Below are 40,598 nucleotides of genomic sequence, written 5' to 3'. Positions count from 1 at the left end.
GTCATACGGACACTTCCTCCTTGAAACCCATTGTAAGGACTTAACTAAGTTGTGTCCATATGACTATACTAACTCTAGGTCTTGGTGATATGTTAGGTATTGATGTTATAAAAACAACAGAGGAACTAATTATTAAATGGCAATTAGCAAAAGTTAGTATTCCATTAAATGAAATTATTGAAGTTACTGAAGATGATACTTATGCTGGTATTGAAAAAGCTGATGCGATTCGAATAGGAACAGCATATGGCACAACTGATCGCATTTTAATTAAAACTAAAAAACAGAATTATATATTATTTACCACTAATAAGGTTTCAATTTTAAATAAAATAAACGCTTAATTACTTAATGATTTAACATGATTTTTTAGAAAAAAAGGCGACTAATGTAAAGTCGTCTTTTTTTCTTCTTATAATAAATATGAAAGTAAACCTCTTATTATTAGTTTACTTTCAAGATACTTGTTAACTAAATAATTATCTTCAGCAAAATAGGTTGATTTTTTCTACCCCTCGTGAATTTCTTTAATACTTTTCCCTTCTAAAAACGCATGTCCCGTTTTAATTTTTTCTACTGTTTCAAATCCATACTTTTCATACACTTTTTCTACTGTTTCGTTAATTGGGATCACCCAAAGATTATCTAGTCCTCTATTCATTACTTCACTTTGAATAAAGTGAATGAGTTCACATAACCCCACTTATCAGTAGCAAAAAAGAATCCAAAGATCGGATTCTTTTTTATTTTACTTATATATGGCGGGACCCCCATGATGCCCATCAACTTAAGAATTTTATAACACCCCAAAACAAAAAAATGCACATTTTCTCCTGGAGATGTCAATTTTTTCGTTTTGGGGTATTCGCTATATCCCTGCTGGGCATCGGTGATTGCAAGCTTTGAATAGACCTCCAAGGACTTGCGGCCATGCCCCTGCCCGCTTCCACTCCGTCCAACCAACTCCGCGTCACGTCCTGATTCTGCCCCAATAAGGTCGATGAAATTCACCAGCTTTTTTTTAAACGAACGACGAACCGCGGGCTCGGTGTCAGTCTTCGATTGCCTGGTAGACCATGGTCCAGAAGTCGTGGATAAGCCGTGCCGAATTCGGGACTGACAGCCCGACCTGAGTAAGCAGGATTCCGGTGAGCTGGTTGTCCGGATCGGCGTAGGTCGTGGTGCCGCTTCCGCCGTCCCAGCCGAACTGGCCGATGGGCGCGTAGTCGCCACGATAGGTGCGCACCGCCATCCCGAAGCCCCAGCCGCCGTGCTGCCCTTGGCCGAATGACACATGGACGTTGTCTGTGGCCATGGCGTTTCGAGCGGCTTGCTGCTCGGGCGTGAGGCGGTTGGTGGTCATCAGCTGGACGGCGGGCCGGGACAGGATCCGTTCGCTTTCGTGCATCCCGTGATTCAGCAGCATCCGTAAATACGCGTTGTAGTCGTCGACGGTGGAGACCAGCCCACCTCCGCCGCCCTGGAACGCCGGAGGCTGGCTCCAGCGTCCCCCCTTGGCCTCGTCCCACACGATGAACTCTCCGGTCTGCGGGTTCGGGGCGTAGAGGGTCGGCAACCGGTCGATCTTGTTGGCGGGCACGTGGAAACCGGTGTCCTTCATGCCTAGGGGGGCGAAGATGCGTTCGCGCAGGAACGTATCAAACGACTGGCCCGTGACCCTGGCGACGAGCACGCCGAGTAAATCGTTGCTGATGTGGTATTGCCAGCGCTCTCCGGGCTGGTGCATCAGCGGAAGCTCGCCAAGGCGGCGCATCCACTCATCCGGCTCGGGCATCGGCACCGGTAGATCGGGCGTGAGCCCCTTCTCGAAGATCGCGTTCATGATCGGAGTGCCCAGCGACGTAATATCCATGCCGAGCCCGAACGTGGAAGTCAGCAGGTCCCGTACGGTGATCGGCCGCCGCAATCGCAAGCGGCTTGGACGTCGAGGCCATCCGAAAGATCGTGTCCCGGCGCATCGGCGCACCACCATCATGGCGCATCGTGCCGAGCACTTCGACGTACGTCTCACCGTTCCGGCTGACTAAGGCGACGACCCCAGGAATCTTCCCGGAATCGACATGTCGTGCCAGCACGTTGCGCATTTTGTGCAGCCCTGTTTCGGAGAAGCCTTTGTCACTTTGTCCCATCATGAATCTCTCCTTTTTTCCCATTTTCTGATGAACGAAAATCTTCTGTTGTAATCTTTTTCATTTGGTTTCCCTCTTTTTACTTTTTTATCAGCCCTATTGTTTTAAAACTACAAATTCTCTTTTGTTATTCATGCTTGAAAGCCCTTTGTCAAAAAGGTGGATTCGATGCATCAAAGAAAATGAATATTGGCAATCAAAATCTGACTCACTTCCTTTTCTGGGTTATCAGAATCGAGATATGTCCTGCACTTAACATAGAGCCATGTGTTCATCAGACGTTTATTCTACAACCGTTGTCTTGTCCGCCCCATTGGAGCCGAGCAGGGCGAAAATACTGCCCTTATCCACCTCGAAATCTACGCCCTTTAGGACTTGTAACTATATATCTTTATCTATCTACGTATCTAATTCAATACTTCCCTTTTTTGGAAGTAACTTTAACTTTCTAGATGCCTTATCTAAATCCCTTTCTTTTTCCAGAATATAGCTCGATTGCGGAACAAAAATAAAAGAGCTCTCTTCAGCTTTTCTGTGTGCTTAATAAATTCGCTCCATAAATGAAGGGTATAAGTTTTCACGAGAAGATCATGTTATGCTGAGTCCATACCTTACAAGGCACATTAAACGTTTTGGTGATTATGTCATCGATTTACAAAGCATCCCTCAACCAGTAGAGGAAAATATACCGGTATAAACATAAAACGGGTCATCGACTGGAAATAAAAGTAAGCCCATGACCCGTTTTTACACGTATCTCGGCTGAACCCTATATTTGCACCAGAACCGTTTAAAATGTTGCCCCAATATGAAATTTTGAATAGTTTATTCAAGATTTCATATTCCGTCGGGGACTGATTTTCTGTTTTAAAGATATACAAAAAAAGAAAAAGCTAGATCCAGACTAGCTTTTTTACATAATCAGCGTTATTGGTATTCAATTAAAACAAATACTACTACTCAACCATCTACAATTCCCATATAATTGAAATATCCTATGTATAGAGGTGAAATTATGGATTCTTCTTCGTTTTACTCTATTGTGATCATAGTTGCTGCGTTGGTCTTATGGCGTAGAATCAGGGCAATGCATCGTCCTATTAAAGGAAACGGAACCCGTCTTCTCTTACCCATACTATTTTTGTTATTACCCTGCATTCCCATCATCTTAAATCCAAAAGCACATGCCGCTAGCTGGGAATGGATTTGTGCAGTTATCTTTGGGTGCCTTTTGTCAATTCCACTTATTTGGACCACTAACTATGAACTCCGATTCGATCAGCATATTTATGCTGTAAGAAACAAGAGCTTTATCATTACCTTTCTCATCATACTTATTATCCGATTTTTACTTCGTGATTATTTAAAATGGCTAGGTCCAGAAACAGAAGCAGCACTATTTATGACTGTAGCGCTGGGGTATATCTTACCTTGGAGAATTATCTCTTTCATCAAATTTCGTCAACTATACAAAAGTCGAATCCAAACTAACGACAACATTGACTTCCGATAACCCCACTTATCAGCAGTCAATGTATCTCGAAACCTATAAAAAAAGTCCCTACAGAATATCTGAAGGGGCTTTTTACTCACATAATCATCATTATCAATAACAAAGCAAGGCTCACTTTTTATCTATGACTCCTAAACAGAAGTAATCCTTACCGTACCCGATAAACGAAATTATAGGTAGTTAGTTACACCATTCTTATTCATTTCATACAATATACATTGGTTAAATGACTACTCTTTTATAAAAGGAGGTGCAACAAATGATGCCTTATTCTGGTATGCCGTCTCAAATGTATTCGGGACGGATGGTGTCTACAGATAGTCAAATACCTCAAATGGTACCCAGTCCCTGTTGTTGCAAGGCAAACAGCTCGTAATCAAATTGAAATAACTTATGACCAGCCTACTGATTTAGAACCTGCAATAAATGTAAGAAATTACCGGATTAGAAATAATCTAGATAGACCAGCAGTTGGAGAGCTTGTGGAGATAAAAAAGTAAGTTCAGCTGATACCTCATGCAAAAAAACACCGTCTTTTCTGTTCGTTCCTTATAAAGATTCTACTCTTACAAACACAATTAACACAGTTCAAATAAATTGAACTGCGCTACTAAAGTTGTTTAATATTGTTTAACCTAATCCCATTTTGAACAATCGAATTACAGCATTTTATATATCTCAATTAAGTTATCGTCAGGGTCACGAAAATGTGCAACACGCGCTCGCCATTCCTCACGATCATGCGGTTCATTAACAAATTCAATTCCTTTTTCTTTGAAACGGTTATAAGTCTGATCGACGTCTTCAACTTCAAATTGAAGCAAGAATTTTGATTGGGACTCAGCTTCTAAAGGCTTATTTCCTTCTCCGACCAATTCGGCCATCACGTTTCGAGATACAAGCTCAATTTTCGTTTCTCCATTATTGAAAAGCGCATATTCCATGTCTTCCTCGTACCAACTCACTGGAAATTCCAATAGATCTCTGTAAAACACGGCACTTTTCTTAAAATCTTTGACCAAAAGTCTTATTTGCAATAACTTCAAATCAATCATCTCCTAAAAAATACTATCGAAGAGCCAACACCATCGTCATTCATTGAACATTTCGTTACTGATTCCAATATTCCTTCATGTTTCATGTAACTATCCTGCTGTGTTATCTGTATAACAAATGAAACAACATTATTATCATTCAACACTTTCTATCGTGATACAGAAAGAATATTCTCTATATGGTTAAGTTTTGAGATTAAAGCTTTAGAAAATAGAATAAGGAAGCACTCTTCATCAATTAAAGTTGCTTCCTACCTTCCAATGTGCCATCAAATGCAGTTGTCTAGAACTACAATATATATTCGTTAAGATTAGACTTCTTAAGTGTAGCCCCAATAGTCGCTACTATCGTGAAAATTGAATCACTATATATTCTATGTTTAGCTAGTTTTATTGATATGTAATATTAAATATTTATTTTGGTTTTGCAACGCCCTCTACGTGAATACATGTACTTTTTCATACGGATATTACTCACCTTTATAGGCTCATCATATCCGTATGTCTAAGCAAATGTATTAAAGTTTTTGTACCAAAAGATACAGTTTAACGTTTGATGGCTTTTAAAATGTCCTGGTATTTCCATGATTTTGAGCTACCTGACTGGATTTTATTTGCTAATTCATTCGTGTAATTTGTTGTTGCTGCCGCAAACTTATTACGATCCCACTGGTGATCTTGAGCGATTTGTGCATCAGACAGATTATAGTATGAATAAGTTACTCGTCCTTGCACATCTGGAATTGGATCATCAAAAGTTGTATCAAGATGGTACCATTTTCCTTCAATTTTCACTTGATTCCAAGCATGTGGTTGTCCATTTCCAGTTCCTGTTACAATATGATTTTCTATTCCAGCCTCTTTTAACAATTGATATGTTAATAATGCATATCCTTGACAAACAGCAGAACGGTTTGCTAAAGCTTCATACGCTGTATAAGCTTGGAAAGAAGTATCATAAGAGACATGTTTTACAACATAATCATGAATTGCTTTTACTTTCTCGTGTTCATCCATACCAGCTTGAACAATGGAATTGATAATTGATTTCGCTTGTGTCTTTACATAGTTCGTTTGTTCTTTGGATTCACGGTATGTAATCTTTAATGTAAACGTGTAATTTCCTGGAATACCACGAATAGAGTATTGCGTATTTGCGATATTATAATTTAAGTATTCGTTAGATTCGACTGCCTTGTCGTATTCTTTAACAAGTGTATCCATAACTTCATTAATATTAGAGTTTTTGGATTTGTATGTCATTGTTATATTTTCTTCTTGATTATTAATATGCTTTTTTATTTCATTTTGAAATGCGTCTAATAGTTGCCCGTCAGGTCGTGAAACGTTATTTGCATTTGCAGCGTTTGGATTCCAAACACCATTACTTTCAAAGTAATACTTTTTACCATTATCTTGGATCCAGCCTGTTTGCATTGCTCCGCTTCCACTAAAGTAGTACCATGCTCCATTAATTGACTGCCAACCTGTTTGCATTGCTCCGCTTCCGTTGAAGTAGTACCATGCTCCATTAATTGACTGCCAACCTGTTTGCTTCGCGCCGTTTACATTGTAGTAATTCCATACCGATCCAGTTTGTTTCCACCCTGTATCAGCACTTGCATAAGTAGCTACTGTTGACCCCATAACTGTTAGACCAACTGCCATAGCTAACATTTTGATGTTTTGTTTCATAAATTCATATTTCCCTTCTGTTGACCTATTTATCTATCAAGCATTAACAGTGAGGGCGTTGCAAAACTAAAATAAATATTCAATATTATAAGTTTTTCGTTTTCATAGACAATACTAGCGACTAAACAACAAGATTTGAAGTGTACAATTATAATATTATAACAAAAATTCCAATCATTTTTCATGCGATATTGCATAAAAAATGATTGGAAAGAAAATAGAGGTTGCCATTCACTTGTTTGTCTATCAATTAACTGTCCAAGCTAAATTAATAAATAGCCAAATTTCTGATGTTAGAGAATCGACAGATTTATTGTTAAAACGTGCAATCAATCATCTCCTGAAAAATATTATCGAAGAGCCAACACTATCGTCATTCATTGAATGCTTCATTACTGATTCCAATATCCCTTCATGTTTCATGTAACTGTCCTGCTGTTTTATTCGCATAACAAATGAAACAACATTATTATCATTCAACACTTTCTATCGTAATACAGAAAGAATAGTATTTTTTCGTTTTTTGGGTAATGATTTGCCTTAACTTGATGAATCCCTTTTTTACATATAAGTCGCTGCTATGAAAAACAATATGGACTTGCACTCGTTTTCTCTCTCTGGTTTCACTTGGTATGGAGAAAAAAAGAGCTGACCGCTTCTATCCATGATCGAATCCTCTCTCCTACCCAAAAAGAATGGTTTTCTATCAGTTTTTCATTTTATATAATTTTGATTTCCAACATACAAATTACGGTTATGAAAACAAAAGCAGATCTCCACTCATTTTCTCCTTTTGTTTTCACTTGGCATGGGGCTAAAAAAGGATCTGACCGCTTCTACGCATGGCCAGATCCTCTATTCCCCCTCTAAAAAGAAAAGGTTTGTCTTTTTTCTATTTAGGTTTCTACTTATTCTTATACCAATCTAACATACACTCTGCATCTTCTAAACGCGTATGCTCTAATTTATAATTTGTGGATGCACTAGAGAAAGTCTGCGAACATAAATGCGCTCCACGCTGAAAATAAGATTGCGTTTTCTCGATTGATTGTACATGTCTTCTTCTTACTAAACCTGTATATTTAGCAATGTTACGATACACCATCGTTAACTGTTCTCCTTCTACTCTATAGCCACCTGCACGGAATGTCGCATATCCGAGTGACAAAAGTAATCCAAACAAAGGTAACAGTGTCCAAATCACAAAATATTTTTCAAAATATACACTTGCGCCTGTAATCGGAACTGCTAATATACAAAAGAAAAGAAAACTCTCTAATAAATAGCGGCGCAGTGCCGTTTTTGGCAAGGCTGTAACATTTTGATTTAGTTCATATGGCAACTGCAAATGAGCAAGCAATTCTGCGACGCGGTCTTTCCGAATGACCGGATGAAGCGTAACATTCTCCTCACCTTTTTCATTGTTTTGAATCACTTCTACATGCACAGAGCAGTAACCAAATGGTTGACGGAGTATCCCTTCTTTTATCGTGATCCCTTGAATGCGGTGCAGCTTTAACACAAGTTCTTTTCTTTCTAGAAGTCCTTGTGAAATGCGAACTTCATCATTTTTCCGATGCACGGTAAAGTTCGCGTGCTTTAAGGCGTAACCAAATGTGGATACAATCCAAGAAACAACAAGTAAGACCGCAACCATATAAATCCAGCCATACACATCATGATCCATCACATATGTTTCTACTCTTTCTTTCATCCATTTCGGGATATATTCATCTACTTGAGAGTAAATAAAGAATAATAAAGAGAACAACAAACCAAATTGACCAGATGTAACGGATGCTAATAAAATCTCTTTCCAAGTCAACTTATATTCCGTCCGATTTTCTTCTGTCAAACTAGCATTTACAGTATCCTCTTCTATTTCTGTATGTTCCTCTGCCTGTTCATTTAACATTGTAATTAATGTTTTTGCTTCGTCAGCTGTAATACCAGCTAAGCTAACCTCAGGCTCACCACCACCGCCAGCTGTTTCAATTTTGAGCTTCGTTAAACCTAATATTTGATATAACATACTTGAACTTGTATTAATCGTCTGTACGCGCTCTTTATTCAAGTAACTTTCTTTTTTCACAAATAGTCCTTGTTTAATGTGCAGTACATTATTTTCGATCCAATATAATTTATAGTACCACTCAACAATAACAGAGATAACTGAAATCACTAAGAAACCTATCGGTACTAAATACCAAAATGGAAATTTTCCTTTTAAACTAAACAGAAAAATAATAAATGGTATAAAGTCTGTAATCTTTAATTCAAGTAACATTGTGATTGGATGCTGCCTCTTATACATCCTCATCACTCACCTTCGCAAGTTCTCCAATTTGTCGTTTCAATTGTTCTGCTTCTCTCATCTTTAAACCCGGAATACTGTGCGAAGTAGCGGCAGTTGAAATTTGTAATTCTGCTAAATCATATTTTCTCATAATTGGACCTTGCTCAATTGTAACGTGTTGCACGCGAATCATCGGAACTAATACACGCTTAACCGTAAACATTCCGTGCTGAATTTCTAATTCTTCTTCATTTAACCGATAGCTGTAATAACGCTGACGTAATTTCGGAAATATAAAGTAGTCAAACGGTGTATACACAACTGTCAATCCAATAAGTACATAAAACAGCCAAGCCCACCAATTAAATTTAATCATGAAAAAGAGATAAGCAAGGATTACTAATACACTTATGCCTAGTTCAATTAAAACACGAGCTTTCCAAACTCTGACCATATCAGGATGAATTTCATTTTCCAATGGCTGCATCTAATCACTCCAAATTTAGTAATCTAATATATGAATTCTCTCATTTACTATTTTACAGAAAATTACATGGAAATAGAAATGTTTTTATTATAATTCTTTCTTTTCATCATCTTTCTTCTCCGGAATAAAATAACCGAACCAAATAAACCAAATGAGGCTAATCAATGCCGTCCAGTCCTTTTCGCCTTGAAACGCATCAATTACATTCGGAAACTTATAAACTCCAATTAACCCAAGAAAACCAAGCCACCAGTCTTTTCGAAATTTCATCTTTTTCTTCTCCTCTCTACCGATTCATTGATTCTATCTATTTTCGATTCCCAATATCCACATCTCGGCTATGAAAACAAAAGAAGACCTGCACTCATTTTCTCTTTTTATTTTCACTTATTGTAAAACAAAATATAGTCCCGTCTTTACTTGATTGTAACGTATATTTTATATTGAGCATTCTAGATATATCCTGAATAATTTTTAATCCTAACCCCGCACTTTTACGGTTCATATCGAAACCAATTCCATTATCCTTAATAGAAACAACCTTATTTTCAATGGTTATCTCAAGTTTTTTAGCTTTTGAATGTTTTAACGTGTTCTGGAAAATGTTATCAAATAACCTTTGAATCCATAAATCGTTACTCGTCCATATTAAATCCTTATTTATTGGATTATATATTAATTCAATATCATGAATACTATACAAATAGTCCCACTTTTTAACCATATCTTCTAATAAATCGTGTATATTCACCTCATGATTTAAAACATAAGAACTCTTTAATGTATCAGTGGATTGTAAATTAAATTCATTGGTTAATTCAGCAATATACTGTATTTGTTGATATAACGATTCTAGTATTGGTGCTTGATCATTATATTGACCTTCTAAGTAGAATAATTGTAACCTAACAGCTGTTAAAGGTGTATTAATATCATGTCTTAATTTATTTAAAAGTTCCTTTTTTATTTCCTCTTGCTGTTTAAGTTCTAATTCTCGATATGTAGTTCTTTCAATTAATAAATTTACCGCCCTGACGAGTTCCCCTATTTCATCGTCGTTTTTAACATCTAATTTATTCGGAACTTTTTTATCACTAGCTAAATTTCGAATGGTTTTATTCAATATATTTATTTTATTTAATAGTGAATTAATGGATTTCGAAAATAAAAAGGATAACAATAATAACGATAAAAAAAAGACGCCTAGCATAGTAGGATATGCAAAAGATTCATGAAATGGAATATTATTATTTTTCGTTTTAAAGGCAAGATTATAAATGACTGACATAAAGATACTAATCAACAGTAATAAAAACGGTACGCTTATAACAGCAGAAAATAATAATAACTGGTATTTTTTCTTTAATTTCATTTCTTTATATAGGTATTTAATCTATACCCTTCTCCATATATATTTTGAATAATTTCACCCGTGTTATCATTGATTTTTGTTCTTACTTTTTTTATGTGCACATTCACGATATTTTGATTTCTATCTTCGAGTTGCCATAAATAATCAAAGAAATGTTCTTTCGTTAAAATACGATTCCTATTTTCATATAAATAGAAGAATATTTTACGCTCAATCGCAGTAAACTCAACTTCATTATGTAAGTTATTGTTGAAAACTTTTTTATGCTCAGCATCAATATATAAATGTTTGATTTGTGTAAAAGTACCATATCGATTATCTAGCATTTTCTGCATTCTTAGTAAAAATTCTCTAGGATCAAAAGGCTTTATCATATAATCCTCTCCGATTGTTAAACCTTGGAGTTTGCTGTCCATATCGCTTCGAGCAGATAGAAAAATAATTGGAATATTTAGTCCTAGTTTTTTTATTTTCTTTGTAATTTGATAGCCATCTTCGCCTGGCAACATAATATCCATTATGACTAAATCTATCTCGTGGATGATATCAATAACTTCTTTTCCTTCTTTCTTCCAACATACATAATACCCTTCGCGTTGCAAAATCTTTTGTAATACATCTCCAATCATCAAATCATCTTCAACAATTAAAATTTTATATCCCTTCATCCCATAGACCTTCCATTTTCAAAATAAGAATCTCTTAATGTTTTTCTACTTTTTTATTGATAAAATTCATGGCAAGATTATATATCTCATCAGGCTCATATAAATAAATGCTGTGCGTACCTTGAATTTTTATTACATCTGCTATCAATAGTTGCTCTGCAAACTCCTCATAATCTTTGTTTTTTTGTTTTGTATATTTCGAATTTTTATTTTGTTTAGCGATCGTATCTAAAAATAAAATAGGTGTTTCTTTTGGTATCGGTAGGTTAATTGATTTTTTACCATTATTGTAACTCTGTAAAAGCTCTTGCTCCATATCATTATTAAAAAATTGTTTATATGATAGTGCTTTATACATTTCTTTTTCATGTTCAGTTAAAAAAGATTGCCGGATCACCTCAGGATTATACGTAACAGAAGGAAAAAGACGATGTACACCCATTTTCGTTAACAGATTGAATCCTCTTACTTTTAATGAATCCACTAGGTTCATTTTATGAGTTACGTATTGCTTCGGTAAACCAATATCTAAAGCAATAATTCCCTTCACTTCATTTGGATACTTTTGTGCCCAGTAAATTGCTTCGATACCCGAGATAGAGTGTGGCACTAATATATACGGAGGTTTATTTCCACTTTGTATGAGCGCTTCTCTACTTTGTTCTAACATCGTATCAATATCTCTATCATCGTGAAAAGCATCACTGTATCCATAACCGGCTCTTTCAATAACCGCAATCTTGTTTTCTTTTGAAAACTTGCTATATAGTCCTTTCAGTTCATAAACAGGAGCAGCTATCCCAGATCCAGACATAAATACATATGTATCCTCACCGCTCCCTTCCTTGTATACATTGATTTTTTTATTATTAAAATTGACTAATGTTCCCTCACTTTTGATTAATGACGATTCTTTACTTAATTGATAATTATGGTATATAAAAACAGATAGTAACACCAGTAAGATAACCGCAATCGACACAATACATATATTCTTTAATACTTTACATAATTTTCTCATAGAATTCTCCTTTCAAACTATATTGAAAGGATACGATACAAAAATAAATTTCTAATAAATTTTTCCAAATAGCAATCATTTGTTTGTAAAGGAATAATAAACGCCTTTAATTTTAAGCCTTCCAGTCAATGACTGTTGGCAAGCTTTTAAAGTTGTTTCTGTAATGTTTAAAGAAATGAAAGTATTATTTTAATGAACTACATGCTACTGATTTAAAACTTTAATTTATAACGAATTACCTATCAATTTCGACAGGTTTTTTATTGTTTTAGAAGGAATATTATGGTTAATGCCGAATACTCCTGTTTAATAGATTATATAGAGAAATTTTAAAACAAATATAGTGAATAGTGTGCAGTTGAAACTCTAAAAGTGTATGAAGCTAGTTTTCATGTAGACTCTTATATTAAATCTGATGCTCTTTTAGCCCCAAAAGGAATTGCATAGTAACGAACTAAGACAATGAAATTTAATTCTGATAGTACAGGGATTGCAGAATTTTTAAAGGAGACATATATATGGGATATATTATGGATTTGCGTAATTTGGTTGGAAGTAGACCTTTAATTATGGTCGGGGCGTGTGTCCTTGTTATAGATCATGAGCAGCGAGTTTTATTACAACTTCGAAAAGATAATGGATGTTGGGGACTGATTGGCGGTTCTATGGAGTTAGGAGAAACACTTGAACAAGTAGCTCATAGAGAATTGTTTGAGGAAACAGGACTAACGGCTGAGAATCTGAAATTAATTCATACATATTCAGGGGAAGCTTTTTATTATCAATATCCTCATGGTGATGAAGTCTATAATGTTGTGACGGCCTTTGAATGTAAAGAATATAACGGTCATTTAAGTCATGATAAGAATGAGGCAACAGACCTTCAATTTTTCTCTTTATATGACTTGCCAAAAAATATAAGCCCACCAGATAGACCTGTACTCGAAGATTATAAATTAAAATACTCATACCATCACTCACTTCAAAGCAATCTATAAATAGCGTAACACGATTACTTCCATTTGTTGAGCACTACTTCCCCAATCATTTTTCTACATATAGAAACGGGTAAAGAATACATACCAAAAGACCTCCAAGTATAGAGGTCTCTTTAATTTCTTTATAACTGATGTACGAATGATTGAGATAATCCTTTTTTACTAAAATCTCATCCACACTCCCACTCCAGATGTTCTTCTTTTAGACATAAAAACCCCCTTTGGTAAGCATAACCAAAGAGGGTGAAACTTCGTGACTTCATTTCAAAGCCACATATCAAATCGATATTCCCTTCCGCTGAAGCAACCGCAAACGATAACAATTCATCGTCACTTCTCCGAGGCGTTGCAACAATTGATAGTTTGCATATGCACCGACCGGGGCACCAATAATCGGCACAAGCTGCAGCATCTTCGCTAAATCGATATAATCGCGGTACTCTTGCTGGAATTTCTCCCAGTCCATATGATTTTCTTTCTCTGTGTCCCACGTTTCGATCGCTTTCCATATTTCCTTGCGATGATCATCACTTGAAAATGCTAATTGAAACACGTGCAGAATAAAAAGTCGCTCTTCTTCTTTACTCGTATCGAATCCATACATAGTCGCTGCATCGAATAAAAATTTAATTTTAATGCTGAGCAGGAGCGGAAAATCGGCAAGTCCTAAAAGAATACCACCAGCTCCTGTTCCGGCGCCTTCTGCTGCGGCAATCTTTTTGTACTCGTCCATTTTCTTTAACACTTCTGCATCTCTTCTTTCGAGCGACCAGTCTGTTTCTTTTAACTTCGGTTTTATAAAATTGGATCCGGCGCTAATACCTTGCACCATCTTTTTAATTGTTTCTGTTAACACATTTTGCACTTTTTCTGGAATTAGCTGTTGTACTTTCGTTTGTACCTTTTTCGAAAACCTGGTCATCATAGAAGAACTTTTCATGATTGTAAGTTTCCACTGCTGTAATTCTTTTATGACCTTCCCTTCATATTCAGTCATAAGTTCATTCCTTTCAGTTTAAACGCTCGATGCGCTTTGCACCGTATTGATATACGAAAGCGATACTAAATACTATGCTAGCGGCAAGTAAAATACAAGTCATGATGATATCTTTTGTTGCGAAAGCAAAAATGATGGTAAATACAACACTGCCTATACATAGAATTGCATTTAACAGTTTCAGAAAATCCTTTTTCTTTTCTTCTACGGTCACTGGATATAAATCAAGCCAAAGTTTTAAACGATGATGTTTCCAAAGGCTTAATAGTTGATAACCAATTAAGTATAGAAATACGATACTCACAATGAAACGCCCATATAAAAACGGTATAAAGTAAAGAATGACACCACCAATAGCAAGTAAGCGCATATATAAACCAAAGTAGTTGCCTGATCTTAAAAATGTCCGTGTATACAAATATAAATATGTACGGTTTTCACCAATCATGGAAAGTACAAAATCAAGCCATTTCCGGCGTGATACTCGCTCTTTTAATGCTGGTACATCGACAAACATGTTGGCGATGCGGTACAGGCGCATCATTTTCTTTCCTTCTTCTGCAATTAAGTATTCCCAGTTTAACGGTTTTCCTTGTACCTTTTGATACATGAAAGCAAGGTATACAACCATTACAAGGAGAATTACTCCGATGTAAATCACTGAAGTTCGCTCAACAAGGAAGTATACAAATAACCCGTTACATAAAAAGCGAACAAACCAATCCGCACGCTGCATGCCTTGATCTGTTAAAAATGATTTTTCCCATGCTACAAATAAATTCCATGCTTTAACGAGAACAAGTGCAGCCACAATCCATATGTAAGCCCCTCCTGTTTGCTTCATCTGCTGGAAATATAGCGGAGCAAGTGCAGCCGCTACAATTGCGATTACATATAGCTGAATCATAAATGTAAAGAGAAATGCTTTTGTAAAGTATGGTTTTAATTTTTCTTCAACTGGAAGTAAATACACAAGATCCGCCTCTTTTAATAACGTTTGAATCGATCCTGCTGTTAATACAAGTCCTAATAGTACCGCCATAACTAGCGCGGTCGGAAATGAAGGAGTCAGTGTTTGCAACCATTGCTGATAATAATAGGCCCCTGCTCCAATGATAAATACGAAAATAAATTTTAAATGATCATTAAAAACATACTTACTATATGTACGAACTTCTTTTAAGAAATATTTGAACCGTTCTTTCCATAATGCTTTGCTATTCATAATCTTCTTCCTTTGTTAACGCAATATAAATATCATCTAGCGTCGCACCTGGCATGTTAAATTGTGATTGCAACTCAGATAACGTTCCTTTCGCACGAATTTCACCTTGATGTAAAATAATAAAGGAATCGCAGTAACGTTCTGCTGTCGCTAAAATATGGGTACTCATTAAAATACCAGCACCGCTCTTTTTCATCTTGTCCATCATTTGGAGTAATGATTGAATCGCTAATGGATCGAGTCCAACGAAAGGTTCATCGACAATATAAAGTGACGGTTCAACAAGAAAAGCACTCATAATCATCACTTTCTGCTTCATACCTTTTGAAAAATGAGCTGGGAACCATTTTAAACGATTCGTCATTCGAAATTCTTTTAATAATTGCCCGACGCGTTCTTCATATTGCTTCTCATCTATACCATATGCCATCGCTGTTAACTTTAAATGTTCTTCCAATGTTAACTCGTCATATAATACAGGTGTTTCAGGAATAAAAGAAAAACTAGATCGATACGCTGTCATATCTTCTCGAATTGTTTTTCCGTTAATTGTTACCGTACCTTTTTTCGGTTCCATTAAACCGATAATATGTTTAATCGTTGTACTTTTACCAGCACCATTTAAACCGATTAAACCAACAAGTTCACCTTTATTAACAGAAAATGAAACGTTTTGCAGCACCGGCCGCTTCGTATATCCTCCTGTGACATTTTCCACACGTAATAACTGTCCCATATGACACCACTTTCTTCGTTATATTCATTTGTTTGTACAAAAGCGCATATTCTATCAGAATGTATACATTCATCTTACCAAAAAACAAAAGATACTACATAGTATCGAATTTCTTCAAAAAAAAAAATTTCTTTACATATCCTCTGCAAAACGGGACATCATAATTAGTGAAGAAGGAACACATTGAAAAAGCAACCACCAAGTTGATGAACATAGCCTAGCGAAATCATCATGAAATGGGGTGTCCATAATGGACAAAGAAAATTTACACGAAACCAGATAGTTTGTTTTATTTTAGAAACGGGGTGTCTCGAGGAGAGTATATACTGTTTTATAAAATAAACAAGTTCATTTCATAAAGGATTATCATTTCATTGTAAATGGGGTGTCTAAGGCAGAATACGAGCCGAATTGTCACATATTTCCTAAATAAATGAGGTGTCTGCGAACGGTAGATTATATTAAATGCTTTTTCAATCCCTCTTCAGAAAGCAGGAAGCTGAGTCAGCTTCCTGTTTTTCCTGTTTGTTCTCCTATGTAAGTATGGTAAAATACGGCTAAGACTACTTGAAAGGATGAGAATAATGAATCACACAGCGGATAATTGTATTTTTTGTAAAATCATTGAAGGACAAATCCCTTGCTCAAAAGTATATGAAGATGAACATGTGCTTGCATTTTTAGATATTAGCCAAGTGACAAAAGGACATACACTTGTCATTCCAAAGGTACATAAACAAGATATTTTTGCTTTAACGCCAGAAATCGCATCACATATTTTTTCTGTCGTTCCTAAAATCTCAAATGCGATTAAATCTGAATTTAACCCAGTCGGCTTTAACCTTTTGAATAACAACGGTGAGAAGGCTGGACAAACTGTATTCCACTTCCACCTTCATTTAATTCCACGCTACGGTGAAAACGATGGTTTTGGCGCTGTTTGGAAATCACACCAAAATGAATATACGACGGAAAATTTACAAAACATCGCAAGTACCATTGCAAATAGTGTAAAATAAGGGTAAGAATTCTCTCTATTTTGTACGAATTGTAAACCGTACTATAGAAACATATAAAATACGATTGTACATAACAAGCCTATTCCTCCAAAAGAAATGTACTGCATGGCTTGTTTCTTAGCCCAAAATGCTGGAGGATACGATCTTTTTTGCTTTATAAATAACAATAAATGCATAGCACGTACAAGAAAGAAAAGACTTACGATAAAACAAATTGTTGTCACAAGTTTCACTTTTCTCCCCCCTTGTCTTAAGCATATGCATTGTTTTATACATCATGAATACCAACAAAAAATAAGGAGGTTTCCTTTTATGTCAAAAGCTAAATCCTTTGTAACAGGTATCATTTGTGGCGGAGCTGTCGCTGGACTAGCCGTTCTTTTTTCTACTCCTTCTTCTGGTAAAGATATGCGCAATAAACTAAAAGAAAAAGGAAATGATATAAAAAAAACGCTAGCTGATATTACTGCTGATACAAAATTATTAAAACGTCAAATTGTTGAAACAGCTTCGGAAGGTAAAGAAGTTTTTCAAGAATTGAAAGACGATATGCAGGATACGCTTTCCACATGGAAACAAGATATTTCCCAAAACAAGCTCCATATTGAACAAGAGATTTTAGACATTCAAAAATCAATTGAAAAACTGCAACAAGCAGTTCCAGAAAAAGCGTAAACGATGTTTCATTCTTAGTTTTTGCATATAACAAATATTTTTTATAACTATTTCTCTTCCCGCGACATATCACATAGATATGTCGTGTTTTTATGCATTTACAATATATGTTATCCTCTATTACGTGAAGATAACACATATAGTTATGACACCTAAAACGCTTCCACAGTTATGCATGATCTGTACAAGAATATAATTTTTCCTAAAAATTTTCACAATTCTCACAAAAAGACTTTATTAATTTTTATTTTACTGGCATAATAGATACTAATGAATAAGAATGTAAAAGTGGGTGAGTAAATGAAAAGTGGAGAAAAAGATTATTCGGTAAAAGAAGCCATGATTTTCAGTCAACGCATTGCTCAATTATCGAAGGCATTATGGAAATGCGTAGAAAAAGATTGGCAACAGTGGATTAAACCATATGATTTAAATATTAACGAACATCATATTTTATCCATTGCTTATCATTTAAAAGGAGCTTCTATTTCTGAGATTGCAAAGTTTGGCGTTATGCATGTATCAACTGCATTTAACTTTTCCAAAAAACTTGAAGAGCGCGGCTATCTTGTATTTTCAAAAAAAGAAGACGATAAGCGAAATACGTATATTGAAATTACAGAAAAAGGGGAAACATTGCTACTGCAATTAATGGAGGAGTATGCCCCTGAAAATAATTCGGTCTTTAATGGCGCTCTTGCACTTCGCAATTTTTATGGTAAGTTCCCAGAAAATATCGAGTTAATCGCGATTTTAAGAAATATTTATGGACAAGATTTTATCGATATTTTTGAGAAATCACTAGAAAGTATTGAGGAAAATTTCATGGAACACGATCAAAAATTAATTAAAAAATAATATTGATTATTTTTTCGCTGTCATGCGTAAAAATTCTTGCATAATTGGCTGAAATAAGCCCTGTCTATGTAGCGCTTCTGCAGTCTCGTTTACTTCGAGCTGATGTGGAAGCGCTTTTTCAAACTGCTCCAAAAGAGCATCAAACAAAAGTAAGCCTTCTTGTTTTTCTACTATGTATTGTTCGTTCAATTGTTCACAAAGATTCAGTATACGTTCAATATCTTTTTTACGAGCTTTTTTCTTTATAATTAAAGAATAAAATGGACACTTATCTTCATCGATCATTTGGAAAAGAAGTTCTACATAATATTCAGCTTGCTCTAGTCGTTTTACAACGTCCATTTTTCCCCTCACTTTCTAACACAAGGTCTTCTATTTCTGAATTTTATAACACTAACAAAATATCGTATGATACAATATATAAAAGTATATGTATTTTGGCCAAAAGGAGGTATCTCCTCGTGACTCTTATAGAAATTGTTTTTGTCACATTTGCACTTATTGTTCTATTCTACACGAATTTCCTGACACATACACTGTGTGTGCGGAAACAACTATCCGAGAGCCGACAAACGAGCGCTTTTCGGGTTATTAATGTATGTATTACCATTCTATTAATTTCTAGTTATATAGAAATTATATTTCATGCAAAGTGAGGAAGGAAAGCCCCTTCCTCATTTTTTCCTCTATAAGCAAATTATACCTATAATGACTAATAAAATAAACAGTACAACCAATAAAATAAGTGATGAATTCATTCACCCATCCCCTCTCCTCTTTCCTATATATGCACATTCGCCCAAATTGGTACTCATTCCCAATCTGACAATCTTTATAAACAAATAGGTAATTTTTCTTTATCAATAGGAAAAGACGTCGAAATGTGATATATTAAATTTTGTACATATTGCTTATACTATAGAATAAAATTACCTTCAGCTAAATTTTATCCTCAGCCTCGGTAAGCCCTGTTAAGCAGGCTTTTAACTTTATAAGAAGGCGAAACCAGTGAGACTTAATCGGGCTCTTTTGGACAAGCATCATCTGAAATGAGGACGCTCTCCATTTGTGCGGGATAAATTAAAAATACATAATAGTAGGAGTGTTTATTGAATGAAGAAAGCTATGCTTGCCTTAGCAGCAACAAGTTTGATTGCTTTATCAGCATGTGGATCATCTGACAAAATTGTTACATCTAAAGCTGGTGACATTTCAAAAGAAGACCTTTACAAACAAATGAAAGACAGAGCTGGTAAACAAATTTTACGTGGTATGGTACTTGAGAAAGTACTTGTTAAAAACCATAAAGTCGACGATAAAGAAGTTGACAAAAAATATGATGAATACAAAAAGCAACTTGGCGATCAATTTGACGCAGCTTTAAAACAACAAGGCTTTACAAAAGACTCATTTAAAGAAAGCGTTCGTGCTGAATTAGCGATGGACAAAGCTATTGAAAGCAGTATCACTGACAAAGAATTAAAAGAGAATTATAAACCTGAAATTAAAGCAAGTCACATCCTTGTAAAAGATGAAGCAACTGCGAAAAAAGTAAAAGAAGAACTTGGACAAGGTAAATCTTTTGAAGAATTAGCAAAACAATACTCAGAAGATAAAGGTTCTGCTGAAAAAGGCGGCGACTTAGGCTACTTCGGACCTGGTAAAATGGTAAAAGAATTTTCAGATGCTGCATATAAATTGAAAAAAGATGAAGTAAGTGAGCCTGTGAAATCACAATTCGGTTACCATATCATCAAAGTAACTGATATTAAAGAACAAAAATCATTTGAAGAAGAAAAAGCAAACATTAAAAAAGGCCTAGTTGAGAAGAAAAAACAAGATCCTCAATTCATGGCTGAGCTTCAAGACAAAGAACTTAAAAAAGCTGATGTGAAGGTTGAAGATAAAGATTTAAAAGATACCTTTGAGACTCCAAAAGCTGAAAAAGAAAAGAAATAATAAAAAAAGCTCGGCATATGCCGAGCTTTTTTTATTAGGCCGTTGAAGAGACAGGAGAATTTGTTGTAGAAGAAGTAACAGAATGGGTTAGTAGAAACTAGTAAATGAAATTTTATAGGCGCAAATCCAAATATATCGACCGTTCTTCACAATATATCGGCGTTTCGACAAAGGATATCGCCTTTGCGATAAATAAAAACAGGAGCCGTCCAGTTCCCGTTTCCCAACATTCTGTTAAAAAACCCCGAATTGTGGACAATTCGGGGTTTCGTTCGGAAAAAGGTGTATTTATTTTTATGCTAATGCTGCAGCTTGCTCCTGCTGATCTACAGGCACTACAGCGTCTCTTAATGCTTTCTCTAGTTCAGCTGTGTATTTCATTTGTTCTTCTTTGCTCCAGCCTAATTTTGCTGCCATATATGCAACGACTGCTTCTTTCCAATCATATACCCAGTGAATGTTGAAGAATACAGCCCCTCTGCGGCGTACGAAGAAGTCAACAGGTTTTGCTGTCATTTCATAATCCATCGCGTATACAAGCGGTACAAGCACGTCTAACGGCATGTTATATTCTTTTGCTTCTGCTTTATGTTGTTTTGCTAAGTTAAAGAGAATATCTACGTTAGATCCATAGAATTTCGCAAACTCTTCTGCTTGCTTTGCTGTTAAACCATATTTTGTTCCCTCTTGTGCTTTTTTCGCAACGAATGTTGGGAATTGTTTTGATCCACTTACATGTCCACCAGAGATTGGCATATGCTTCGTTTCACTTTTCGGATACGCACTATGTCCTTCTTTTTGTAATAATGACGTTACATAATCTACTACCATTTCAGCCATTTTACGATATCCTGTTAATTTTCCGCCCGCAATTGTGATTAAACCAGATTCAGAAGTCCAAATTTCATCTTTACGAGAAATTTCAGATGCACTCTTACCTTCTTCATAAATTAATGGGCGAACACCAGCCCAACTTGATTCAATATCTTTTTCTGTAATCTTCACAGTTGGGAACATATAGTTAATCGCATTAATGATATATGTGCGATCTTCTGTTGTCATTTGTGGTACTGCTGCGTCTTTATCATAGAACGTATCAGTTGTACCTACATATGTTTTCCCGCCACGTGGAATTGCGAAGACCATACGCTTGTCTGGTGTATCAAAGTAGATCGCTTGCCCTAGTGGGAAACGTTTTTGATCGATTACTAAGTGAACACCTTTAGATAATTGCAATACTTTTCCTCTTTTTGAATTATCTTTTTCACGTAATGTATCTACCCAAGGTCCAGCTGCGTTTACAATTTTCTTACCGTATACTTCATACACTTCTCCATCTAATAAATCGACGACACGTACACCACATACTTTTCCATCTTTATATAAGAAACCGTCTACTTTTGCATAGTTGACTGCTTTTGCACCATGTTCAATTGCTTCTTTCATAACTTCGATTGTTAAACGAGCATCATCTGTACGATACTCTACGTAATAACCGCCGCCCTTTAAGCCTTCTTGTTTTACAAGCGGTTCTTTTTTCATTGTTTCTTCGCGGCTAAACATTTTTCTACGTTCGCTGCGTTTTACACCCGCTAGGAAGTCGTATACACGAAGACCGATTGATGTACTGAATGAACCAAATGTACCGCCTTTATGGAACGGAAGTAACATCCACTCTGGTGTTGTTACATGGGGACCGTTCTCATATACGATCGCACGCTCTTTCCCAACTTCTGCTACCATTTTCACTTCAAGTTGTTTCAAATAACGTAAACCACCGTGTACAAGCTTCGTTGAACGACTTGATGTACCTGCTGCAAAGTCTTGCATTTCAAACACAATTGTTGATAAACCGCGTGTTGCTCCATCTAATGCAATACCAGAACCAGTAATACCTCCACCAATTACGATCACATCTAACTCTTGTTTATTTACTCCATTTAATACGTCTTTACGTTGTTTACTTGAAAATTTCATGGTAATTCCTCCCTTTGATAACGAAAAAAGAGACCACAAACTCCGCTATAGAATTCGCTTCTATAGCGTGTTGTGGTCTCTCCAAATCTCCTACCGAATTATTAACTTATCATCATTATAACACTGTTTATAATTATTTAAAAGCTTTTGTTGCTTCAATTGCTTTTTTCCAACCAGCATATAGCTCTTCACTTGTTTCCGCTTCCATTGCTGGTGCAAAGCGCTTGTCCATATTCCACTGCGCCTTAATTTCGTCTTGGTTTTCCCAATATCCAACTGCAAGACCTGCTAAATACGCTGCACCTAAAGCCGTTGTTTCATTCACTTCTGGACGCTCTACTGGAACATCTAACATATCACTTTGGAATTGCATTAAGAAGTTATTCTTAACCGCTCCTCCATCAACGCGTAATGTTTTCAGTTCAATACCTGAATCTGCTTCCATAGCACATAATACATCTTTTGTTTGATATGCTAATGATTCTAGCGTTGCACGGATAAAGTGTTCTTTCGTTGTTCCGCGTGTTACGCCAAATACCGCTCCGCGTACTTCACTATCCCAATATGGTGTTCCAAGCCCTACGAATGCTGGAACAACGTAAACGCCATCTGTTGATTCAACGCGAGATGCGTATTCTTCGCTCTCACTTGCATCTTTAAACATACGCATGCCGTCACGTAACCATTGAATTGCAGAACCTGCTACGAAAATACTTCCTTCCAGCGCATATTCAACTTTACCATTTAAACCCCATGCAATTGTTGTTAATAGGCCATGTTCAGATGCAACTGCTTTTTCACCTGTATTCATTAACATGAAGCAACCAGTTCCATACGTATTCTTCGCCATACCTTCACCGAAGCAAGCTTGTCCAAATAACGCAGCTTGTTGGTCACCTGCGATACCTGCGATTGGTATATTTTGGTTAAAGAAATGATAATCAACTGTATGGGCATATACTTCAGAAGATTGACGTACTTCTGGAAGCATGCTTTTCGGCACTTCTAACATATCTAGAAGCTCATCATCCCACTGCAGGTCATGAATATTAAACATTAATGTACGTGATGCGTTTGAATAGTCTGTTACGTGCGCTTTACCACCAGACAATTTCCATACAAGCCATGTATCAATTGTACCGAATAATAATTCGCCGCGTTCTGCTCTTTCTCTTGCACCTTCAACGTTATCTAAAATCCATTTTACTTTCGTACCTGAGAAATATGCATCAATTAAAAGTCCTGTTTTTTCGCGAACCATATCGCTATAGCCTTTTTCTTTTAACTCATCACAAATTTCAGCTGTTTGGCGAGATTGCCATACGATTGCGTTATAAACTGGTTTACCAGTTTCTTTATCCCATACAACCGCTGTTTCACGTTGGTTTGTAATTCCGATACCAGCGATTTGCTCTGGCTTTACGTCCGCTTCACTTAAACAAGTTGCAATAACCGCTAAAATTGATCCCCAAATTTCTTGTGCATTATGCTCTACCCAACCTGGCTTTGGAAAATGTTGTGTAAATTCTTTTTGAGCTGAATGAACAATTTTACCTTCTTTATTAAAAAGGATTGCACGTGAGCTTGTTGTTCCTTGGTCTAATGAAAGAATGTATTTTTTCATAATCGGTTCCCCCTTATGCTACTTTTCTACTATTTGTATTGTTTTCGCTCTTTTTACTTGTCATATAAGAGATTGCTAGTACAATCACAGTTGCAATTATCACATAAATAAATGCTGCATTTTGTTTTCCTTCAAATACAACTTGATGGAATAAACCTGCAAGTGATCCACCTAAAATCGGTCCTACTACCGGAATCCATGCATATTTCCAGTTTGATCCACCTTTACCCGGAATCGGTAAGAAGAAGTGTGCAATACGAGGTCCTAAATCACGAGCTGGGTTAATTGCATAACCTGTTGTTCCACCTAATGATAAACCAATACTTACAATTAAGAAACCTACGATGAATGGATTTAAACCATCCGCAAATTTATTTGCACCAATTGCTAATATACCAAATACTAAAACGAATGTTCCAATCATTTCACTTAAAAGGTTTGCAAATGTATTCGGAATTGCTGGTCCTGTTGCAAAAACGCCTAATTTTGTACCTGGGTCTTCTGTTTCTTTCCAATGAGGTAAGTAATGTAAATATACGATAATTGCACCGATGATTGCACCGATCATTTGCGCTGCGATATAACCTGGTACATCATTCCATGGAAGCGCTCCCTTAAAAGCAAGTCCAATTGTTACTGCTGGATTTAAATGTGCCCCACTAATCGATCCTACTGCATATGCTGCGATGGCAACCGCTAAGCCCCAGCCCATCGTAATAACAATCCAACCAGAATCCTTAGCAAACGACTTCTTTAAACTTACGCCTGCACAAACGCCGCCACCAAGAACGATTAACAACGCTGTCCCTATTAACTCCCCTAAAAATGCTGACATAAAATCCCTCCACAATCAATTTAAATAATTCCAATGTGATAGAGGTAAAATGAATGGCCATTCGTTTTTTTTTCAAAAGAAAAAGATCCACACCTGGCATGCTTCTATATAAAAAATATAGAAACAATGAAATGTGGATCTCTTCTTTTCTCCGTCACGTTTATTAACTTATCTATAATGTTAACCTCAAATGAAAGCGGTGTCAATACATTCTTTTCACATTTTCGACACTTTTTATTTTTCTCAACATACAAGCCACTGTTACGAGAAAAAAGCGGTCTTTCACTCACTTTCTCCCTTTGTTTGTACAAGGCATAAGGCGAAATTAGGTACTGACCGCTTCTATACACAGGCGGATCCTCTTTCCCACCTAAAAGAAAGCTTTTATTTCGGTTTTCCCACATATAAATCGCGGCTTTGTAAACAAAAGCGGTCTTCCACTCATTTTCTCTCTTTGTTTTCATAAGGCGTGGGACGAAAATGGGTACTGACCGCTTCTATGCTCAGACGGATCCTCTCTCCGCCTAAAAGAAAGCTTTTTCTATTTTTGGTAATGTTTCCAGAGTTCTTTTTTCGACGTTGTAATCGCCGTCGCACCAGCGGATAACGCTCTTTCTACATCATCAACCGTACGAATAAATCCGCCTGCTAAAATCGGTACGCCCGTCCGTTCTTTCACCTCAGCAATCACACCTGTTAAAGCACCTGGAAGCACCTCAATATAATCCGGCTTTGTTTTCTCTAAAAGATTACAACTTTTTTCCATTGCACTCGAATCAATTAAAAAGATACGTTGAATCGCGACAACACCCTTTTGCTTCGCCTTCATAATTACACTTGCCTTTGTCGACAATAGTCCATATGGCTTATACTCTTGGCATAAAAACTCTGTCGCATGGCCATCGCTTTGCAAACCGTGAATTAAATCGACATGTAAAAATACCTTTTTACAATGCTGCTTCGCAAGTGCAACAACACTTTTCAATTGACCGATATGAATGTCTAAAATAACAATATACTCATAAGAACTATATAGTAACTTTTCTAAATCTTTTATTTGCCGAACAGCTGGCAAAATATTTTGTTCATGAAATTCCATTCAAAAAGTCCCCTTCTTTACGTCTTCCTACCTTTTATAGTACACAATTTAAGCGAAAAGAAAAGCTAGCAAGAGAAATTTTTAATTCTCATTCTTGTCGCATTGTGTTGAACAGTCGATATCCTATGTCCAATTGCCGATATATGACGATAAACGGTCGATATATCTTAAAAATCGCCAATATAATGATGGCGCAAAAAAAGAGTGAATAACTGATTAGTTACTCACTCTTTACTAGGATTAAAGCAACACAGAATCCTTATCACTTTCTTGATTACGTCTCTCGCGTTCTTCTTCTAAACGCTTCATATATACTTCTCCTTCTTTTTCAATAAACTCATTATCCATATCTTGCTCTTTTTTCGAAGTATATAAAACCATGTAACCACTTACGACAATCCCGATAATAACAAGATAAATCCACCATGGTAAAGTTTCCACTCTTCGCCCTTCCTTTCCTGAGACAAGCCTTGTTAGTTTCACTATATGAAGGTAGGACAAGAGTTATGACAATTTCTTTTTCAAACAAGTAAAGCAGTACTCCCATCTACAATCACCGTAGATAGAAGTACTGTCTTTAAAATTCTATCGATGAATCCAAACTGCACCTGCAGACTTGTCTTCAGCTTGTCCTACTACCTCAAACTTCAATCCTAGTTTCGGCAACTTACGTCCGGCATCTGGAATGATGCTGTTGATATACTGCTTAGAATCATCAAATTTCGCAACGCCTGGTAATCCTTTATAGTCAAAGATACCGCGAGTTGGCGAATCTACTTTCCATGCTGGCGTTTGATCAAATGAGAATGCAGCATCGGCAATTTGATAACGCGTACTGCTTTTCACAGTCGGTTGTCCGTTTAATGTCCCTACGATTGCCTCTGGATGAGAATCTACTACTCCTAAGAATCCTTCACCTGGATGAACGCCTACCCAGTTATCTGTAAAGCTTTGATCCGCATACCATACAACCATTCCTGTATTAAAGACTGGGCCACGTGCATGTTGTAACGCCATGTCAGAACCAGCGTAATTTCTCCACTCTACATAGTAGTTATGTTTTTTCTGTTCAAATCCGTTAGACACAGTAAATCCTTTTAACGTCATTGCAGGTTGTCCTTCTGCATCATCAGAGAAAACAACTTTGCCATCTACAGTTAATGCTGCATTATCTAACGCAAATCCTTTATAAGCTACTGCAATATCTGTTAAATATTCAAACTGTAATTTTACTTTTTTCCCTTTGAATTGGCTTAAATCGTATGATTTATCAACCCACTTACCATCAGTTGTATCCATACCGCCTTTTACGTCTTTTTCGCCCATTCTATCAATACGTGTCTTCGTTCCATCTTCTGGAATAGCATACACGTCAAGGAAATCATACTTCGCTTCAAGCTCATAGAATGCCTTATAATCAAACTTAGCATCCGTTGCATTTGTTAAATCAAATACTGGTGTCTCAAGTGTTGTATGAATGTCATTTCCTTTTGTACTGTAATAAAACTTCTTACCAAATGCCGATTCGATATTTTTTATATCTTTGTCCGGCAAGTTAACGCGAACGATTCCTGGTCGTTTTGATTTCGTAACACTTTGATCTAAATATGTTGCAGCACCGATTCCCGTGCCAAGTTTATCATAATCTACCTCAACGATATTCGCCCAGTTACCCTTCATATTCTTTTGGAAAAACTCTTTATTTTGTGGTGAAAAACTTGTTGGCTCTGTTCCTGCAATCTTTCCAGCCCAGCTGCCGCCGCTCATAATAGACCAAGATTCAACTGGTTCACCTTGTCCAGTGTACTTTGTATCGTACTCATCCGGTAAGCCTAAATCATGACCGTACTCATGGGCAAACACACCTACTGCTCCATCTTCAGGCTCGATTGTATAATCGTATGCAGCCATCTTTCCGCCCCAATTCGGAACAGAAGCTTGTGTTCCATCAATTGCATATGGTTTTGATCCAAGTTTTGAACGGTGAGACCAAATCGCATCATCTTTCAATTTACCGCCGCCAGCTTCTTGACCCACGCCAGCATGAACAACCATTAAATGATCAATAATGCCATCTGGCTCATTTTTATTACCATCTCCATCTTGATCGTACTGATCAAATTGGTCAAAATCAGCTAAGTTAATCCCTTTTGCTACTGCTGCTTTTAATGCTTCCTTCACAAAATCACGCGGTCCTAAAGGTCCTTTATTATCATGACCGGTACCAGCATCTGCACCATAATCAGAAGCTTTTCCTGGAACAGTAAGCCATTCCGTTACAGTTCCATCAACTGTGTAGCTACCACCTGATTGCTCTTCATAATATTGCTTGAATGTGTTAATTTTTGACCCATCAAATAGCGTAAATGGCTCATTACCAAATAACATTTTTTGATAATGCTCACGATTAAAGTCCTTAGAATACATATATCCTGGCGCTTGATCAATATTATTATGTTTAAAATCGCTAAATTCTACGAGTAAAACAAGTACTTTATCTTTTCGAACAGTTCCATTGTACTCTTCTTGCTTTGCTGGTGTAGTAGGTACTTTTCCATTTAATTTTCTAGGATTCAATCCTGCATCTTGTCCAGCTACTGGTCCTGCTGTTGGCTGCTGCGCCTGTTCATTTTCCTTCATTTTTGCATCTTTTACTTTTTTCATAAAATCAGAAGCTTCTTGCGTAAGACTATCTTCTGTAATGATTTCTTTCCCAGGGTTTTCCCCTTTCTTTTTCTCAACATACTTTTCAACAGCCTTTGACGTCTCAGCTTGTGATGCAGATTTATCAATGACTCCCCGTTCTTTTAATGCTTCTGCCAAACGCTCATCCGGTATTAAATGCTCATCTATTGGTAGAGATGATGATGGTGTTTCAGCATATGCTGCATGACTTCCAAAAGCAAAAGTACTACTTAGCACTGCCGCTGTTGCTAATACTGATAAAGGTTTTAACTTCTTATTCTTCTTCAATGCATTTCCTCCCCGTTGTTTGCGAACTATCGTTTTTTTTGTCGATAACAACATAATATTCGTATTATGACGAATATTCAATATTTTTCAACAAATAAAATGTTGAGAAATATTTTTTTATGCAGGGTGAAATACATAAGATAGCAAAATAAAAAGGTTCTGCCCTAAATAGCAGAACCTTTGTTTGAATCATCTTCTTAATTATGAAAGAAGGAACGGGTAATTCTATTCATTGATGGATACAGCATGCTTTTCAAAAAAAGCTTGGACATATTTCATAAACTCTTCCGGCTCTTGACGGAACGGAGCATGATACCCTTTTTCAATAATATGGAATGTACTATTTTTAAATAGTTGATGATATGCTTCACCATTTTTCCATGAAACGCTTTTATCATTTCTGCCCCAAATGATTAAGGTCGGCACCTTGATTTCATTCGCATCCATCGCTAATCGATGTTCTCTCATCTTACTTAATTCACTATAATGCTCTTTATCATCTCTTCTATTTTTCACCGCATTTTTATCATAATCCGTAATAGTAGATACCGTATTTAAATCAACCGATACATTCGGCTTTTGGAAACCTTCTTTTTGCTGGAAGGATTCTATTCCTGTGGAGTCAGCTAAAATAAGGTGCGTAATCGCCTCAGGATATAGGTATGTTAAATTAAGAGAAATCTCTCCCCCCATTGAATGACCAAGCACCGCAAACTTATCATAGCCTAATTTTTTCATTAACTTATAATATATATTTGCTTGCGCTGGGAATGAATACTGAAAATCCATTGGCTTCGAAGAACGACCAAATCCTATAATATCAACTGCAATGATCGTATGATCTTTCGCTAATTCTGGATAAATATCACGAAATCCATCAGAAGAACCTCCAAAGCCATGAAGCATAAGCAGCGGCGGTTTCCCTTCACCAATTTGTTTAAAATATATCGTTTGTCCATCTATTTCTACCTTTTTTTCTTTTGTGTTTAATTTTGTTGCAACAGTATTTTTTACTTCTTCTACTTTTGCTGTCGGTTTCTCAACGATATTACAAATCACTAATACGACAAGAACAATACAACTAATTATATAGAACTTTAATCGTTTCAAGTTAATTGTCTCCTTTCCTCTACTTTAAATCATGAAAAAATACACTTAACATAAGCTTTCACTTTTTGTCAGCATTTTATAGCCACATAGTTGTAACCATATAAGTTACAACTATGTTAAAAAAATATGCTTTCTCTCTAAGTAAGAATGCATTGGGATATTTCTTGTATTTGATTACTTTTATACTATTTAACCCACTTGTAATCAATATAGTTACAAACAAAAAGTAAGTCAATCATTTTTCAAAAGTTTTATATACTTATAGAAATGAAGGATAAAGAAAAAAATAAAAGAAGAACGCCTTTTAGTGAGGGTAAACGTTCTTCTGTTTGTTATAGGTCTACATGAGTATTTATTATAGGTGTTCGTGGTCTATTCTGAAGCACTTACACCGGTGTTTCCATCAGTATATGAATAGGCAGATGTATCGCTAACGCTATATGCTAAATCAGGCTTTGATATGAAATGGTCTGCGTGAGTAGCTTGTTGTGTTTCAGCAAAATGATTTAATCCAAGGGAAAGAATTCCGATAACAGATAAACCAACAGTAATAACACCCAATTTTTTCATTATTTTAACGCTCCTCTACTTAATAATTTTTGTTTCGCTTCATAACAGATATTAAAATAATCACTTACTTTTTCATGATTATTCAATTTACGAAATTCGACAGCTAACAACTCACCATATTCTTCAACATAATCCCATAATCCTTGTTTTTCGAAGTAAAATATTCCTTCTTTTATCTCTTTTTCCACTAAATCCATTGAACATCTTTCATTTAGTGTTTTCAAAATGTTGAAGTGATACATATATTCTTTGTTTCCTACTGCAGAACAAATATTTAAACCGTTTTCAATTAATTTTTGTGCAATATTTATTTCACCTAATTTATAATGTTCCCTTGCTTGTAGGAAAATGGCTTTGATATGATTAGGAAGTTTCTCTGTTACTTCTGATAAATGACGAATTGCTAAAGTGGATAGATTTTGGGTAGCATACAATAAACCTAGATTATGTCTAACTATTAAAATTAGCTTATCTTCTTTAGCTTTCTGTAAAATGTCAATTGCATGATTTAAATGTTCTTCGGCTTGTTCAAATTGTTTTAAAAATATACAAGCTGTCCCTATAATATTTTCACAGGATGCAACTTTGACTTCATATCCTTCTTGATTTAAAAATATTGCTTTCGCCTTATTTATATATTCAATAGAAGATAGCATTTTGTAAGTATGGTGATACAATACAGCAAAGTGTTGATGAAATTCAGCTTGTTCTATCGGATTAGAAACTTGCTTTAATAATTCTTTAGCTTTCTCAAAATGTATTTCAGATTCTTTGTAATTTGAAATGAACATTAGATGAATACCTTTAAAGAGATGATAATAATGTGTTAAAAGCAGATCATTCGGAATAGACAAGGAATCAATTTTATCGAAGCTATTGCTTGTAATACTTAAACGATCTGCTAACACTTGATAGCGAAAATCTAATAATGAATAATAAAACGATATGTTTTGATCTTCTTCCATATGATTAATTTTTGATTCAATTTCCTCTTTCAATCGTGTCGCTTTCTCTACTTGTTGCTGCAGCATTGACTGATACCAAGCGTCTAATGAATGCTTAATCTGTTCTTTCGTTACTACATGTGCACTCATAGAAATTCATCCCCCTCGTTTACAACTGTAATTATCTAAATATTATCACTTTTCCACAAATTGTATATCCCTCTAAATATATAAATAACTTGAGAAATAATTATCAGAATATTCCCTCCGTTAATGCAAATCCACTCATCTAATTCTTCATCATAGGTCATATTTTCCACTCGTCCGACTTGTTTCGTCCAAGCTTTTGTTTGTTCTTTCTCAAACGTATTGTATTTTACGTATGCTTTTATTTTTTTCTCTTCACAAAATGCATAGTTTTCTTCACTTCCATAACCAGAATCGGCAATCAAACGTTTTTGTTTTTTACGATTGTGTTTCTCTAATATTTCAAAATGCGGAATCAGACACCCTTGATCACCAGCTCGTTGATGAAGGCTAAATCCTGTAATAAATTGATTTTCCGTTCCAGCTTGTACATTGTGTATTGAGTATTTCTTGTAACATAGCGATATCTTTTGTTTGTAGAACCAATAGCCGAAGGTTTTGCGCATGATATGGGTACCAATTGATCCTACACCAGCAAAATCTCCGGCTTTTTGTAATTGTCGATAAGCTTGTTTTTTACTAATGGGTTGATCTCCTTTACGAGAAGGAAGCAAGTAGTGGAAATAGTAAAAGATTAAAATAATAATATTGGTAATGCAAAAAAAGCGGGATATCAACAAGGAAATATAGATGAACATAGCTATTTAAATCCAGCGGTTAATCGTGCTCCAGGAAATAAAAATATAGCTCCTGATAATCGAATACAATCCCATCATCCTATAGCTAAAAAAGGTGGAATCAATCATAACGAAAAGAAAACGAAGAAAAATTGAGGAGGTTGATACTGATATACATTATGAATTTAATGTAAGCTATAGAGAAATGATTGAGGCATGGGGTTGATCAAAAAACTGCAAAAAAGGTATTAGCAGATGCTTATAAATATTTTGATAGGTTAGGAGGTTTTATAAAAAATGATCGATTTATCTAAAATTCCTGGTTTAATAAAGAATAACCCAGCAAATGATATTGAAATTCAAGAATTAGAAGATCTGATGAAAATGGAGTTACCTAATGCATATAAAGATTTATTGAGATATACTAATGGTTTTTCAAATGGTGGAGGTTTAACGATTTATGGTACTGAGGATATTGTAGAACGAAATGAGACTTGGGAAGTAACTGAATATGCAAGTGGTTATGTTTCTATTGGTGATGATGGTAGTGGTAATGTTTTTTTAATGTTGCAAAGTGCAGATGTAAAAGAAATGTTGATTATTGGTTCTGGTGATATGAATCCAAATCATGCTACTGTAATTATCTTAGATTTTAGTGAATGGGTAAATACAGGGTGCTTAAATGAAAAAATACAGAAGATAGCAGTGGGATTCCCTGATATGTGTAATATAGTGTTAGTAGAAACCCCTAATGAAGGATTAAAAGACTTAGTAAAAATAAAAAGTATATTAGCAATTGATATTTCAACAGGAGATTTATTAAAGGGTTCGAAAAATCTTCCTTTTACATTAGTGAAGAAGTTTCCATATGGTAAGGCAAAAAAATTAATTGAAAAATTGAGACCTGCTGGTGTAGTGCTAAATGCAGTACCTACTGATATAAACAATTAATATTAAACGTAATTTTGAATGATACAACACTTCAACTAGCCTCTAGTATCGCTAAAGTTCTTGCGAAGTCCAGAGTGGAAACAGGTCAAAAATGGCCGAGATATATGGAAGAAGTTTATGATAGAAAATAGTAATATCTCCTCCAATGGTACATCAAGAAATTTTTAGTAGGGGATTTCATTTTAATAAATAAGGAGTGAAATATATGTTTAAAAAAATAACAAGAGCAGAACTGATAAGTCTAGTAAGTAAATTAGTAGAATGTGAAGGAACTGAAAAAGAGATTGATGAAATGATAGAAGTTGTAGAAAGAAATGTTCCACATCCAGAAGTAAGTGATTTACTATATTGGAATGATGAAGAACTTACTCCAGAACAAATAGTAGATATAGCACTAGCATATAAACCAATACAGCTTTAAAAATATTTTGCTACCTATCCCCCGCTGCATTTTGAGGCGGTAATCTTCCTACCCACAAATAGCGGGATAAAATATGCATGTCTTTTAGAGTTATGTAGCGATCCATTAACATTCATCTTTGCACCAACTATAAACTAAGAAAATCTATTAATCATATAATAGTTTTTTAAATATAGGAGAGGTTAATATGGCTATTGTGAACTTAATAATAGTAACTGATAAAAATACTAATAAATACATCCCTTTGTTAAGAAAAGTCACTTCCCAGTCAATTAGTGAAATCAAAAAGAATATTGAAACACTAGAACCAGTAATGATAAAAGAAAGCTACGATACTGATGGTTTAACCTCTTTACAACGTACTGCTGAAAAGTTAATAAACATGGGAGCAGAATTAAGATTTTATCAAAACAATCATATCATTTCATTAGAAATGATCAAAAATTTGATTGAAAGAAATAAAGGAATAGAAAAAGATAGAGAAGAATTGGATGATTTGATGTTTGGTGATGAGTCTATAGTGCCGGAGTAATTGGGCTAGGGATAAAAAATAGATAATAAGCATGGAACTAAAGAAGAAATACTAAAGGATTACATAAAACTCCCGGATAAGTAGGTGTTCATATGAAACTATACTTTAAAGATATTGAATTAGGTGAAATTACAGAAGTATCCGCAGATCCACCGTGGATGTATGGGACGATTCACTTAAATGAAAAGAGTAAGCCCTTTCATGAATATTTTCACGGGATGGTTGATGAAGACAATGAATTTGATTTTGACAGCGCAGATCCAGAATTTTTAGCAGAAAGTAATTGGTCTATTTTAGATGAAAATGAAGGTAAATACTTAGGAATCGATATACCGGCTATTTACATAGAAAATACAATAATCGCATGGCGTTGGAGATAAATTGATCCATATTAAAAGATACACTCTATCCTAAAGGAGATTAAAGAAAGAGGTTTTCATATGTGGAAAAATCTGATTTTAGAAATTGAAGAAATAGAGAAAAGCTTTAACTGTAAAATGAATACACCCGCAACAGATACTGAAGTTCAGAGATTAAGAGAACGTGTGAAAGAGAATTTCAATATTGATCTACCGATTGAATACGAAGAGTTTCTTAAAACTGTAAATGGTTTAGATTTTGATGGACTAGTGATTTATGGAGTTGATCCTTCTTTACTAGAACCAGAAAGAGAGGAACCAATCTGTGGACTTATAGACACGAATAAGATTTGGTATGAAAATGAATTTCAAAAAGAGTATCTTTTCTTTGGAGATTCAGATATTGCTTGGTTTTGTAAAAATTTATCTGACGGTACATATGTGGAACTTGATAAACCATCTGGTACAGTGATGGAAATATATAATGATTTCAATACCATGCTTGAGGAAGCATTAAAAATACATCTTAATTGAAAGTAAAGCATAAATATCAAACTTTTTATATTTTGATTACCGAAATACTCCTCAGTCATCAACCATTGTATTTGGGGAACACGAAGATGAAGATATGAAAAAAGCAATTTATCCCGTCTGTTCATCTTTTCAAGAATTGCTTTCTAGCTTACGCGACTTTGAAGATGAAGAATAAAAAAATAAAAGAAGAACGCCTTTTAGTGAGGGTAAACGTTCTTCTGTTTTTGCTGTAAATTTACTTAAATTTCTTTTGGTGCTGAGAAATCTGCGTGGCTATTAGAAGGTGCTCCTCCTGTGTCCCCTTTGTTTAAAGTCACATTGTTAAAATCACTAAATCCAGCTGTAATAGATAACGTAAATGCAAAACCTACTGCTGTTAAGATAATTTTTTTCATCATTTTAATGCTCCTTTTTTTATTTGTTTTTTTCTTGCTTCTTTACTCATGTGATAATATTTGCTTGCTTTTTCATGATTGTTTTCATTGTAGAATTTATCAGCTAAACGCTCTGCATACTCTTCAATACAATCAAATAATTCTTCTTTTTCAAAGTACATAATTCCTTTTAAAACAGCCTTTTCGAATGCATTTATATTAGTATTCATTTCTTTTAAAATCATAAAGCGATATTGATACTCCTGATTTTTAAATTGATTACAAATATGTAATCCTTTTTCTATTAATGATTCAGCAATATCTGAACGATTTAATTTCAAATTTTCATCAGCTTCTAAATACAATGCTCGGAAATGATTTGGAGATTTCTTTGTTACTTCTGATAAGTGACGAATTGCGGATTCGGATACATTTTGATTTGCATACAGTAAACCTAAGTTATTGCGTACCATGAGGATATATTTTTCATGATTTGTTTTTTGGAATACATCTAATGTAGCATTCAATGTTTCTTCAGCTAACTCAAATTGTTTTAAATCAATACAACATAGTCCGTATATATTTTCACATAATGCAAGATTGATTTCATATCCTGATTGCTTAGAAAATTCCTCTTTTGCTTTTTGAATGAAATCAATTGCTTTTACTTGTTGGTATGAGTGATAATAAAATTCTCCTAACCTATAGTTAAATTCAGCCTTTTCGAATGGATTTGTAATGTATTGTAATAGTTTTTCAGCTTGATCAAACTGCTCTTTTGCTTCTGTATAGTTTGTGATAAGTCTCAAATGAAAGCCTTTAAAAAAATGATAATAATATGCTAGAAGCCCTTCTGTCGGAATTTCAAAAGATTCTACTCTATCAAAACTATCTTCTTTAACCGCAACCCAGTCAGTCAGGACATTGTATCTGAAATTTAATAATGCATAATACAATAATACATCCTGATCTGCTTCTACCTGATTCAGGTTATTATCAATTTCTTCTTTACATCGTGTCGCTTTTTCCACTTGTTGTTGCAACATTGCTTGATACCAAGTGTCTAGTGAATGTTTCATTTGTTCTTTCGTTACTACATGTGTGCTCACAACAATTCATCCCCTTCATTTTCATCTGCAATAAACTGAATATTAACATAATTACACGAATTGTATATAAAATCCCCCTTTTAAGCTGATTGAAAAATAATTGTCAGAATATTCATCCGTAAAGGCTCAATTAAAACCTACCTCATAAATAAAAAGCATTATACCAATTGGTGTAATGCTTTTTATTTGGGTGAAAAATTCACTTTAGGAAGAATGTGCTTTTGTAAACTGTTGCTACTAAATGCACTTACTGTTTGTGTGTTTGAATCAAATTGCAATCCTAATGCTTTAAATACAACCTCTGTTTGTACAGGGGATAAACTAAATGATACTGTGTCATTATCTAGGTAAATATTTAATTCAACGCTCTCAATCATTATCTTTCATCTCCAATTTTTTGATTCATTCTTGGCTATTTTTTGTTTTGGAATAGCTTTTTGTTTTTCTCTTAAAACCTCAATGGAATTTAAAGCTTTATCTTCTTCGTAATAACTTAATAATATTTGTCGTTTTGTATCGTTCCCTTTCATCATAATGTTAGGATTTACGATATGAACGCTATTTTGCTTTTTCTTGATGAAGTTGTTTGCTTGTAGCTTTCTCATTAACTTTGCAATAGTAGGCTCAAAAACCTCGACATCACTAAAAAACAAATTAATTAAAAAAGTTAAGTATCTAAAATCCCCAAAACCATTGATATAACTGGGTTTTTCCTACTTTTTTGTTTAATTTACTCTCTTCTATAACCAAAGAGGCTTTTCATAAAATACCTTTTACTCTATATGTTTATGACACTAGAAGGGGCTAGCCCTTCGCTTCACCTCAGCCACTGCGCTCACATCCAAAAACAAAGGGTAATACATTTATGTTTGATATCCGCTTTATTAAAATATTTTCCGTATAGGAAGTGAATAAGCTTCCTATACGGAAAATATTACATATTAATACTTTCAGAGATTTTAAAAATAAAGAGGTGATTTTTAAATGTATAATGAGTCAATATATTTTCCTTATATAAATTATAATCAATACTTCGATCGTCAATTCCCTGGTCCTCAGATTCCAAGTATACCGGGAATGCCAAGTTTTCCGGGAATGCCAGGTTTTCCGGGAATGCCAGGTTTTCCGGGAATGCCAGGTTTTCCGGGTGCACCAGGACAGCAAAGTTCACAAGCTCCAACATCTCCTCCTCCATCATTTATTCCTCAACAATCAACTGCTTCACCATTTGCTGTTGATCCAGGGGCAATTTCATTCTGTTTATTTCGAAATACCTATATATGGCTTACGAATGGTGAACAGTTTTGGTATTATCCGATTTTTGTAGGACGAAGATCTGTTACTGGTTTTAGATGGAACGGTAGGTTTTGGGTGATTTTTGGAATTGATACAAGAAGGATTAGTTCATTTACATGTTTTTAAAAATTATAGAGTAACGATAAAAGTTTAATTATATAAACAAAAGAGGTATTAGAATGAAAAACTTTCAATCATTTGATGGGACAATAACTATGATTAACGATTTTGTAACAGGATCAAATGAAGAAATAGGATGTACTAAATTAATATCCGTAGATAATGGTTATGGGACTCTAACAAATTTTGTAGTGAAACCAAATACTTATTTTATTGACTACGCAGCGGTAGTAGTAGGAGATAAAGTAACTGGATTTTACGATGCTAACGTCCCTGTTCCTCTCATTTTCCCACCACAATTTCAAGCAATTGTTATAGCGAAATATATACCCTATCAAAATGTAAAAGTAGATAATTTTAATGAACAGTTAGAGAGTAGTGATGGAAAATTAAAATTAAATATTTCTCCTTCTACTCAAATTTTATTAACAAATGGCCAATTTTTTACAGGGAATCTTGCGAATCGAAATTTAATAGTTATTTATGGTCTTACAACAATGAGTATACCAGCCCAAACTACGCCATATAAAATCATTGTTTTGTGTCAAAAGTAATTTTTATTTTAAAGGGTCTCTCGGTTTATTTGAGAGGCTTTTTTTGTTTCTGAAGAAAAAAATAATGAAAAGTAGGAAAAAAGGTTTATTTTTTAAGATAGGGCCACGCCCCATACTCATCAAGCTAAGATTTTGAAATATCCCCAAAACGAAAATTTTATATTTCTACAGTTATTTATAAGAATTCAGCTCACTTTTTTCGTTTTGGGAAACAACCAATTTCTTAAGTTGATGGATATATGACGGTACCCCTACTTGTAAGTTAATTCCCGTAAGTTCCCTATTTTGGATTAGATTGAGTGAGATGAATCTTGATCAGATAAGAGTCCCTAATATAACAAAAAGGTAATAATGATTACCTCTTGAGTTCTTTTATTTCGTTTAATTTAAAAAGATTACATTTTCGTTACAAAAACTATTGATTATATTTAAATACCGTAATATAATTCTGTTTATGGAAATAAAAACTAAAATTATTCATTATTTGGGGGATATGGAAAATGAAGAAAATTATTTTACCAATTTTAATGTCTACAATGTTGATCGCTCCTGCAGTATCTCATGCAGAGAAAAATGTAGTTTCTCAAAATAATACGGATACAATTGAGCAAGTTCAAGAATATAGCGGTTGGGTTCGAGAGAAAGGAGACTGGTATTACTTCAATGAAGATGGATCTATGGCTAAATATTGGAAAGACATTAATGGTTCTTGGTATTATTTTGAAGAAAATGGTGTCATGGCGAAAGGTAAAACAACTATCAAGGGACAAACATATTACTTCAATGAAAATGGAACTATGCATACAGATTGGTTAGGAAATAAAGGTGGACCATATTCAGGAACATGGTATTACTTTAACAAAGATGGAACTATGGCTAAATATTGGAAAGTAATCAATGGCTCCTGGTATTATTTTGAAGAAGATGGTTTCATGGCGAAAGGTCAAAAAACTATCAAGGGACAAACATATTACTTCAATGAAGATGGAACTATGCAGACAGGTTGGCAAGTAATTAAAGGTGGCGGACCTTATTCAGGAACATGGTATTATTATAATGAAGATGGCGTAATGGCTAAGTATATGAAAAATATTGACGGACAAACATATTACTTTAATGAAGATGGAACTATGCAGACAGGTTGGAAGAAACTTCAAGGTTCCTTTGGCGGAAAATGGTATTACTTTAACAATAACGGCTCTATGGCAAAAGACTGGGTAAAAGTGAATGATATATGGTACTACATGAATAAAGATGGAATGATGCAAACAGGTTGGGTACAACAAAATGGAGATTGGTACTATTTACAATCTGATGGCTCTATGGCAGTAGGAAAACATTTCATTGATGGTAAATGGTATTCATTCCAAGATAATGGCGTTATGATGTAACAAAAGGTTTTTTAAACTGAATATATGAACACTAGATACCTATTTTAAGATATTTCTATTATGAATTTAAAAAAGGGCTTCCTTAATTAGGAAGTCTTTTTTATGATATCTGATGTTTAATCTGATTAGTTTGATTTGCTAACAACAATAAATATAAACATTTGTAATGTATTAATCTCGTATAAGAATATAAGTCATTATAGAGTTAGTATAGTCATATGGACACAACTTAGTTAAGTCCTTACAATGGGTTTCAAGGAGGAAGTGTCCGTATGAC

General features: G+C 35.0%; 44 protein-coding genes and 6 pseudogenes. 17 read left to right on the top strand and 33 right to left on the bottom strand.

Features of this window, described 5'->3' with window-relative positions; translation table 11 throughout:
• Window positions 1-89: 89 nt before the first annotated feature.
• A complete protein-coding gene (locus tag JDS96_RS21315) occupies window positions 90-344 on the top strand; it encodes a SunI/YnzG family protein (RefSeq protein ID WP_003195766.1) in 255 nt (84 codons plus the stop codon).
• A gap of 164 nt (window positions 345-508) precedes the next feature.
• Here JDS96_RS21315 and JDS96_RS21310 read toward each other — a convergent pair.
• The 4 genes and pseudogenes from JDS96_RS21310 to JDS96_RS21295 form a co-directional block, all read right to left on the bottom strand.
• Window positions 509-691: pseudogene (locus tag JDS96_RS21310) on the bottom strand (GNAT family N-acetyltransferase); the annotation flags it as partial.
• Window positions 661-963, bottom strand: coding sequence for a hypothetical protein (locus JDS96_RS21305; protein ID WP_199667950.1), 303 nt, complete (start codon window positions 961-963; stop codon window positions 661-663). The gene JDS96_RS21305 and the pseudogene JDS96_RS21310, both read right to left, overlap by 31 nt.
• A gap of 88 nt (window positions 964-1,051) precedes the next feature.
• Window positions 1,052-2,150 (bottom strand): annotated as a pseudogene (locus tag JDS96_RS21300) (serine hydrolase domain-containing protein).
• Between the two features lie 288 nt (window positions 2,151-2,438).
• A pseudogene (locus JDS96_RS21295) lies at window positions 2,439-2,528 on the bottom strand (ABC transporter ATP-binding protein); the annotation flags it as partial.
• Window positions 2,529-3,165: 637 nt separating this feature from the next.
• On the opposite strand from JDS96_RS21295, the gene JDS96_RS21290 reads away from it, so the two are divergent.
• Window positions 3,166-3,663, top strand: coding sequence for a CcdC protein domain-containing protein (locus JDS96_RS21290; protein WP_199667949.1), 498 nt, complete (start codon window positions 3,166-3,168; stop codon window positions 3,661-3,663).
• 659 nt (window positions 3,664-4,322) lie between these two features.
• Here JDS96_RS21290 and JDS96_RS21285 read toward each other — a convergent pair.
• The 8 genes from JDS96_RS21285 to JDS96_RS21250 all read right to left on the bottom strand — a co-directional run bounded on the left by JDS96_RS21285 (window position 4,323) and on the right by JDS96_RS21250 (window position 12,257).
• Entirely contained in the window at window positions 4,323-4,709 is a 387-nt protein-coding gene (locus JDS96_RS21285; protein ID WP_033796644.1) for a VOC family protein, read from the bottom strand.
• Between the two features lie 555 nt (window positions 4,710-5,264).
• On the bottom strand, window positions 5,265-6,413 hold the full coding sequence (locus JDS96_RS21280; protein ID WP_199667948.1) for a transglutaminase domain-containing protein: 1,149 nt from the start codon (window positions 6,411-6,413) through the stop codon (window positions 5,265-5,267).
• A gap of 904 nt (window positions 6,414-7,317) precedes the next feature.
• Window positions 7,318-8,727, bottom strand: a complete 1,410-nt coding sequence (locus tag JDS96_RS21275) for a PH domain-containing protein (RefSeq protein ID WP_199667947.1) — start codon at window positions 8,725-8,727, stop codon at window positions 7,318-7,320.
• Window positions 8,720-9,196, bottom strand: a complete 477-nt coding sequence (locus JDS96_RS21270; RefSeq protein WP_003195753.1) for a PH domain-containing protein — start codon at window positions 9,194-9,196, stop codon at window positions 8,720-8,722. The genes JDS96_RS21275 and JDS96_RS21270 overlap by 8 nt, the downstream gene beginning before the upstream one ends.
• Before the next feature lie 87 nt (window positions 9,197-9,283).
• Window positions 9,284-9,466, bottom strand: coding sequence for a hypothetical protein (locus tag JDS96_RS21265; protein ID WP_006093855.1), 183 nt, complete (start codon window positions 9,464-9,466; stop codon window positions 9,284-9,286).
• 94 nt (window positions 9,467-9,560) lie between these two features.
• The gene (locus tag JDS96_RS21260) at window positions 9,561-10,568 is read right to left on the bottom strand and encodes a sensor histidine kinase (RefSeq protein ID WP_199667946.1); all 1,008 of its coding nucleotides are present in this window, start codon (window positions 10,566-10,568) and stop codon (window positions 9,561-9,563) included.
• Complete coding sequence (locus JDS96_RS21255) at window positions 10,565-11,236, bottom strand: response regulator transcription factor (RefSeq protein WP_199667945.1); 672 nt, start codon at window positions 11,234-11,236, stop codon at window positions 10,565-10,567. The genes JDS96_RS21260 and JDS96_RS21255 overlap by 4 nt, the downstream gene beginning before the upstream one ends.
• A gap of 34 nt (window positions 11,237-11,270) precedes the next feature.
• The gene (locus JDS96_RS21250; RefSeq protein ID WP_199667944.1) at window positions 11,271-12,257 is read right to left on the bottom strand and encodes an alpha/beta fold hydrolase; all 987 of its coding nucleotides are present in this window, start codon (window positions 12,255-12,257) and stop codon (window positions 11,271-11,273) included.
• Between the two features lie 518 nt (window positions 12,258-12,775).
• Between JDS96_RS21250 and JDS96_RS21245 the strand changes: the two genes are divergently transcribed.
• Window positions 12,776-13,255: an NUDIX hydrolase gene (locus JDS96_RS21245; protein WP_006093851.1), complete on the top strand. Its 480-nt coding sequence runs from the start codon at window positions 12,776-12,778 to the stop codon at window positions 13,253-13,255.
• Between the two features lie 277 nt (window positions 13,256-13,532).
• Here the strand turns inward: JDS96_RS21245 and JDS96_RS21240 are convergent, their stop codons facing one another.
• The 3 genes from JDS96_RS21240 to ecsA are packed head-to-tail and all read right to left on the bottom strand — an operon-like array spanning window position 13,533 to window position 16,213.
• Window positions 13,533-14,252: an EcsC family protein gene (locus tag JDS96_RS21240; RefSeq protein ID WP_003195743.1), complete on the bottom strand. Its 720-nt coding sequence runs from the start codon at window positions 14,250-14,252 to the stop codon at window positions 13,533-13,535.
• 13 nt (window positions 14,253-14,265) lie between these two features.
• Entirely contained in the window at window positions 14,266-15,477 is a 1,212-nt protein-coding gene (locus JDS96_RS21235; protein WP_199667943.1) for an ABC transporter permease, read from the bottom strand.
• Complete coding sequence (gene ecsA, locus JDS96_RS21230; RefSeq protein ID WP_003195739.1) at window positions 15,470-16,213, bottom strand: ABC transporter ATP-binding protein EcsA; 744 nt, start codon at window positions 16,211-16,213, stop codon at window positions 15,470-15,472. The genes JDS96_RS21235 and ecsA overlap by 8 nt, the downstream gene beginning before the upstream one ends.
• A 584-nt stretch (window positions 16,214-16,797) precedes the next feature.
• Here ecsA and JDS96_RS21225 point away from each other — a divergent pair.
• Complete coding sequence (locus JDS96_RS21225) at window positions 16,798-17,232, top strand: HIT family protein (RefSeq protein WP_003195737.1); 435 nt, start codon at window positions 16,798-16,800, stop codon at window positions 17,230-17,232.
• Window positions 17,233-17,273: 41 nt separating this feature from the next.
• Here JDS96_RS21225 and JDS96_RS21220 read toward each other — a convergent pair whose 3' ends face one another.
• Window positions 17,274-17,465, bottom strand: coding sequence for a membrane protein YhzF (locus JDS96_RS21220; RefSeq protein WP_003195735.1), 192 nt, complete (start codon window positions 17,463-17,465; stop codon window positions 17,274-17,276).
• Between the two features lie 79 nt (window positions 17,466-17,544).
• Between JDS96_RS21220 and JDS96_RS21215 the strand changes: the two genes are divergently transcribed.
• Both JDS96_RS21215 and JDS96_RS21210 read left to right on the top strand, forming a co-directional pair.
• Window positions 17,545-17,907: a YtxH domain-containing protein gene (locus tag JDS96_RS21215; RefSeq protein WP_097795490.1), complete on the top strand. Its 363-nt coding sequence runs from the start codon at window positions 17,545-17,547 to the stop codon at window positions 17,905-17,907.
• 300 nt (window positions 17,908-18,207) lie between these two features.
• Window positions 18,208-18,765, top strand: coding sequence for an HTH-type transcriptional regulator Hpr (locus JDS96_RS21210; RefSeq protein WP_003195731.1), 558 nt, complete (start codon window positions 18,208-18,210; stop codon window positions 18,763-18,765).
• 6 nt (window positions 18,766-18,771) lie between these two features.
• Here the strand turns inward: JDS96_RS21210 and JDS96_RS21205 are convergent, their stop codons facing one another.
• Window positions 18,772-19,107 carry a DUF1878 family protein gene (locus tag JDS96_RS21205; protein ID WP_003195729.1) on the bottom strand — a complete coding sequence of 112 codons (336 nt, stop codon included), beginning with the start codon at window positions 19,105-19,107 and terminating at the stop codon, window positions 18,772-18,774.
• Between the two features lie 119 nt (window positions 19,108-19,226).
• Between JDS96_RS21205 and JDS96_RS21200 the strand changes: the two genes are divergently transcribed.
• Window positions 19,227-19,421: a hypothetical protein gene (locus JDS96_RS21200; RefSeq protein WP_018766633.1), complete on the top strand. Its 195-nt coding sequence runs from the start codon at window positions 19,227-19,229 to the stop codon at window positions 19,419-19,421.
• A 30-nt stretch (window positions 19,422-19,451) separates the two neighbouring features.
• Here the strand turns inward: JDS96_RS21200 and JDS96_RS33310 are convergent, their stop codons facing one another.
• Window positions 19,452-19,523: a YjcZ family sporulation protein gene (locus JDS96_RS33310; protein ID WP_224796251.1), complete on the bottom strand. Its 72-nt coding sequence runs from the start codon at window positions 19,521-19,523 to the stop codon at window positions 19,452-19,454.
• Between the two features lie 355 nt (window positions 19,524-19,878).
• On the opposite strand from JDS96_RS33310, the gene prsA reads away from it, so the two are divergent.
• Window positions 19,879-20,724, top strand: coding sequence for a peptidylprolyl isomerase PrsA (gene prsA / locus JDS96_RS21190; protein WP_003195728.1), 846 nt, complete (start codon window positions 19,879-19,881; stop codon window positions 20,722-20,724).
• A gap of 294 nt (window positions 20,725-21,018) precedes the next feature.
• Here the strand turns inward: prsA and glpD are convergent, their stop codons facing one another.
• From glpD to JDS96_RS21135, 11 genes and pseudogenes are all read right to left on the bottom strand, one after another.
• Complete coding sequence (glpD, locus tag JDS96_RS21185; protein ID WP_098018504.1) at window positions 21,019-22,701, bottom strand: aerobic glycerol-3-phosphate dehydrogenase; 1,683 nt, start codon at window positions 22,699-22,701, stop codon at window positions 21,019-21,021.
• Between the two features lie 133 nt (window positions 22,702-22,834).
• Window positions 22,835-24,325, bottom strand: a complete 1,491-nt coding sequence (glpK, locus tag JDS96_RS21180; protein ID WP_003195725.1) for a glycerol kinase GlpK — start codon at window positions 24,323-24,325, stop codon at window positions 22,835-22,837.
• 13 nt (window positions 24,326-24,338) lie between these two features.
• Window positions 24,339-25,160 (bottom strand): glycerol uptake facilitator protein GlpF, encoded by an 822-nt coding sequence (gene glpF / locus JDS96_RS21175; protein WP_003195722.1) that lies wholly within the window; start codon window positions 25,158-25,160, stop codon window positions 24,339-24,341.
• 541 nt (window positions 25,161-25,701) lie between these two features.
• Window positions 25,702-26,259 carry a glycerol-3-phosphate responsive antiterminator gene (locus JDS96_RS21170; protein WP_003206079.1) on the bottom strand — a complete coding sequence of 186 codons (558 nt, stop codon included), beginning with the start codon at window positions 26,257-26,259 and terminating at the stop codon, window positions 25,702-25,704.
• A 240-nt stretch (window positions 26,260-26,499) separates the two neighbouring features.
• The gene (locus tag JDS96_RS32295; protein ID WP_003195714.1) at window positions 26,500-26,700 is read right to left on the bottom strand and encodes a sporulation YhaL family protein; all 201 of its coding nucleotides are present in this window, start codon (window positions 26,698-26,700) and stop codon (window positions 26,500-26,502) included.
• A gap of 144 nt (window positions 26,701-26,844) precedes the next feature.
• Window positions 26,845-29,232 (bottom strand): immune inhibitor A domain-containing protein, encoded by a 2,388-nt coding sequence (locus tag JDS96_RS21160; protein ID WP_199667942.1) that lies wholly within the window; start codon window positions 29,230-29,232, stop codon window positions 26,845-26,847.
• Between the two features lie 225 nt (window positions 29,233-29,457).
• Window positions 29,458-30,342: an alpha/beta fold hydrolase gene (locus JDS96_RS21155; protein WP_199667941.1), complete on the bottom strand. Its 885-nt coding sequence runs from the start codon at window positions 30,340-30,342 to the stop codon at window positions 29,458-29,460.
• Window positions 30,343-30,714: 372 nt separating this feature from the next.
• The gene (locus JDS96_RS21150; protein WP_003206073.1) at window positions 30,715-30,912 is read right to left on the bottom strand and encodes a Phr family secreted Rap phosphatase inhibitor; all 198 of its coding nucleotides are present in this window, start codon (window positions 30,910-30,912) and stop codon (window positions 30,715-30,717) included.
• Window positions 30,912-32,006, bottom strand: a complete 1,095-nt coding sequence (locus JDS96_RS21145) for a Rap family tetratricopeptide repeat protein (protein WP_199667940.1) — start codon at window positions 32,004-32,006, stop codon at window positions 30,912-30,914. The genes JDS96_RS21150 and JDS96_RS21145 overlap by 1 nt, the downstream gene beginning before the upstream one ends.
• A 119-nt stretch (window positions 32,007-32,125) precedes the next feature.
• Window positions 32,126-32,440 (bottom strand): annotated as a pseudogene (locus JDS96_RS21140) (transposase); the annotation flags it as partial.
• Between the two features lies 1 nt (window position 32,441).
• A pseudogene (locus JDS96_RS21135) lies at window positions 32,442-32,617 on the bottom strand (tyrosine-type recombinase/integrase); the annotation flags it as partial.
• A gap of 360 nt (window positions 32,618-32,977) precedes the next feature.
• Between JDS96_RS21135 and JDS96_RS21130 the strand changes: the two are divergent.
• The 6 genes and pseudogenes from JDS96_RS21130 to JDS96_RS32290 all read left to right on the top strand — a co-directional run.
• Window positions 32,978-33,631 carry an SMI1/KNR4 family protein gene (locus tag JDS96_RS21130; protein WP_199667939.1) on the top strand — a complete coding sequence of 218 codons (654 nt, stop codon included), beginning with the start codon at window positions 32,978-32,980 and terminating at the stop codon, window positions 33,629-33,631.
• 205 nt (window positions 33,632-33,836) lie between these two features.
• Window positions 33,837-34,052 (top strand): bacteriocin immunity protein, encoded by a 216-nt coding sequence (locus tag JDS96_RS21125; RefSeq protein ID WP_199667938.1) that lies wholly within the window; start codon window positions 33,837-33,839, stop codon window positions 34,050-34,052.
• Window positions 34,053-34,239: 187 nt separating this feature from the next.
• Window positions 34,240-34,584, top strand: coding sequence for a hypothetical protein (locus JDS96_RS21120; protein ID WP_199667937.1), 345 nt, complete (start codon window positions 34,240-34,242; stop codon window positions 34,582-34,584).
• Window positions 34,585-34,676: 92 nt separating this feature from the next.
• On the top strand, window positions 34,677-34,964 hold the full coding sequence (locus JDS96_RS21115) for a hypothetical protein (protein WP_199667936.1): 288 nt from the start codon (window positions 34,677-34,679) through the stop codon (window positions 34,962-34,964).
• 60 nt (window positions 34,965-35,024) lie between these two features.
• On the top strand, window positions 35,025-35,477 hold the full coding sequence (locus JDS96_RS21110; protein WP_199667935.1) for a YrhA family protein: 453 nt from the start codon (window positions 35,025-35,027) through the stop codon (window positions 35,475-35,477).
• 19 nt (window positions 35,478-35,496) lie between these two features.
• Window positions 35,497-35,652: pseudogene (locus JDS96_RS32290) on the top strand (SMI1/KNR4 family protein); the annotation flags it as partial.
• 64 nt (window positions 35,653-35,716) lie between these two features.
• On the opposite strand, the gene JDS96_RS21105 reads toward JDS96_RS32290, so the two are convergent.
• The 4 genes from JDS96_RS21105 to JDS96_RS21090 all read right to left on the bottom strand — a co-directional run bounded on the left by JDS96_RS21105 (window position 35,717) and on the right by JDS96_RS21090 (window position 37,565).
• Window positions 35,717-35,872 (bottom strand): hypothetical protein, encoded by a 156-nt coding sequence (locus tag JDS96_RS21105; protein WP_176549048.1) that lies wholly within the window; start codon window positions 35,870-35,872, stop codon window positions 35,717-35,719.
• Window positions 35,872-36,960, bottom strand: coding sequence for a response regulator aspartate phosphatase (locus JDS96_RS21100; RefSeq protein WP_018766932.1), 1,089 nt, complete (start codon window positions 36,958-36,960; stop codon window positions 35,872-35,874). The genes JDS96_RS21105 and JDS96_RS21100 overlap by 1 nt, the downstream gene beginning before the upstream one ends.
• A gap of 182 nt (window positions 36,961-37,142) precedes the next feature.
• A complete protein-coding gene (locus JDS96_RS21095) occupies window positions 37,143-37,337 on the bottom strand; it encodes a hypothetical protein (RefSeq protein WP_199667934.1) in 195 nt (64 codons plus the stop codon).
• Between the two features lie 6 nt (window positions 37,338-37,343).
• Window positions 37,344-37,565 (bottom strand): replication/maintenance protein RepL, encoded by a 222-nt coding sequence (locus tag JDS96_RS21090; protein ID WP_231382347.1) that lies wholly within the window; start codon window positions 37,563-37,565, stop codon window positions 37,344-37,346.
• A gap of 379 nt (window positions 37,566-37,944) precedes the next feature.
• Between JDS96_RS21090 and JDS96_RS21085 the strand changes: the two genes are divergently transcribed.
• The 3 genes from JDS96_RS21085 (at window position 37,945) to JDS96_RS21075 (ending at window position 40,321) form a co-directional block, all read left to right on the top strand.
• Window positions 37,945-38,382 carry a collagen-like protein gene (locus tag JDS96_RS21085; RefSeq protein WP_199667933.1) on the top strand — a complete coding sequence of 146 codons (438 nt, stop codon included), beginning with the start codon at window positions 37,945-37,947 and terminating at the stop codon, window positions 38,380-38,382.
• 53 nt (window positions 38,383-38,435) lie between these two features.
• On the top strand, window positions 38,436-38,930 hold the full coding sequence (locus JDS96_RS21080) for a hypothetical protein (protein ID WP_003195700.1): 495 nt from the start codon (window positions 38,436-38,438) through the stop codon (window positions 38,928-38,930).
• A 500-nt stretch (window positions 38,931-39,430) separates the two neighbouring features.
• Window positions 39,431-40,321 carry an N-acetylmuramoyl-L-alanine amidase family protein gene (locus JDS96_RS21075; RefSeq protein ID WP_199667932.1) on the top strand — a complete coding sequence of 297 codons (891 nt, stop codon included), beginning with the start codon at window positions 39,431-39,433 and terminating at the stop codon, window positions 40,319-40,321.
• The last annotated feature ends 277 nt before the right edge of the window (window positions 40,322-40,598 follow it).

The organism is Bacillus cereus group sp. N21 (assembly GCF_016483395.1).
GTDB lineage: Bacteria > Bacillota > Bacilli > Bacillales > Bacillaceae_G > Bacillus_A > Bacillus_A pseudomycoides.
Note: the sequence above shows the minus strand (reverse complement) of the source record. Positions and strands in the feature narration are given on the sequence as shown.

Excerpts from the sequence above, each read along its gene's own strand:
- JDS96_RS21315 (WP_003195766.1), top strand. The coding sequence starts at position 90 with ATGTTAGGTATTGATGTTATAAAAACAACAGAGGAACTAATTATTAAA.
- JDS96_RS21290 (WP_199667949.1), top strand. The coding sequence starts at position 3,166 with ATGGATTCTTCTTCGTTTTACTCTATTGTGATCATAGTTGCTGCGTTG.
- JDS96_RS21280 (WP_199667948.1), bottom strand. The coding sequence starts at position 6,413 with ATGAAACAAAACATCAAAATGTTAGCTATGGCAGTTGGTCTAACAGTT.
- JDS96_RS21275 (WP_199667947.1), bottom strand. The coding sequence starts at position 8,727 with ATGTATAAGAGGCAGCATCCAATCACAATGTTACTTGAATTAAAGATT.
- JDS96_RS21270 (WP_003195753.1), bottom strand. The coding sequence starts at position 9,196 with ATGCAGCCATTGGAAAATGAAATTCATCCTGATATGGTCAGAGTTTGG.
- JDS96_RS21265 (WP_006093855.1), bottom strand. The coding sequence starts at position 9,466 with ATGAAATTTCGAAAAGACTGGTGGCTTGGTTTTCTTGGGTTAATTGGA.
- JDS96_RS21260 (WP_199667946.1), bottom strand. The coding sequence starts at position 10,568 with ATGAAATTAAAGAAAAAATACCAGTTATTATTATTTTCTGCTGTTATA.
- JDS96_RS21255 (WP_199667945.1), bottom strand. The coding sequence starts at position 11,236 with ATGAAGGGATATAAAATTTTAATTGTTGAAGATGATTTGATGATTGGA.
- JDS96_RS21250 (WP_199667944.1), bottom strand. The coding sequence starts at position 12,257 with ATGAGAAAATTATGTAAAGTATTAAAGAATATATGTATTGTGTCGATT.
- JDS96_RS21245 (WP_006093851.1), top strand. The coding sequence starts at position 12,776 with ATGGGATATATTATGGATTTGCGTAATTTGGTTGGAAGTAGACCTTTA.
- JDS96_RS21240 (WP_003195743.1), bottom strand. The coding sequence starts at position 14,252 with ATGACTGAATATGAAGGGAAGGTCATAAAAGAATTACAGCAGTGGAAA.
- JDS96_RS21235 (WP_199667943.1), bottom strand. The coding sequence starts at position 15,477 with ATGAATAGCAAAGCATTATGGAAAGAACGGTTCAAATATTTCTTAAAA.
- ecsA (WP_003195739.1), bottom strand. The coding sequence starts at position 16,213 with ATGGGACAGTTATTACGTGTGGAAAATGTCACAGGAGGATATACGAAG.
- JDS96_RS21225 (WP_003195737.1), top strand. The coding sequence starts at position 16,798 with ATGAATCACACAGCGGATAATTGTATTTTTTGTAAAATCATTGAAGGA.
- JDS96_RS21215 (WP_097795490.1), top strand. The coding sequence starts at position 17,545 with ATGTCAAAAGCTAAATCCTTTGTAACAGGTATCATTTGTGGCGGAGCT.
- JDS96_RS21210 (WP_003195731.1), top strand. The coding sequence starts at position 18,208 with ATGAAAAGTGGAGAAAAAGATTATTCGGTAAAAGAAGCCATGATTTTC.
- JDS96_RS21205 (WP_003195729.1), bottom strand. The coding sequence starts at position 19,107 with ATGGACGTTGTAAAACGACTAGAGCAAGCTGAATATTATGTAGAACTT.
- prsA (WP_003195728.1), top strand. The coding sequence starts at position 19,879 with ATGAAGAAAGCTATGCTTGCCTTAGCAGCAACAAGTTTGATTGCTTTA.
- glpD (WP_098018504.1), bottom strand. The coding sequence starts at position 22,701 with ATGAAATTTTCAAGTAAACAACGTAAAGACGTATTAAATGGAGTAAAT.
- glpK (WP_003195725.1), bottom strand. The coding sequence starts at position 24,325 with ATGAAAAAATACATTCTTTCATTAGACCAAGGAACAACAAGCTCACGT.
- glpF (WP_003195722.1), bottom strand. The coding sequence starts at position 25,160 with ATGTCAGCATTTTTAGGGGAGTTAATAGGGACAGCGTTGTTAATCGTT.
- JDS96_RS21170 (WP_003206079.1), bottom strand. The coding sequence starts at position 26,259 with ATGGAATTTCATGAACAAAATATTTTGCCAGCTGTTCGGCAAATAAAA.
- JDS96_RS21150 (WP_003206073.1), bottom strand. The coding sequence starts at position 30,912 with ATGAAAAAATTGGGTGTTATTACTGTTGGTTTATCTGTTATCGGAATT.
- JDS96_RS21145 (WP_199667940.1), bottom strand. The coding sequence starts at position 32,006 with ATGAGTGCACATGTAGTAACGAAAGAACAGATTAAGCATTCATTAGAC.
- JDS96_RS21130 (WP_199667939.1), top strand. The coding sequence starts at position 32,978 with ATGATCGATTTATCTAAAATTCCTGGTTTAATAAAGAATAACCCAGCA.
- JDS96_RS21125 (WP_199667938.1), top strand. The coding sequence starts at position 33,837 with ATGTTTAAAAAAATAACAAGAGCAGAACTGATAAGTCTAGTAAGTAAA.
- JDS96_RS21120 (WP_199667937.1), top strand. The coding sequence starts at position 34,240 with ATGGCTATTGTGAACTTAATAATAGTAACTGATAAAAATACTAATAAA.
- JDS96_RS21115 (WP_199667936.1), top strand. The coding sequence starts at position 34,677 with ATGAAACTATACTTTAAAGATATTGAATTAGGTGAAATTACAGAAGTA.
- JDS96_RS21110 (WP_199667935.1), top strand. The coding sequence starts at position 35,025 with ATGTGGAAAAATCTGATTTTAGAAATTGAAGAAATAGAGAAAAGCTTT.
- JDS96_RS21105 (WP_176549048.1), bottom strand. The coding sequence starts at position 35,872 with ATGAAAAAAATTATCTTAACAGCAGTAGGTTTTGCATTTACGTTATCT.
- JDS96_RS21095 (WP_199667934.1), bottom strand. The coding sequence starts at position 37,337 with ATGATTGAGAGCGTTGAATTAAATATTTACCTAGATAATGACACAGTA.
- JDS96_RS21090 (WP_231382347.1), bottom strand. The coding sequence starts at position 37,565 with ATGAGAAAGCTACAAGCAAACAACTTCATCAAGAAAAAGCAAAATAGC.
- JDS96_RS21085 (WP_199667933.1), top strand. The coding sequence starts at position 37,945 with ATGTATAATGAGTCAATATATTTTCCTTATATAAATTATAATCAATAC.
- JDS96_RS21080 (WP_003195700.1), top strand. The coding sequence starts at position 38,436 with ATGAAAAACTTTCAATCATTTGATGGGACAATAACTATGATTAACGAT.
- JDS96_RS21075 (WP_199667932.1), top strand. The coding sequence starts at position 39,431 with ATGAAGAAAATTATTTTACCAATTTTAATGTCTACAATGTTGATCGCT.